The 56,496-nt window shown below is 63.7% G+C and carries 55 protein-coding genes and 2 pseudogenes (2 of these 57 running past the window's edge); 30 read left to right on the top strand and 27 right to left on the bottom strand.

Annotated elements, in window-relative coordinates; genetic code table 11:
* From ACZLHH_RS11825 to ACZLHH_RS11815, 3 genes are all read left to right on the top strand, one after another.
* Positions 1-492: the 3' portion of a TetR/AcrR family transcriptional regulator gene (locus tag ACZLHH_RS11825; RefSeq protein ID WP_071228241.1), read on the top strand. Its footprint begins 78 nt before the window's first position; 492 of the gene's 570 nt are visible here — the last part of the coding sequence; its start codon lies off the left edge, out of view; the stop codon is at positions 490-492.
* Positions 493-553: 61 nt separating this feature from the next.
* The gene (locus ACZLHH_RS11820; protein ID WP_180844263.1) at positions 554-1,030 is read left to right on the top strand and encodes a nuclear transport factor 2 family protein; all 477 of its coding nucleotides are present in this window, start codon (positions 554-556) and stop codon (positions 1,028-1,030) included.
* Positions 1,031-1,302: 272 nt separating this feature from the next.
* On the top strand, positions 1,303-2,223 hold the full coding sequence (locus ACZLHH_RS11815; RefSeq protein ID WP_180844262.1) for an MBL fold metallo-hydrolase: 921 nt from the start codon (positions 1,303-1,305) through the stop codon (positions 2,221-2,223).
* A 115-nt stretch (positions 2,224-2,338) separates the two neighbouring features.
* Here the strand turns inward: ACZLHH_RS11815 and ACZLHH_RS11810 are convergent, their stop codons facing one another.
* The 3 genes from ACZLHH_RS11810 to ACZLHH_RS11800 all read right to left on the bottom strand — a co-directional run bounded on the left by ACZLHH_RS11810 (position 2,339) and on the right by ACZLHH_RS11800 (position 4,235).
* On the bottom strand, positions 2,339-3,220 hold the full coding sequence (locus ACZLHH_RS11810; RefSeq protein WP_180844261.1) for an RNA polymerase sigma-70 factor: 882 nt from the start codon (positions 3,218-3,220) through the stop codon (positions 2,339-2,341).
* 75 nt (positions 3,221-3,295) lie between these two features.
* Positions 3,296-3,700 carry a cupin domain-containing protein gene (locus tag ACZLHH_RS11805; RefSeq protein WP_132810124.1) on the bottom strand — a complete coding sequence of 135 codons (405 nt, stop codon included), beginning with the start codon at positions 3,698-3,700 and terminating at the stop codon, positions 3,296-3,298.
* 55 nt (positions 3,701-3,755) lie between these two features.
* Positions 3,756-4,235 carry a carboxymuconolactone decarboxylase family protein gene (locus tag ACZLHH_RS11800; RefSeq protein ID WP_154349089.1) on the bottom strand — a complete coding sequence of 160 codons (480 nt, stop codon included), beginning with the start codon at positions 4,233-4,235 and terminating at the stop codon, positions 3,756-3,758.
* Positions 4,236-4,324: 89 nt separating this feature from the next.
* Between ACZLHH_RS11800 and ACZLHH_RS11795 the strand changes: the two genes are divergently transcribed.
* The 10 genes from ACZLHH_RS11795 to ACZLHH_RS11750 all read left to right on the top strand — a co-directional run bounded on the left by ACZLHH_RS11795 (position 4,325) and on the right by ACZLHH_RS11750 (position 14,335).
* On the top strand, positions 4,325-4,633 hold the full coding sequence (locus ACZLHH_RS11795) for a sigma factor-like helix-turn-helix DNA-binding protein (RefSeq protein WP_087922603.1): 309 nt from the start codon (positions 4,325-4,327) through the stop codon (positions 4,631-4,633).
* Positions 4,630-5,661: a LysR family transcriptional regulator gene (locus ACZLHH_RS11790; protein ID WP_180844260.1), complete on the top strand. Its 1,032-nt coding sequence runs from the start codon at positions 4,630-4,632 to the stop codon at positions 5,659-5,661. Before ACZLHH_RS11795 ends, ACZLHH_RS11790 begins: the two co-directional genes overlap by 4 nt.
* A 129-nt stretch (positions 5,662-5,790) precedes the next feature.
* Positions 5,791-6,558: an SDR family oxidoreductase gene (locus ACZLHH_RS11785; protein ID WP_180844259.1), complete on the top strand. Its 768-nt coding sequence runs from the start codon at positions 5,791-5,793 to the stop codon at positions 6,556-6,558.
* Positions 6,559-6,579: 21 nt separating this feature from the next.
* On the top strand, positions 6,580-7,095 hold the full coding sequence (locus ACZLHH_RS11780; protein WP_180844258.1) for an Ohr family peroxiredoxin: 516 nt from the start codon (positions 6,580-6,582) through the stop codon (positions 7,093-7,095).
* 718 nt (positions 7,096-7,813) lie between these two features.
* Positions 7,814-8,461 (top strand): aldehyde dehydrogenase iron-sulfur subunit PaoA, encoded by a 648-nt coding sequence (gene paoA, locus ACZLHH_RS11775; RefSeq protein WP_180844257.1) that lies wholly within the window; start codon positions 7,814-7,816, stop codon positions 8,459-8,461.
* A complete protein-coding gene (locus tag ACZLHH_RS11770) occupies positions 8,458-9,408 on the top strand; it encodes an FAD binding domain-containing protein (RefSeq protein WP_180844256.1) in 951 nt (316 codons plus the stop codon). The genes paoA and ACZLHH_RS11770 overlap by 4 nt, the downstream gene beginning before the upstream one ends.
* The gene (gene paoC / locus ACZLHH_RS11765) at positions 9,408-11,612 is read left to right on the top strand and encodes an aldehyde oxidoreductase molybdenum-binding subunit PaoC (RefSeq protein WP_180844255.1); all 2,205 of its coding nucleotides are present in this window, start codon (positions 9,408-9,410) and stop codon (positions 11,610-11,612) included. The genes ACZLHH_RS11770 and paoC overlap by 1 nt, the downstream gene beginning before the upstream one ends.
* A 9-nt stretch (positions 11,613-11,621) precedes the next feature.
* A complete protein-coding gene (locus ACZLHH_RS11760; protein WP_180844254.1) occupies positions 11,622-12,683 on the top strand; it encodes an XdhC family protein in 1,062 nt (353 codons plus the stop codon).
* Positions 12,659-13,282: a nucleotidyltransferase family protein gene (locus ACZLHH_RS11755; RefSeq protein ID WP_180844253.1), complete on the top strand. Its 624-nt coding sequence runs from the start codon at positions 12,659-12,661 to the stop codon at positions 13,280-13,282. The genes ACZLHH_RS11760 and ACZLHH_RS11755 overlap by 25 nt, the downstream gene beginning before the upstream one ends.
* Before the next feature lie 321 nt (positions 13,283-13,603).
* Positions 13,604-14,335 (top strand): hypothetical protein, encoded by a 732-nt coding sequence (locus ACZLHH_RS11750; RefSeq protein ID WP_180844252.1) that lies wholly within the window; start codon positions 13,604-13,606, stop codon positions 14,333-14,335.
* A 22-nt stretch (positions 14,336-14,357) separates the two neighbouring features.
* Here ACZLHH_RS11750 and ACZLHH_RS11745 read toward each other — a convergent pair whose 3' ends face one another.
* Entirely contained in the window at positions 14,358-15,320 is a 963-nt protein-coding gene (locus ACZLHH_RS11745) for an IS110 family transposase (protein ID WP_132808894.1), read from the bottom strand.
* A 227-nt stretch (positions 15,321-15,547) separates the two neighbouring features.
* Between ACZLHH_RS11745 and ACZLHH_RS11740 the strand changes: the two genes are divergently transcribed.
* A complete protein-coding gene (locus ACZLHH_RS11740; RefSeq protein WP_478478787.1) occupies positions 15,548-15,961 on the top strand; it encodes a hypothetical protein in 414 nt (137 codons plus the stop codon).
* A gap of 69 nt (positions 15,962-16,030) precedes the next feature.
* Here ACZLHH_RS11740 and ACZLHH_RS11735 read toward each other — a convergent pair whose 3' ends face one another.
* Positions 16,031-16,387 (bottom strand): hypothetical protein, encoded by a 357-nt coding sequence (locus tag ACZLHH_RS11735; protein ID WP_180844251.1) that lies wholly within the window; start codon positions 16,385-16,387, stop codon positions 16,031-16,033.
* 457 nt (positions 16,388-16,844) lie between these two features.
* Entirely contained in the window at positions 16,845-17,600 is a 756-nt protein-coding gene (locus ACZLHH_RS11730; RefSeq protein WP_132810110.1) for a tetratricopeptide repeat protein, read from the bottom strand.
* 532 nt (positions 17,601-18,132) lie between these two features.
* On the opposite strand from ACZLHH_RS11730, the gene ACZLHH_RS11725 reads away from it, so the two are divergent.
* The 5 genes from ACZLHH_RS11725 to ACZLHH_RS11705 all read left to right on the top strand — a co-directional run bounded on the left by ACZLHH_RS11725 (position 18,133) and on the right by ACZLHH_RS11705 (position 28,768).
* Positions 18,133-18,948: an AlbA family DNA-binding domain-containing protein gene (locus ACZLHH_RS11725; protein ID WP_132810109.1), complete on the top strand. Its 816-nt coding sequence runs from the start codon at positions 18,133-18,135 to the stop codon at positions 18,946-18,948.
* Between the two features lie 26 nt (positions 18,949-18,974).
* Complete coding sequence (locus tag ACZLHH_RS11720; protein WP_197609958.1) at positions 18,975-25,427, top strand: NACHT domain-containing protein; 6,453 nt, start codon at positions 18,975-18,977, stop codon at positions 25,425-25,427.
* A 638-nt stretch (positions 25,428-26,065) separates the two neighbouring features.
* The gene (locus ACZLHH_RS11715; RefSeq protein ID WP_258014026.1) at positions 26,066-26,794 is read left to right on the top strand and encodes a hypothetical protein; all 729 of its coding nucleotides are present in this window, start codon (positions 26,066-26,068) and stop codon (positions 26,792-26,794) included.
* 142 nt (positions 26,795-26,936) lie between these two features.
* On the top strand, positions 26,937-27,884 hold the full coding sequence (locus ACZLHH_RS11710) for a hypothetical protein (protein WP_132810107.1): 948 nt from the start codon (positions 26,937-26,939) through the stop codon (positions 27,882-27,884).
* 545 nt (positions 27,885-28,429) lie between these two features.
* Positions 28,430-28,768, top strand: a complete 339-nt coding sequence (locus ACZLHH_RS11705) for a DUF3653 domain-containing protein (RefSeq protein ID WP_180844249.1) — start codon at positions 28,430-28,432, stop codon at positions 28,766-28,768.
* A gap of 487 nt (positions 28,769-29,255) precedes the next feature.
* Here ACZLHH_RS11705 and ACZLHH_RS11700 read toward each other — a convergent pair whose 3' ends face one another.
* The 10 genes from ACZLHH_RS11700 to ACZLHH_RS11655 all read right to left on the bottom strand — a co-directional run bounded on the left by ACZLHH_RS11700 (position 29,256) and on the right by ACZLHH_RS11655 (position 35,005).
* Positions 29,256-30,548, bottom strand: coding sequence for a zonular occludens toxin domain-containing protein (locus tag ACZLHH_RS11700; protein WP_180844248.1), 1,293 nt, complete (start codon positions 30,546-30,548; stop codon positions 29,256-29,258).
* 4 nt (positions 30,549-30,552) lie between these two features.
* Positions 30,553-30,951 carry a hypothetical protein gene (locus tag ACZLHH_RS11695; protein WP_180844247.1) on the bottom strand — a complete coding sequence of 133 codons (399 nt, stop codon included), beginning with the start codon at positions 30,949-30,951 and terminating at the stop codon, positions 30,553-30,555.
* A 232-nt stretch (positions 30,952-31,183) separates the two neighbouring features.
* On the bottom strand, positions 31,184-31,489 hold the full coding sequence (locus tag ACZLHH_RS11690; protein ID WP_180844246.1) for a hypothetical protein: 306 nt from the start codon (positions 31,487-31,489) through the stop codon (positions 31,184-31,186).
* A 593-nt stretch (positions 31,490-32,082) separates the two neighbouring features.
* Positions 32,083-32,352, bottom strand: a complete 270-nt coding sequence (locus ACZLHH_RS11685; protein ID WP_219634908.1) for a hypothetical protein — start codon at positions 32,350-32,352, stop codon at positions 32,083-32,085.
* A gap of 197 nt (positions 32,353-32,549) precedes the next feature.
* Positions 32,550-32,684 carry a hypothetical protein gene (locus ACZLHH_RS11680; RefSeq protein ID WP_051007159.1) on the bottom strand — a complete coding sequence of 45 codons (135 nt, stop codon included), beginning with the start codon at positions 32,682-32,684 and terminating at the stop codon, positions 32,550-32,552.
* 307 nt (positions 32,685-32,991) lie between these two features.
* Complete coding sequence (locus ACZLHH_RS11675; RefSeq protein WP_323163110.1) at positions 32,992-33,255, bottom strand: single-stranded DNA-binding protein; 264 nt, start codon at positions 33,253-33,255, stop codon at positions 32,992-32,994.
* Entirely contained in the window at positions 33,252-34,307 is a 1,056-nt protein-coding gene (locus ACZLHH_RS11670; protein WP_180844245.1) for a replication initiation factor domain-containing protein, read from the bottom strand. The genes ACZLHH_RS11675 and ACZLHH_RS11670 overlap by 4 nt, the downstream gene beginning before the upstream one ends.
* Positions 34,297-34,473, bottom strand: coding sequence for a hypothetical protein (locus ACZLHH_RS11665; RefSeq protein ID WP_180844244.1), 177 nt, complete (start codon positions 34,471-34,473; stop codon positions 34,297-34,299). The genes ACZLHH_RS11670 and ACZLHH_RS11665 overlap by 11 nt, the downstream gene beginning before the upstream one ends.
* Positions 34,470-34,730: a hypothetical protein gene (locus tag ACZLHH_RS11660; protein WP_180844243.1), complete on the bottom strand. Its 261-nt coding sequence runs from the start codon at positions 34,728-34,730 to the stop codon at positions 34,470-34,472. Before ACZLHH_RS11660 ends, ACZLHH_RS11665 begins: the two co-directional genes overlap by 4 nt.
* Positions 34,727-35,005: a hypothetical protein gene (locus ACZLHH_RS11655; RefSeq protein ID WP_180844242.1), complete on the bottom strand. Its 279-nt coding sequence runs from the start codon at positions 35,003-35,005 to the stop codon at positions 34,727-34,729. Before ACZLHH_RS11655 ends, ACZLHH_RS11660 begins: the two co-directional genes overlap by 4 nt.
* 131 nt (positions 35,006-35,136) lie before the next feature.
* Between ACZLHH_RS11655 and ACZLHH_RS11650 the strand changes: the two genes are divergently transcribed.
* The gene (locus tag ACZLHH_RS11650; protein WP_180844241.1) at positions 35,137-35,598 is read left to right on the top strand and encodes a DUF3693 domain-containing protein; all 462 of its coding nucleotides are present in this window, start codon (positions 35,137-35,139) and stop codon (positions 35,596-35,598) included.
* A gap of 110 nt (positions 35,599-35,708) precedes the next feature.
* Here ACZLHH_RS11650 and ACZLHH_RS11645 read toward each other — a convergent pair.
* Positions 35,709-36,053, bottom strand: a pseudogene (locus ACZLHH_RS11645) (integrase core domain-containing protein); the annotation flags it as partial.
* 138 nt (positions 36,054-36,191) lie between these two features.
* Between ACZLHH_RS11645 and ACZLHH_RS11640 the strand changes: the two are divergent.
* A pseudogene (locus tag ACZLHH_RS11640) lies at positions 36,192-36,368 on the top strand (transposase); the annotation flags it as partial.
* A 493-nt stretch (positions 36,369-36,861) separates the two neighbouring features.
* Here ACZLHH_RS11640 and ACZLHH_RS11635 read toward each other — a convergent pair.
* The 5 genes from ACZLHH_RS11635 to ACZLHH_RS11615 form a co-directional block, all read right to left on the bottom strand.
* Positions 36,862-38,280 carry a DHA2 family efflux MFS transporter permease subunit gene (locus tag ACZLHH_RS11635; RefSeq protein WP_149908498.1) on the bottom strand — a complete coding sequence of 473 codons (1,419 nt, stop codon included), beginning with the start codon at positions 38,278-38,280 and terminating at the stop codon, positions 36,862-36,864.
* Positions 38,281-38,557: 277 nt separating this feature from the next.
* Positions 38,558-39,184, bottom strand: coding sequence for a hypothetical protein (locus ACZLHH_RS11630; RefSeq protein ID WP_478478786.1), 627 nt, complete (start codon positions 39,182-39,184; stop codon positions 38,558-38,560).
* Between the two features lie 45 nt (positions 39,185-39,229).
* A protein-coding gene (locus tag ACZLHH_RS11625) for an IS3-like element ISStma9 family transposase (RefSeq protein WP_087944428.1) occupies positions 39,230-40,371 on the bottom strand; the annotation gives its coding sequence in 2 pieces (ribosomal slippage) (positions 39,230-40,134 and positions 40,134-40,371; 1,143 coding nt in all).
* Between the two features lie 41 nt (positions 40,372-40,412).
* Positions 40,413-40,649, bottom strand: a complete 237-nt coding sequence (locus ACZLHH_RS11620; protein ID WP_478478785.1) for a hypothetical protein — start codon at positions 40,647-40,649, stop codon at positions 40,413-40,415.
* Positions 40,650-40,929: 280 nt separating this feature from the next.
* A complete protein-coding gene (locus tag ACZLHH_RS11615; RefSeq protein WP_149908496.1) occupies positions 40,930-41,391 on the bottom strand; it encodes a DUF6265 family protein in 462 nt (153 codons plus the stop codon).
* An 89-nt stretch (positions 41,392-41,480) separates the two neighbouring features.
* Here ACZLHH_RS11615 and ACZLHH_RS11610 point away from each other — a divergent pair, with 89 nt between their 5' ends.
* A complete protein-coding gene (locus tag ACZLHH_RS11610; RefSeq protein WP_149908495.1) occupies positions 41,481-42,329 on the top strand; it encodes a helix-turn-helix domain-containing protein in 849 nt (282 codons plus the stop codon).
* 20 nt (positions 42,330-42,349) lie between these two features.
* Here ACZLHH_RS11610 and ACZLHH_RS11605 read toward each other — a convergent pair whose 3' ends face one another.
* The gene (locus ACZLHH_RS11605) at positions 42,350-42,829 is read right to left on the bottom strand and encodes a GNAT family N-acetyltransferase (RefSeq protein ID WP_149908494.1); all 480 of its coding nucleotides are present in this window, start codon (positions 42,827-42,829) and stop codon (positions 42,350-42,352) included.
* Positions 42,830-42,962: 133 nt separating this feature from the next.
* On the opposite strand from ACZLHH_RS11605, the gene ACZLHH_RS11600 reads away from it, so the two are divergent.
* Both ACZLHH_RS11600 and ACZLHH_RS11595 read left to right on the top strand, forming a co-directional pair.
* Positions 42,963-45,158, top strand: coding sequence for a hypothetical protein (locus tag ACZLHH_RS11600; RefSeq protein ID WP_149908493.1), 2,196 nt, complete (start codon positions 42,963-42,965; stop codon positions 45,156-45,158).
* A gap of 71 nt (positions 45,159-45,229) precedes the next feature.
* Positions 45,230-45,715: a TspO/MBR family protein gene (locus ACZLHH_RS11595; RefSeq protein ID WP_107431852.1), complete on the top strand. Its 486-nt coding sequence runs from the start codon at positions 45,230-45,232 to the stop codon at positions 45,713-45,715.
* 16 nt (positions 45,716-45,731) lie between these two features.
* On the opposite strand, the gene ACZLHH_RS11590 is transcribed toward ACZLHH_RS11595, so the two are convergent.
* Positions 45,732-46,025, bottom strand: coding sequence for a hypothetical protein (locus ACZLHH_RS11590; protein ID WP_032127324.1), 294 nt, complete (start codon positions 46,023-46,025; stop codon positions 45,732-45,734).
* A gap of 252 nt (positions 46,026-46,277) precedes the next feature.
* Here ACZLHH_RS11590 and ACZLHH_RS11585 point away from each other — a divergent pair, with 252 nt between their 5' ends.
* From ACZLHH_RS11585 to ACZLHH_RS11575, 3 genes are read left to right on the top strand one after another with little or no spacing between them, the layout of a single operon-like run.
* Positions 46,278-48,515: an ATP-binding protein gene (locus ACZLHH_RS11585; protein WP_149908492.1), complete on the top strand. Its 2,238-nt coding sequence runs from the start codon at positions 46,278-46,280 to the stop codon at positions 48,513-48,515.
* Positions 48,512-48,979: a response regulator gene (locus ACZLHH_RS11580; protein ID WP_049399316.1), complete on the top strand. Its 468-nt coding sequence runs from the start codon at positions 48,512-48,514 to the stop codon at positions 48,977-48,979. The genes ACZLHH_RS11585 and ACZLHH_RS11580 overlap by 4 nt, the downstream gene beginning before the upstream one ends.
* Positions 48,972-51,368, top strand: coding sequence for a response regulator (locus ACZLHH_RS11575; protein ID WP_180844239.1), 2,397 nt, complete (start codon positions 48,972-48,974; stop codon positions 51,366-51,368). Before ACZLHH_RS11580 ends, ACZLHH_RS11575 begins: the two co-directional genes overlap by 8 nt.
* Before the next feature lie 2 nt (positions 51,369-51,370).
* Here the strand turns inward: ACZLHH_RS11575 and ACZLHH_RS11570 are convergent, their stop codons facing one another.
* The 3 genes from ACZLHH_RS11570 to ACZLHH_RS11560 are packed head-to-tail and all read right to left on the bottom strand — an operon-like array spanning position 51,371 to position 53,371.
* Entirely contained in the window at positions 51,371-52,063 is a 693-nt protein-coding gene (locus ACZLHH_RS11570) for a Rossmann-fold NAD(P)-binding domain-containing protein (protein WP_071227441.1), read from the bottom strand.
* Between the two features lie 13 nt (positions 52,064-52,076).
* Positions 52,077-52,751, bottom strand: a complete 675-nt coding sequence (locus ACZLHH_RS11565) for a ChrR family anti-sigma-E factor (protein ID WP_049399319.1) — start codon at positions 52,749-52,751, stop codon at positions 52,077-52,079.
* A complete protein-coding gene (locus tag ACZLHH_RS11560) occupies positions 52,748-53,371 on the bottom strand; it encodes a sigma-70 family RNA polymerase sigma factor (RefSeq protein WP_071227405.1) in 624 nt (207 codons plus the stop codon). The genes ACZLHH_RS11565 and ACZLHH_RS11560 overlap by 4 nt, the downstream gene beginning before the upstream one ends.
* Before the next feature lie 135 nt (positions 53,372-53,506).
* Here ACZLHH_RS11560 and ACZLHH_RS11555 point away from each other — a divergent pair, with 135 nt between their 5' ends.
* The 3 genes from ACZLHH_RS11555 to ACZLHH_RS11545 all read left to right on the top strand — a co-directional run.
* Complete coding sequence (locus tag ACZLHH_RS11555; protein ID WP_149908490.1) at positions 53,507-54,274, top strand: hypothetical protein; 768 nt, start codon at positions 53,507-53,509, stop codon at positions 54,272-54,274.
* An 82-nt stretch (positions 54,275-54,356) separates the two neighbouring features.
* The gene (locus ACZLHH_RS11550; protein ID WP_149908489.1) at positions 54,357-55,307 is read left to right on the top strand and encodes an acyl-CoA desaturase; all 951 of its coding nucleotides are present in this window, start codon (positions 54,357-54,359) and stop codon (positions 55,305-55,307) included.
* A 1-nt stretch (position 55,308) separates the two neighbouring features.
* Positions 55,309-56,496, top strand: the 5' portion of a protein-coding gene (locus tag ACZLHH_RS11545; RefSeq protein WP_149908488.1) for an NAD(P)/FAD-dependent oxidoreductase. 90 nt of this gene lie beyond the right edge of the window; only the first 1,188 of its 1,278 coding nucleotides appear in the window; its start codon is at positions 55,309-55,311; its stop codon lies beyond the right edge, outside the window.

The following is a 56,496-nucleotide window of genomic DNA, read 5'->3' as shown; positions in this document are numbered from 1 at the left end:
GCCACCGGCATGGACCTGCTGGTGAAGACCTCCGGCGTTGCCCGGAAGAGCATCTACCGGCACTTTGAAAACAAGGACCAGGTGGCCGCTGCGGCATTGAACGCGCGCGACGTGCGCTGGCTCACCTGGTTCCAGCAGGAGTGCAACAAGGCCGACACCCCGGAAGCGTGCATCCTCGGCATGTTCACCGTGCTCAAGGGCTGGTTCCAGTCCGAGGGCTATCGCGGCTGCGCCTTCATCAACACCGCAGGCGAGGTCGGCGACCCCGATGATCCGATTCGCCACATCGCCAAACATCACAAGCAGAAGCTGCTGGATTACACGCTGGAACTCACCACGCAACTGGATATCCAGCAGCCGGACGCACTGGCGCGGCAGCTGCTGGTTCTCATGGAAGGCGCCATCACCGTCTCGCGCGTGATGGGCGACTACAACGCCGCAGACACTGCAAGGGATGTTGCAGAAGTGCTGTTGGAGCAGGCCAGGCGCTGACGTCTGAGTCATCAAAATCCGTCGAAGCACCCCGTTGATCCATTTGATTGGAGGCCCCACCGTGTCCACTGAAGCACCCCGTCCGCCACTTCCCCCGTTCACCCGTGAATCGGCCATCGAGAAAGTACGCCTTGCCGAAGATGGCTGGAACTCCCGCGATGCCGACAAAGTGGCGCTGGCCTATTCGCTCGACACCGAGTGGCGCAACCGCGCCGAATTCACCCATGGCCGCGAGGAAGCCCGGCAGTTCCTGGCCCGCAAGTGGAACAAGGAACTTGAGTATCGGCTGATCAAGGAGCTATGGGCCTTCACCGACAACCGTATTGCCGTGCGCTACGCCTATGAGTGGCATGACGACTCCGGCAACTGGTTCCGTTCCTATGGAAACGAGAACTGGGAATTCGGCGCCGATGGATTGATGCAGCGCCGCTTTTCGAGCATCAACGACGTGCCGATCAAGGAAAGTGATCGCAGGTTCCACTGGCCGCTGGGGCGTCGCCCCGATGATCATCCGGGGCTGTCTGATCTGGGTATGTGATTCGCATTGCTTCCCGGAATGCAACATCACGTCCCCCTCCACGGGCCTACCGCAGCAACGGTGTGCTGCCTAGGCTGATCGCACACGGCATATGCCGTGTTCCGGGCCCACCGCTTGCGCAGTGGCCCGCCTTCCCATGAACCCTGCAGCGCTGGCCTGCCAGGCATCGTGCCCTGGCAACGCCACGCCCTGCGCCGTGGGAAAGCGCCCGGAATCGTTCCGCGCCAGCCTTGCATCGCTGCCCGCCCAATGTCCCTTCGTGGAGATCCCTCATGTTCAGTCTGGAAAACACCGCCGCGCCCATTGCCCCCGCCCTCGATGAACTGGTGCCCTCGCGCTACGCCCTCAAGGTGGGCGACGTCGAAGTGCTGGTGATCAGCGATGGCGTCCTGCCGTTGCCCACCCAGATGCTCGGCCACAACGTTCCGGCCGCCGACCGTGCCGAATGGTTCGAAGAGATGTACCTGCCGCAGGATGCCTTCGACTGGGCATTGAACGTGATGGTGGTGCACAGCGGTGATCGCACCATCCTCATCGATGCCGGCCTGGGCATGGACCCGGACCTGCAGCTGCCGCGCGCCGGCCAGTTGATCCGCCGCCTCGGTGCCGCCGGTATCAACCTGGGCGAAATCACCGATGTGGTGATCACCCACATGCACATGGACCACGTCGGCGGGCTGCTGGTTGAAGGCGTGAAGGAACAGCTGCGCCCGGACCTGAAAATCCACGTGGCCGCGGCGGAGGTGGAGTTCTGGAAGTCGCCGGACTTCAGCCGTACCAACATGCCGCAGGGGTTCCCCGATGCGCTACGCGCCACGGCCAAGCACTTCTGGGCCGAGTACAGCAGCTACGTGCACACCTTCCAGGACGAACAGCAGATCGCGCCGGGCGTGATGGCCCGCCGAACCGGAGGGCATACCCCGGGCCACTGCGTGGTGCGCGTGGCGTCTGCCGGGCAGGCCCTGACCTTCGCCGGTCACGCGGTGTTCGCGGTCGGCTTCGACCAGCCGAACTGGCACAACGGCTTCGAGCACGACCCGGAGGAATCCGCGCGCGTCCGCATCGCCCTGCTTAAGGAACTGGCAGGCACCGGCGAAATGCTGGTGGCCACGCATCTTCCGTTCCCGTCAGTGGGCCGGGTGTCGCTGGAGGGCGAGACCTTCCGCTGGGTGCCGGTGTTCTGGGACTTCTGATCGGGTCCTGCGGCCGTTGCGCAGGCAGACGTTCACGATCGGGGCGCATCGGCGCCCCGGTCGAATCCCGCAAGAACGAGGTCGACAATGGATGCCATCCACGCGTGGCGCGGATCTACTGGATGGAGGTGGGCAGTGCCAGCCGCTGCAGCTTGTGCGGGTTGCGCTGCACCAGGATCTGCGTGATCCGTTCGCCATCGGTCTCGAAGGCCATCGCCGCTTCCAGCTCGCCATCGAAATAGCGCAGCAGTCCCAGCCGTCCGTTGAGCATGGCCGGCACCATCCGCAATTGCGCGCTGCGCCGCAGGTGCGGGGCATACAGCAGCTGGGCAATGCGTGCGCCCCCGACCATCGGTTTTGGGAAGCTGGTGACGATGCCACCGCCATCACCCACCAGCTCGGCCGACTCGGCCATCAGCGCCTTCATCGTACGGAAATCGCCGCTGGATGCGGCCTCAGCGAAGCGGCGCAGCAGTTTCTGGTGCACCTCCTGCGGAACGTTGTAGCGCGGGCGCTCCTGCCTGAGCTGCAGGCGTGCGCGATGTACGATCTGCCGGCAGGCGGCTTCTGTCTTGTCCAGGGTGCGCGCGACCACCGCGTAGTCCTGATCGAACACGTCGTGCAGCAGGAAGGCTGCACGCGCATCCGGGGCCAACCGCTCCAGCACGCTTAGGAAGGCGACCGACAGATCGCTGGCGGTTTCCAGTACATATTCAGGGGTGCTGGTGTCATCGGTCAGCAGCGGTTCGGGCAACCACATGCCGACATAGTGTTCGCGCGTATGCCGTGCCAGGCGCAGGCCATCAATGGCGCGACGGGTGGTGGTGGCCACCAGCCAGGCTTCGGGATTCTCAATCTGTGACGGGTCGGTGCCATGCCAGCGCAGCCAGACATCCTGCACCACGTCTTCGGCTTCGTGCGAAGACCCAAGCATGCGGTAGGCCACGCCGAACAGGCGTGGGCGGAGGCGTGAGAACAGCGCAGTGGATTCGTCCATGCCAGCGTAGACGGGACAGGTCCCCGGATTGTGACACCCGGGGACCTGTCGTTGGTGCCAGCGCCGGACGTGCGATCAGTGCGGCGGCAGAACCGCCGGCTTGCCGATGTCCTTGATCAGGAACACCACGAACTTCGCCGGCTCGGTAGCGCTGGCGTTACGACCCACGGTGTGCAGATCGGCCGGGCCTTCATGGAAGGCCTCGCCCGGGCCGAGGGTGACTTCCTTGCCGCCGGCCACGCCCATCACGATCCGTCCTTCCAGGACATAGACGAAGCCATGGGCATCGTGGCGGTGCACCGGATCGGCGCCACCCGGCGGGTATTCCACGGTAAGGATCAGCGCTTCCTTGCCGGGCTGCTCCGGCAGGGCGCGGGTCATCACCTCGCGTACCAGGGGCTCGGGCGCAGCAGGGGGCGGGGAGGCGGCAGCGCTGCACAGTGGCAGCAACGCAAGCAGGGCCAGAACAGAACGACGCATGGCAGGTCTCCAGTGCGGTAGGGGAGGGCCGCTGCATGGGGCAGCGGCGGAACGATCAGGCCAGGCCGGCCTTGTCCAGGCCAAAGGCCGCGTCCAGGGTGCCGGGCGTGGTACGGAAGGCGACGTTGGCGCGGTTCCAGGCGTTGATCGCCATCACCGCGTGGGTCAGGTCGACGATCTCCTGCTCGGACAGCTGGCCGCGCACACGCGCGTACAGCTCGTCGGGCACACCCTGCGCCGGCAGTTGAGTCAGCACCTCGGTCCAGGCCAGGCAGGCGCGCTCGCGCGGGCTGAACAGCGTCGATTCACGCCATGCCGCCAGGTGATGCAGGCGCAGCGGGCGCTCGCCGCGCAGGGTGGCCTCCTTCACGTGCATGTCCAGGCAGAAACCGCAGCCGTTGAGCTGCGATGCACGGATGTTGACCAGATCGATGATGGCCGCTTCGATCGAGGCGGTATGGGCGGCATGCGAGTACAGGCCGAGCTTCTTGAACAGTTCCGGCGATTGCGCGGCGTAATCCAGACGTGCGGTCATGGCGTGTTCCTGTAGCGAGTGAAGGACACAGCGAGGCTAGGCCTGCGACCGCACTGCCGGTAGGCCGGGGCCGGGCCGCATGCTGTTGCATGAAAAACACCAATGGCCTGTCACAGCGGCCGATGCTCGGCCGTCTGCCGGGCATGGACACCTCAACGCACCTGCGCACCGCATTCCGCCCTGCCAGTGAGCAGGTCTGGCAGACCTTCCTGGCTGCACTGCGCGAATTGCCGCCCGATGCACGTGCGGTGCTGTTGCTGCACGACGTGCTGGGCGCCGGGTTCGAGGACATCGTGCCCCTGCTGGGGCTCGACCTTTCCGCGTGCAGACAGCGCCTGGCGCTGGCGCGGAACCACCTGCACGCACACCGTGCCCGCCTGGAGCCAGGCCGCCCATGAACACCGCACAGCCCAGCCCGGCCAGCGACGGCCACGATGCGCTCAATGCATCCTTCTCCACCAGCTACGCCGGCGTGCTGGCCTTCATTGCAGTGGCGGCCGAGGGCAGTTTCGCCCGCGCGGCCGACCGCCTCGGCATCGGCCGTTCGGCCGTCAGCCGCAGCGTGCAGAAGCTGGAAAGCCAGCTGGGCGTGCGGTTGTTCCTGCGCACCACGCGCTCGACCACGCTGACCCGCGAAGGCGAGCTGTTCCTGGAGGGCTGCAACCCGGGCGTGAACTGCATCCTGCAGGCGCTGGAGGAAATGCGCGACCTGCGCGAGGGCCCGCCGCGCGGGCACCTGCGCATCAGTGCCAGCCACGGCTTCGGCCGGCGGGTGATCGCCCCCTTGCTGGCCGCCTTCCGCGCCGAGTACCCGCAGGTCTCGGTAGAACTGCTGTTGGACGAGCAGGCCCCCGACCTGGCCGGTGACCGCATCGATGTGGCGTTCCGCGATGGCCTGCTGGAAGACAGCCAGGTGATCGCCAAGCAGCTGGTGCCGATGCAGATGGTGGTGTGCGCGTCACCGGCGTACGTGCGGGCGCAGGGTCTACCGGCCTCGGTGGATGCGCTGTCCACGCATGCCTGCATCGGGCGGCGCCTGCCGGGTGGGCGCATGCAGCCCTGGGAATTCCGGGTCGACGGCACCGATGTGCACCTGCAGCCGCCGGCCGCACTGGTGTTCAACGATGCCGATCTGGCCCTGCAGGCCGTCATCGACGGGCTAGGCATCGCCCAGCTGCCCAGCTATCAGGTGCGTGAAGCATTGTGGGCGGGCAGGGTGGTGACCTGCCTGGATCGGCATGCCCCGCTCGATCGCGGCCACTACCTGTGTTACCTCAGCCGCCGCCAGCTTCCCAAGCGCGTGCGGGCCTTCATCGACTTCAGCACGCAGCGGGTGCGCGCGCTCGAGCTGGATGTGATCTCGCATTGGGAAGCGCGCCAGCAGGCCACGCCCATGAAGCCAGGCGCACAGCCCGCCTGGGCCTGAACGCATTGGTGCGTGCCGGGCAACAGTGCGCGCCCCAGCGCGGACCTACTGCCCCGCACCCACGCTGCCTACGATTCCAGCATGCCCGGCCACAGCCGGTCGCCCCTTCTACATTCCAGGAGACACGTCATGAAATTCCTCGTCATCGGTGGTACCGGCCGCATCGGCAGCAAGGCGGTTGAGCGCCTGCGCACCGCCGGGCATGACATCGTGGTGGCCGCGCCCTCCACCGGCGTGGATGTGCTGACCGGTGAAGGCCTGGACGCCGCCATGGACGGGGTCGACGTGGTGGTGGACCTCGCCAACTCGCCCTCGTTCGAAGATGCGGCAGTGCTTTCGTTCTTCGAGACCGCTGGCCACAACGTCCTGACCGCCGCCGCCCGTGCCGGCGTACGCCACCACGTTGCGCTTTCCGTCGTAGGCACCGACAAGCTTGCGGCCAGCGGCTACTTCCGCGGCAAGATCGCCCAGGAGCGCCTGATCCGCGATTCGGGCCTGCCGTACACCATCATCCATTCCACGCAGTTCTTCGAGTTCCTGCCAGGCATCATCCAGTCCGCCGGCGAGGGGGCGACCCTGCGGCTGCCGGCCGCCGACGTACAGCCGATTGCCGCCGAGGATGTTGCCGCGGCGGTGGCACGCATCGCGCAGCAGCCGCCCCGCAATGGCGTCGTGGAAATTGCGGGTCCCCAGCGCGCCGCGATGGCGGATCTGGCCAGGCAGTATCTGCAGCGGACCGGCGACCCGCGGCAGGTCGTGGCAGACGCCGAGGCCCTGTACTTCGGTGCGCCGCTGCAGATCGATACGCTGGTGCCGGTAGGGCAGGCGTGGCTGGGGCAGATCGGCTTCGACGCCTGGCTGCAGCAGTCCGGCCTGTTGCAGCGGCAGCCCGCCTGAGCGGCCATCGATCGCCTGCCAATGACCGAGCTGAAGCCACCTTCGCCCGCCATGCTGGACCGCTACCAGGGCGACGACGTGCAGCCGCTGTACACCGGCCGCGTGCGGGTGAGCGGTGGCCAGGCCCAGCACGGGCGCGCGTCCGGCGTGGTGCGATCGGACGACGGTGCACTGGCGGTGGACCTGCGCCTGCCGCCGGAATTCGGCGGGCCCGGCGGTGGCTCCAATCCCGAGCAGCTATTGGCCGCAAGCTACGCCGGTTGCTTCCACGGCGCCATGGTACTGGTGGCCGCGCGTGCCGGCCTGCTGCTGCACAACCCCAGCGTCGAAGTGGCGGTCACCTTCGCCCGTGATCCGGCAGATGGGCTGTACCTGCTGTCGGCCGAGATCGTGGTCCATCTTCCCGGCATGGATGCGAACCTGGCCGGCGAACTGGTGCGCAATACCGAACGCGTCTGCCCATACGCCAAGATGTTCCATCGTGGCATCAGCCATGTGGTGCATGTTCGCGTCGGCTCGCAGGGTGCGCCTCTGTAGAGTCGAGCCATGCTCGACTATTGCCTGCCATGGGCCTGGCCCTGGGGGCGTTGGCCTGCTATGTGCTGCTCATCCTTCTGGCGTCTTCCCGCAGTCGATCCACACGGCAATGAGTCCAGCATCACGCACGGCCGTGGCAGCTCGCCCGGACCACAGCGCTTGCTGACCACCGACGCAGCACCGTATCCGAGCGCCGCATGGCGCAGTTCCGCAGACCAGCCCACGGCGCGCTTTGGGCCTGTCTGGGCGGCTCGACTATTGCCTGCCATGGGCATGGCCCTGGGGGCGTTGGCCTGCTATGTGCTGCTCATCCTTCTGGCGTCTTCCCGCAGTCGATCCACACGGCAATGAGTCCAGCATCATGCACCGCTGTGGCAGCTCGCCCGGACCACAGCGGTTGCTGACCATCGATGCGGCACCGTGTCCGAGCGCTGCATGGTGCAGTTCCGCAGACCAGCCCACGGCGCGCTTTGGGCCTGTCTGGGCGGCTTTATCTGGGCATCAATACGCTGTCCACCAGGCGCACGTTTGCCAGAGGCGGCGTTGAAGATGACCGGCCAGCAGGCTCGGCCGATGATGCCGGCACACCCTGGACTGGCTTCACAGATCTGTACTACCCAGCCGGGCATAGTGACCCTTGTGTAGTTTGAGCGCGTCCATCCAGCCACGGGGTTTCCCCGAACGCCAGGAGGTCACTGTGCCAAGTTGGGACGAAGGAATGAAGTTGACGCGTCGCCAGGTGATCGCCGGCGGCGCCACGACCATGGCGATGTCCGCCGCACCGGGGGCGTCATCGCTCGCCGCCGAACTGGCGGCATCCCCGCCGCCCAGACCGCCGGTCATCAGCACGGTGGCGTTGACGGTCAACGGCACGCATCGTGAGCTCGAGCTGGACACCCGCACGACGCTGCTCGACGCCCTGCGCGAACATCTGAAGCTGACCGGCACCAAGAAGGGCTGCGACCACGGTCAATGCGGTGCCTGTACCGTGCTGGTCAACGGCGAGCGCATCAATGCCTGCCTCAGCCTGGCGGTGCAGCACCAAGGCGATACCATCACTACCATCGAAGGCCTCGGAACCCCGGATGACCTGCATCCGATGCAGGCCGCCTTCATCAAGCATGACGGCTACCAGTGCGGGTACTGCACGCCGGGGCAGATCTGTTCGGCGGTGGCGGTACTGGACGAGATCAAGCGGGGTGTCCCCAGCCATGCGCAGGCCGATGTCAGCGCACGGCCCCAGGCCACCAACATGGAAATGCGTGAACGCATGAGCGGCAACCTGTGCCGCTGCGGCGCGTATTCCAACATTGCCGAGGCGATGCAAGAGGTCGCTGGCGCGGCCTCTGGAAGGGGGCGCTCATGAGGGTCTTCAGTTACGAGCGCGCGAAGTCTCCTGCCGAGGCCGCCAAGGCCGTCGCCGGCAACGAGGGCGCGAAGTTCCTGGCGGGAGGAACCAACCTGCTCGACCTGATGAAGCTGGAGGTCGAGACGCCCGCGCACCTGGTCGATGTACAGGACATCGGCCTGGACAGGATCGAACCTACAGACGACGGCGGCCTGCGCATCGGCACGCTGGTCACCAATACCGCGCTGGCCTCGCATGAGCGCGTGCGCCGCGACTACGGTGTGCTGACCCGCGCGATCGTGGCAGGCGCGTCCGGGCAGCTGCGCAACAAGGCCACCACCGGCGGCAACCTGCTCCAGCGCACCCGCTGCCCGTACTTCTACGACCCCCATCTGCCCTGCAACAAACGCCTGCCCGGATCAGGCTGCGGCGCGCTCGAAGGGTTCTCCCGGCAGATGGGCGTGATCGGCACCTCGGACAGCTGCATCGCGACCTATCCGGGCGATATGGCGGTGGCGCTGCGCGTGCTGGACGCCTCGATCCAGACCGTCAAGGGCGATGGCAGCACGCGCAGCATTCCGATTGCCGAGTTCCATCGGTCCCCGGGCGACACGCCACAGCAGGACAACGTGCTGCAGCGCGGTGAGCTGATCACCCACGTCACGCTGCCTGAACCGCTGGGCGGCCGGCACGTGTACCACAAGGTACGTGACCGCGCGTCCTATGCGTTCGCACTGGTGTCGGTCGCCGCGATCGTGCAGCGCGACGGCTCGGCGCGATTCGCGTTCGGCGGGGTCGCGCCGAAGCCGTGGCGCATCGAGGCAGCCGAACCCCTGCTGCGCGACGGCGTCAAGGCCGCGACCCAACAGGTGTTCGCCGGCGCCCGTCCAACCCGGGAGAACGCGTTCAAGATCGCGCTCGCCGAGCGCACACTCGCCGCCGTGCTGGCCGAAGGAGAGCGCTGATGGCCCTTGAATTCAACGCCCCCGCCGGCGAAAACCTGTTCGACAAGGCCAAGGTGGTCGGCAAGTCGACGCCGCGCATCGATGGCCCACGCAAGACCACCGGCACCGCCCCCTATGCCTACGAGCGCCATGACGTGGCGCCAAACCAGGTCTACGGCTACATCGTCGGCGCGGGCATCGGCAAGGGGCGCATCATCTCGATGGATGCCTCCCGTGCACGTGCCGCCCCGGGCGTACTGGCGGTGATCACCGCACCGGAGACCAAACCGGTCGGCACATCCAACTGGAACAACGCGCCGCTGTTCGGCGGGTCCGAGGTCGCCCATTACCACCAGGCCATTGCCTGCGTGGTAGCAGAGACCTTCGAGCAGGCCCGCGCCGCTGCGGCGTTGATCCGCACCCGCTATGAGCGCGGCAAGGGGCGGTTCGATTTCCCGGCGCTGGCGCCGTCCGCGCCGCTGGCCAAGGGACGCGACGGCAAGCCCGACCGGCAGGCTCTGGGCAATTTCGACACCGCCTACGCGAGCGCCGCGGTCAAGTTCGACGAGACGTACCACACCTCCGACGAAAGTCATTCGATGATGGAGCCGCACGCCACCATCGCGGCCTGGGAGGGCGACACGCTCACGCTGTGGACCTCGAACCAGATGATCGACTGGGCCAGGCAGGGCATGGCCGCGATCCTCGGTATCGATGCTGGCAAGGTGCGCGTGGACTCGCCCTATATCGGCGGCGGCTTCGGCGGCAAGCTGTTCATCCGCGCCGATGCAGTGCTGGCCGCGCTGGCGGCCAAGCAGGTCGGGCGACCGGTGAAGATCGCGCTGCAACGCCCGTTGATGCCCAACAACACCACGCACCGGCACGCGACCATCCAACGCGTCCGGATCGGTTGCGCGAAGGACGGCAGGATCTCCGCCATCGCCCATGAGAACTGGTCTGGCAACATCAACGGCGAGGACGGCGAGAACGGCACCCTGCAGACGCCCAAGCTCTATGCAGGCGCCAACCGCCTGGTGGCCAACTACATCGCCACGCTCGACATGCCCGAAGGCAATGCAATGCGCGCGCCGGGCGAAGCACCGGGCCACATGGCGCTGGAAGTGGCGATGGACGAAATGGCCGAGAAGCTGGGCCTCGACCCGATCGCGTTCCGCATCCTCAACGAGCCCGAGGTCGTACCCGGCGATCCGAGCAAGAAGTTCTCCGACCGCAACCTGGTGCGCTGCCTGCGCGAGGGCGCGGAACGCTTCAACTGGAACAAACGCAACGCCAAGCCGGCGCAGGTAAGGGAAGGGCACTGGCTGGTCGGGATGGGCGTGTCTGCGGGCTATCGCGGCGCACCGACGATGAAGTCGGCGGCGCGAGTGCGGCTTGACGGCCAGGGTGGGGTGATCGTGGAAACCGACATGACCGACATCGGCACCGGCTCCTACACGATCATCGCGCAGACCGCGGCCGAGACGATGGGCGTGCCGCTGGACCAGGTCCAGGTGACCCTCGGCGACTCCCGCCATCCGGCCTCCGCCGGTTCCGGCGGCCAGTGGGGCGCGGCAAGCTCCACCGCAGGCGTGTACGCGGCGTGCGTCAGCCTGCGCCGCAAGGTGGGCGAGAAACTGGGCTTCGACGGCGACACCGCAAACTTCGCCAATGGCCGTATCCAAGCGGGCGGGCGAGCCATCGACCTGGCCGAAGCGGGCACACTGTCGGCAGAGGACGGCATTGCCTTCGGCAACTTCAAGCAGGGCTACGACGTTGGCACCTATGCAGCGCATTTCTGCGAGGTCGCCGTGCATGCCTACACGGGAGAGACGCGCATCCGCAGGATGCTTGCCGTATGCGATGGCGGCCGGATCCTCAACCCACTGTCCGCACGCAGCCAGGTCATCGGCGGGATGGTGATGGGCGCAGGCGCGACCCTGATGGAGGAGCTGGTGGTCGACAAAAGGCTTGGTTTGTTCGTCAACCACGACCTTGCGGGCTACGAGGTTCCCGTACACGCTGACATTCCGCACCAGGAAGTGGTCTTCCTCGACACGCTGGACCCGGTGATCTCGCCGATGAAGGCCAAGGGCGTCGGTGAGCTGGGCATCTGTGGTGTCGGAGCCGCGATCGCCAATGCGGTCTACAACGCCACCGGTGTGCGCGTGCGCAACTATCCCATCACCCTGGACAAGCTGTTGCCCGGCTTGCCCGACGTGGGCTGACCCTTGCGCATGGACCGACCCGTGGCCTCACCCGCCCTGGAGCCCTCTGCGGCAGAGGGAGTGGAACCCAGGGATCCTGCCGGACACCTGTCCGCAGCGCCGGGCTTCCTCACGGAAGGCAGCCCGCGCGGCGTGCTCGAGGCGGCGGTGACGCACCTGCACGCGGGGGAGCACGCCGTGCTCGCGCTGGTGCTGGAAACCGATGGCTCCACCTATGCCGGTGCCGGCGACATGGTGCTGTTCTGCAACGGCAGCCAGGTCGGCTGGCTCAGCGGCGGATGCCTGGAGCCCGAGCTCGCGCGACGCGCGGAGCAGGTGAGCGCGGCAGGGCAGATCGACTGGATCGAGATCGACACCCGCAGTGACGACGACCTGTTGAGTGGGTCCGCGCTCGGCTGCCGCGGCCGGCTTCGGATTGCGCTTCTGCCATTGCGTGCCATGACCGGCATCGACGCCGTGATCGAGGCATGGCTCCGCGAGGGCGTGCCACTCCAGCGCGAGCTTCGCAGGTCGGGGCAGATCGCTTTCCGCGCCGGCAATTGCGAGCAGGCATGGCAGCTGCATCCGATGGACGGGGCGCAGCCCTTTGGCGAGGGCGCATGGCGTTTGCCGTTGCCCCGGCTTCCGCGGGCCCTGGTGCTGGGTGGCGGTCCAGAAACGCCCTTCCTGGTTCCGTTGCTGCGGGGCCTGGGATGGCGGGTCAGCGTGGCCGAACGACGAGCTCGCTGGTCCTCAGCGGGGCAGGGCGCGGATGCACAGCTCCAGGTGCGCCCGGCCGAGGCCCTCCATGCCGACGCGTGCGACGCGGTGCTGGTGATGCACCACGATTTCGAGTTGGACCGCGAGGCGCTGATGGCCCTGGCCGATACCGAGGTTGCCTTCATTGGACTTCTGGGTCCGCGGCGAAGGCGTGAGGACCTGTTCAAGCTGCTGACACCGGATCAGCGCCACCGCCTGTCCCCGACACTTCGATCGCCGGTCGGCCTCAACATCGGCGGCCGAGGGCCGGAGGCGATTTCGCTCAGCATCGCCGCGCAGCTGCAGCAATGGCGAAGCACCGCCGGCACGTGACGGCCGCGCATGCGGTCGTCGTGCTTGCTGCGGGCGGCAGCACGCGGCTTGGCCAGCCCAAGCAGCTTCTGACCCGGCAGGGCGAGACCCTTGTACATCGCGTGGTGCGGTTGGCGCTGGAGCACGCACCATCGCAGGTGTTGGTGGTGGTGGGCGGGAACGCACAGGCCGTGACATCCAGCATTGCCGGGCTGGATGCCACTCCGGTAACCAACCACCACTGGGAAAGCGGCCTGGCCAGCAGCCTGCAGGTTGCAGGCACACACCTGCTGCCCGCAGTGGCCGCCGTGATGGTCGTGGCATGCGACCAGCCCGCGATCGAGCACGCCCATCTGCAGGCGTTGCTTTTGGGTGCCCGCGCTTCGGCGTCAGGGTGCGCTGGCACCCGTCACGGAAACGTCCTCGGCGTTCCTGCAGTGGTGCCGCGCGCATGGTTCAATCAGGTGGGTGCAAGCGGTGACCGCGGCTTCGGAGCGCGCTTGAGGCAGCTTCCCATCGATGCCGTGCATGTCCTTCAAGCGCCGGAGCTGGGCCTGGATATCGACACGCCAGAAGATCTCGCGCGTGCGCGCCTTGCGGGCTCGATCGATGCTGAGTGAGTCGCACCCTCGAGTGCTTGCGTAATGACGTTGCCGCCAACCTCGGCGTGCTGGCGGCTGCCGGTGGTGTTGCACTGACCGGGAGCGGCTGACCGGACATCGCAGCGGGTGCAGTGATTGCGCTGTGGTTCCTCCGATCTGCGCTGAAGGTAATGGGCCAGGCGTGGCCGGCGTGGTGTGCAACGGTGAAGCCGTCAGGCGAGCGGGGTACAGGTGGAACGCCGCCTACCTTTCCAATACCCGCTTCCGGACCTGCTCAGATAGCTCCGGCTCGGCTAGGATGATGCCGCCGGCATCCGCGCCGGCGGGGCAGGGGACGCAATGGACATGCAGGCAGGGGGCGGAGTCGATTCGCCGGACCAGACGAAGCAGCAGGAACTGACCTTCCATTGGCTTTACCAGCGGGTACAAGGGCTGGCTGAGCACAGCATCTACCCCAAGGCCGGCCGGCTGGAGAGGTGGTCGTTGCGCGTGGGCGCCCTGGCGGCCGCCATCGGCATTCTCGGCAGCCAGCTGCCTGATCGATGGCTTCCGCTTACGGCCGCGCTGCTTCTGGTCAGGGTGTGCCTGACGGTGGAGATCGGAGGCTTTGTCATCGGCGGATTTCTCGCGGCCCGCCGCGGAATCCGCCAGTTCGTGCAGCCACGGCTGTCGCACGCGCAGGAAATGGACGGCGAGTTTGCCCAGTGGCAAGCGGTGATCGCCGAGCTTCGAGGATTCCCCAGGGTCGAGCGTGAGCGCCGCCTCAAGTACGTCACCCATCTGCGCACAAGCATGATCGAGCGCATGGGGCTGATCTACGGCGGCCTGCAACGCCTCGGTCCATTCCCGCTGCTGATCGCTCTCTACCTGCAGTTCCGGCAGTGGAAATGGGGCGACTGGAACAGCGCCTTTGACGTCGGCCAGCTGGGCGCATTCCTCATCTATGCGCTCGTACTGCTCTACATCACAGGATGGCTGTTGACCGGGTTGCGCACGCGCCTGGACACCTACGTCGCCCTGCTGGAAGGCTCCACCCACGAACCCGAGCCCACGCCGCCCACCGCCCCGTAGAGTCGAGATCCTATGTTCGTGGTCAAGCCTGCTGGAAGCAGGCTTGACCCACCTTCAGCATGGCCGGATCGAAGTCCCGGCCGCTTTTGAAGACACCCCAGGCGATCCTGGCCAGCTTTCTGGCCAGGATGTTGAAGACGGCGGTGCTGGGGTGACCGCGTTTTGACAGCTCGTCGTAGAGCGGTTGCCCCCGACGACACCGCTTGAGCCCCATGGCGGCCATGTAGAGCATCTGGCGCAGCACTGGCGCGCCCTGTTTGGACAGCCGACGCCGTCCCGTTCTGCCGCCAGACTCGTTGGGCCGGGGATCCAGGCCCGTGCAGGCGATCCACGCGTTGGCGTTGGCCAACGGCCAGCGCGTCATGTAGTAAATCAGGTGAGCGGCGACGGCGGGGCCGATACCAGGGATGGTCAACAGGCGCTTGTAGAGCGTGCCATGCTCTCCATCGCGACCCAAGCGCTGCAGTTCGCTTTCCAGCTCGGACAGCGTCCCAGCCAGAGCGCAGAACAGATCTGACAGCTCCCCGGGGGCACTTTTGCTTACCCCGAAGGATTGCTCCAGGCGCGCGCGTGTCTTTACCAGCGTCTGCCGCTTGCGCAGCAAATCGTGCATCTGTTGCTGCTCGTCGGTACGCGGTACGTATTCACGCAGGCGATCGTTCTCCTTCTTCACGTACCGGGCGATCGCTTCGGCGTCCATGGCGTCCGTCTTGCCACGCGAGCCCGTCGCCCGGCCGTAGTGCTTGATCAGACGTGGATTGATCACATAGACAACGTGGCCTGCCTGGCCAGCCATCCGAGCCAACAACTCGTAGTACCGCCCCGTCGCCTCCATGCCAATCCGGCATCGCTGGGGCAAGGTGTTGAGCCACTGGGCTATGCCGGCCCGGGTGTTGGCGATCCTGTCGCCGGCCTTGCGGTCGGCCACTGCCGGTACGAACTCCTTGGAGTCCACGTCCACGCCAATATCGAGAGAATCAGACATTTGTACGGCTCCCAGCTATCTTTAAGGGGCTGGGGTGGTACCGCACCGACGTTAGCTTGCCTACATCGACGATCCCCTTTGGGGGCCGTACGATCCTTTATCGACGTTCGTGTGCGGGATGGGGATCGCTCGACTCGTCTGTCGGCTAGTATCCGCAGATGCATGCTTGACGGTCCCTCCACCCTGGCTCCTACATACCGCGTAGGAGCCGGGAGGAACATACAAGCTTGCTCGACTACGACCAACCCCTCACATCGCGCACCCCCAGCCACATCGCCCGCCATCGCCAACAACACCCGATCCATCAGAACAGGTTCCGGCACGCCAACCAGCACCTGTTCCATGTAGTCCAAGGGCTCCAACTGCCGCTGCAGCAATGCCCGCAACGCCAGAACGTCGGGCGCCCGCTGCACCGCATCCAGCGATACCCGCATCGTCAGATGCGGCGGCCGCCGCTCCAGCCACAGCACCGGAACGCCTTTGCAGTGAATCTGCAACGACGCACCCCGCTGCGTCTCGACAAACTGCAAGCCCTGCCTTTGCCGGGCCTCCGCGAACGCCATCGCCTGCCGGCGCAGCTGCGAAAATCGATCATCCGCGATGCTCTGGAATGCCAGCCGCTCGGGCACGGCCGGCGATAGCCAAAGGACGGGCGCCGCCACGGCCGCTACGAGGCATAGCGCGGTGGCCGCCCAGCGCCAGCCCACCTCTCAGGTCTCCGGCCGCACCCGCGTACTGGCGTGCGCGGTAAGCCCCAACCCGGCCATGATCAGCCCTTCCATGACGCGCGGGCCGACGTATTGCTCCAACTCGCCGTTCTCGCGGGCACGCTGTGCGGCCAGCAGGATTTCCAGCACCACGCGAAGGCCGGCCAAGGAGCAGTCGGCGTCCGCCAGCGCAATGCGCCGGCCCGGCATCTGATGGCGCTCTGGCCACGGTTGACCATCGGAGGCGGCGCCGGAGCCGATGCTGTGCAGCAGGGCGATGAGGGTGTTTGGGTCCAGCGCAGGGCCATTCGCAGGCACGTCGTGGATGGGGTGCGGGGCAGGGGAGTGAGGCTGGGTCATGGCTGGGCTCCTTGCGTGCATGCAGAAGCCGCCACCGATAAAGGTGGCGGACGGTGCGAGGTTCGAAACCCGGTGTGCAATCAGACCGGCGGGCGCAAGGCCCCCACGCACCGCCCGCCATAGCCGGCTGACGGATTGCCAGTCGGCACCACCCGGAGTGGTGCCGACTGGCAAGCGCTTTTTACGATTGCACAACCGGGGTTTCGAAGCCCGGCCACCTGTTCAAGGTGGCACAGCAAGGAATACGCCCGGTTGTGCGCGATGCCAATGCAGTAGGGCCGATGCCGTCACCACTTTCAACGTTTTCAGAATCGTTGCATGCGGCGCAATGAGGCTGGAGCCTTGCGCCGCAAGGCTATAGGCAATGTCGGTGGTGCAGTCCTGCGCGCTGCCGCCATCCGCCCGGCGAGGCTGTGAGCGAGGCGGATGCGACAGGATTGCCAAAGGCCGCCAGGCGTCAGTAGCCCTTCAATGCGGCTTTGGTTCGCTCCAGCCAGGCGGCATTGTGGCTGCGCGCGTGGCGCGACCAGTGCTGGGCATCGTCGATGATGCTGGCGAACAGGCTGCGAGCCTGCTCACGGTCAGCAGGCTGCGGTTGTGCCATCAGCCACTCGGCGTACAGGCAGCGGGCGGCCGCATCATTTCCACATTCCACGGCGCGCTCGAACGCGGCGCGGGTGCCAGGTGCCTGTGCAGCAGCCAGCGCCTGCGCGTAAAGCAGGGTCTGTTCCGGCTTGCGGCGCACTTCCGGATGGCGGGCAAACAGGCCGTCCAACGTCTCGACTGCAAGTGCGGCGTGTCCGGACTCAAGGCGGGCACGGGCAAGGCCGGTCAGAATGTAGGGGTCGTCACCCAGTGGCGAGCTGGCCGCCTGCTCAAGCAGGGTCCTGGCTTCCTCCGCTTGGCCGGCATCCAGCAGCGTCATGCCAAGACGAACCCGGTTCTGCACGGTGGGCGTTCGCGACAGCTCAGCGCGAGCGTTGCGCAGATCCTGGCCCGGGTCCATGAGTTGCTTGGCGGAGCGGATTGCCTGCCGCGCGCCGCGCGAGTTGCGGGCTTCCGGGAAGTAGATCGCCAGGAAGTAGACGACGCTGCCAAGCAGCGGGAACGAGAAGAGCAGGATCAGCCAGTAGAGGCTCTGGCCCGAGCGGATGGCGTGCACCGCGAAGTAGATGGCTGCCAGTACGTGTAGTCCGATTCCGATGTAGGGCATGTGCGCCGCCTCGTCCTTGTGGGGGTTGGCACTATAGTGGGAGAGAGGTGGGGCGCCAATGGGATGGGCGGCTCGGCGTGACGCGTCACATTAATGGGATTGGATTCTGCGAGGCGGAGCTCTGCATGTCACTATGTGGCGGGGCTGCACTGACGGACGGGGCGTATGAAGTGCACCTAGCATCCCCCTCTTTGGCTATAGCAATTAATTAAATGACGGTGATTTGTGGGAAAGATCGAGATAGTGCATGGCGGGAAGATCTACGAGGCTGAGTATTTTGTTGACCAAGGTCTCATCACAGTTCACGGCGAACGCGGCCAAGAATCCACTCAAATCGGAGGGCTTAGCGAACCGCAGGCAGCCAAATTTTTGCTCAATAGCCTTGTGCGTAAAGGTCTAATCGACCCTGTCGACCCGAGTGAGGCCCAGCATTAGATTCAGATCGATGCACGCCTCGTAGAGTGGCCCGGCTTAGGCATTGCAGACGTCAGCCTACTGGTCTGGCTCGCGGCATTGAATGTAGCCAAGCGAATTGAGTCGGCAGATCACCCCGACCAAGCAGTCCGGATACTTCGTTCGCACCTCGAGTTCACTTTGGATGACGATTCTAAAAGAACAGCACGAAACCTTCGCCCGGTTCTTTACGGCGCCAACCCGTGAGGCGCTGCGTGATCTGCTTCGTCGCAACATCGGCGAGACCGACTACCTGGACTTCAAGTCCGATTGGCCTGCACTGCCAAAGCTCGCCCGCCACATCTTGGCCTTGGCGAACTCAGGCGGCGGCGCGCTCGTCGTGGGTGTGTCGCAACAGGCGGATGGCAGCCTCGTTCCGATCGGCTTGCCGAGCATCAAGGACAAGGCACAGCTGATCCCGCCGCTCAGCGGCTATCTGCCCAAGCCGCTGGAGTACCAAATTCTTGACTTTGCCTTCGGCGCGTCCGAATACGAGGCGCTAGTGGGCAAGTCGTTCCAGGTCTTACTTGTGGAAGACGATCCTAAAGTCCTGCCGCTCCTGGCCCTAAGAGAAGGGGAGGGCCTGCGGACAAGCGTTGTCTACGTGCGCGATGGCACGACGTCCACCGAAGCCGGCCATTTGCAGCTGCAGGCGGTGCTCAACCGGCGCATCGGGTCGGGCTATTCCAGCCAGCCTAGCCTAGACCTCGACAAGCATCTGGCCCAGTTGCGTGTCCTGGATGAGCATCGGGAAGCGAACGACAGCTGGCTGAGTCAGTTCAATCGCAACGAGCAAAGCCACTTCGACGATACTCAGTCGGACGACCACAAAGAGTTCATCGAAGACGCCTACCAAGCGAAGAAGCAGGCCATCTGGCGATTGCTGGACCTGTAGGGCGCGTGCAACGAAAGAGGGACCCAGTGGCAAAATCTCCAGTTCACGTCGACAGTGTTCGCGCCTCCCGCGACGGTCATGAATTCCACGAAGCGTGGGTGGCCCGCAAGAGCTTGGGGTTGCTGCTTCCGCAAGATGGTTTTGTCGGCGTCGCGATCGAGGGTTTCTCCCCCAGTGACCGGGTCTCCCAGGACGCAACCGAGATCGCCGACGCGGTGCTGTACTACGGATCCGCCGCGACGTTCCTGGATGCGGACCGGGTCGTCGTGGTCCAGGTCAAGTATTCCAAGGCATCCGAGAACAAGCCGTTTCGGGCGGCCGATGCCAAGCACACTGTGGAGAAGTTCTCGCACACCTATCGCACGCTCAAGCGCGAACACGGTGTTGGGGCAGCACGCAGTCGTCTTCGCTTCGAGCTCATCACCAATCGTCCGATCCTGCCCGAGCTCGAACAAGCCGTGATGGCGTTGCGAGACGGAGTTACACTCAAGGGCGTTGCCAAGACGCAGGCCAAGCAGCTCAGCGAGGCGATCAACTTGCGGGGCAAGGATCTGGCTGAGTTCGCAGCCCGGCTTCGTCTGACGGGGATCACCGGGGACCTGCGCCAGAGCAAGCATGAGCTGGCCGTTGCCTTGGCGGATTGGTCGGTCGCCCGGGACCCGCAGTCCAGGATTCGACTTAGCAACCTACGCGAGTTGGCGCGCACGAAGGCTGGTCTCATAGCCCAGCATCGTAATGTCATCCTGCGCGCCGACGTGCTCTCCGCACTTGATTTGCAGCACGAAGATGACCTTTTGCCGGTCCGCGAGAGCTTCCCGGATGTCGGTGCAGTACTGGAACGCGACCAACTGGCGTCGGTGGCTGCCCGCATTCCGGCCCTGAATCAGCCTCTGCTTATCCACGGGGACGGCGGCGTCGGTAAGACGGTCTTCATGCAATCACTGGCGGGGAAGCTGGGCCAGGATCATGATGTCGTTCTGTTCGATTGCTTTGGTATGGGGCAGTACCGCGCGGCATCCGACGCTCGCCACCTGCCGCAACGTGGATTGATCCATATCGCCAACCTGTTGGCGAGCCGCAGCCTGTGCGACCCCATGCTGCCTAGCACTGCCAGTGATAGTGACCTGATCCGGACGTTCAGATCGAGATTGACCCAAGCAGTCGAGACGCTTCGCTCGGTCTCGCCGGATCGACAGCTCGTGTTGCTGCTTGACGCAATCGACAATGCCGGCGAGCACGCCGACTTGCGCGGAGAGACCGCGTTCCCGCGTCTTCTGCTCGAAGACTTAAGTATCGCGGGGTCGATTCCGGGTGTGCAGGTGGTGGTTAGCGCACGGGGTTATCGCCTAAAAAGCGCGATCGGCAGCGCCGCATGCGAGCATCTGCAACTTCGGTCATTCAACCTGATTGAATCCCAGGCCTACCTGCAGAACCGTCTCGATGGTCTGACCGAGGGAATGGTGCAAGTCGCCCAGTCGAGATCACGCGGAAACGCGCGCATCCTCGAGCATCTGGTCGACGAGGGGCCGGAAATGCTTGCGCCCTCGAAAGTCGACAAGGTCATTCAGCTCGACGACTTGCTCCGATCAAAGATTGCAAAGGCCTTGACCGAAGCTCGACGGCAGGGATACCAAGAGGATGAGATCGCTTCGTTCCTGGCAGGACTTGCGACCTTGCCGCCGCCCGTGCCCGTGCGTGAATTCGCCGAAGCCAACGGCTTGGCGGAAGGGGCAGTGAACAGCTTTGGCGCCGACTTGTCACCGTTGCTGGAACAAACCAAATACGGCTTGATGATTCGCGATGAGCCGACCGAACGACTGATCCGCGAATCATACGCCGCAGACGAGGCGACGTTACGCCGTCTCGCCAAGAACCTGCTAGCGATGCAAGATCGCTCCATCTACGCCGCCACAACCCTGCCCGACTTGCTGCAACAGCTGGGCGACGGCGATCAGTTGTTTGCACTGGCCTTCGACGAGCGCCTTCCGGCCGCTATCACCAGCGCGGCTGGCAAGCAGGCCATCCGGCAGGCGCGCATTCGTGCGGCGGTAGCATTCGCCGCCGACCAAGAAGATAACGGTCGGCTCGTGCAATTACTGGTCGAGCTATCGACGCTGGCTGCGATGAACCAGCGAGGCACGCAGTATCTCCTGGATTACCCCGATTTGACGGTGTCCATCGCCGATGCCGACTCGTTGCGGCGGCTGTTCGAAGCACGCACGGACTGGCCAGGCGCCAGGCATGCCCGGCTCACCATCGCGCATGTCTTGGCTGGCGAGGTTGCAGACGCGACGCACCACGCCCACCGAGTCGCAGAGTGGCGCCGCCATTACTACGACCAGAAGCGTGAGGATCGCCGCCGCGATGAGGGTCCGACAGCTCTCGACATGGCGTCCATCCCTCTGTCGTGGTTGGCCCGAGGCAATGGCGAAGCGGCTGCGCGAGACCTGGCCGGCTGGCGAGACTGGTATGGCTTCGAAGTGGCGGAACAAATGTTTACCCTTGTCCAGGCAAACTCGCCCGCGGATCGGGGGCCAGGCGGGGCGCTCAAGGCGATGCTTGACTCAGAATCCGCCCGAACTGGTGTGCTGCTAGCTGCTGTCGCGCACGCAGACGGTAACGAGACCTGGCAACGGGCCTTGATCAGCCGGCTGGCATCGGTCTGCGCTACAGTGAACTTGGGCGAGCGCGATTATCACCCCAAGGAAACCCCGATTGGGCGCGGCATGCTGCGGGCAGCGGCCGTAGCCACGTCCTTGGGAATGAGCGGCGAGGCGATCGCGATCCTAGATGCGGCGGCGTTCAAGACTCCCATGTTGTATATGTTCTTGGAGGACTGCTGGGCGCGCGATGTGTATCCTTACATCGCAGCCAAGACAATGCGCGCCCTCGCCGAGGGAGTGCCACTCGAAGAACGGATGCTACTTCCCCAGGAATTGTTGAGCGCAGCAGTTGGGATTCCACCGGCGCTCCAAGGCAAGGAGTTCCACGCGGCGCTAAAGGAAGCGATGCGCGAGGCCGTAAAGGCGCAATCGCAGTCCGACGGATCGTCTCGTCGATTGCACAACGACGACCTGCAACGGACCGAACGCTTCCTTGACTCCCGATTGGGAACCTGGCATTCGGTAGCGCAGGCATTCGCACAAGCGGTCAGTCGAAACGCAAGCGCAGGGGATGGGCGGCTGCGCCCGCTATTGGCGAAGTGGAATCGCCTGCGCGTTAGCAACGACTACTACTTGGGCGGTCTGACGGCACAGAGGCAATTCAGGATTGTGGGCGAGCGACTGCTCACCTTAGCCGTGTCCGCAGACGCCGGCCACGACACTAAGGAAGTGTCTGAGTACGCTGATTTGGTGAGCGCCGTGGACGCCGCGCCGGTTTCCAACGTCATCGACTTGATTGCTATCCTGACACGACGGGCGCCGAGTCAGATGGCGGCAGGCAAGGCGGCCGTGCGCACTCGCGAAGCGATCGAACGGCTAGATGATGTCAATGAGCGCGTCGCAGCATTTGCGCGTTTGTCTAGGGCTATCGTTCCAGCCAGTTCCGCCGATGCTGCCGAGTACTTCCATCGCGGCTTGGAACAGGTCGATGCGATAGGCTCGGGCGACTGGCAGTTTGTCGGCGAGCTGATGCATTTCGCAGCGACGCTGCGTGGAACACGCCTGGACGACGCCGACAGCAACACGCTGTCGAACATCTGCGACCTGAATCTAGGAGAGGAACACAAGTTCGATTGGAGCGGCTACGGCCGGGCGTTGGCACGGGCCGCTGGCCCCAAGGGGTTGGCACGGCTGGCTCGCTGGGAGGATCGCGAACGGATCTCGCTCGACTATACATTGCTGCCGTACCTAAAGGTGTTGATCGATATCGGCGATCTCGAGCCCTCGTTGGCCTTGGTCATGTTGCGCGTAAGCTCTCCCGCGGAATTGCGTACCTGTAGCACCGTCGAACTCGTAGATTCTCTCCTGAAGCATCCGGCAGGCGTCACTGCGACCCTGGCGACAGAGCTGATTCATCACTATCAGCAGTGTCATCCCGGTGGGTATGGTTCAGATAATGTCGAGTCACTCGCGCTTCTGGCGGAGCGGGCATTGGGCTGCGACTCGGTCGAACGATCACAGTTGCTGCAATCCGCAAAGGCGATGGCGGTGGCTACCAAGGAGTTCAACTCGCTCAGCAACTGGCGAGCGCCAACCTCCGTGCCCCACCGATCAGATTGGGACGCCGAGCAAGCCAAACAGATCGCGGGGGCCAAAGCCCGTGCAGCTTCGCTCGATCCACTGGACGAGGCCGGGATTGCGGAGGCGCTTGAGGCTCTGAACGGGTTGCTTCAGGGGCGGCGTCTGGAGCAGGACTTCCTGGAAGTCCTGCGCGCCAAGGTTCCGCTCTCGGGGATGACTAGATACATCGAGATCATTGCTCGGCAAGAGCAGCTCGATCTGTACGACAAGATTCACGAGCTAGAACTGTGTAAGGCCGCGTGGTCGAGTGCGTCTGACGCCATGGGCCGTATCTGGCCAAACTGCGCCGCGTGGATCATTCACGCCAATCCATCAGAGTTTGTCTCCTTCGAACAATTGTCTCAGTACCAGCTCAATCGCCTTGCCGAGCTGACCGGTGTCGAGCACCACGCGCTGGTCGTGGCACTGCTCAAGGAATTCTCCCGACCAGAGGCCGAGGTGCCCGCAGCTGTCTGGCTCAGTGTGGCGGCAAGTTTCAGCACAAGGGCGGAGCCCAGCGCGGCACAGGCGGCGCTCGCTCGGCTTCTTCGCGGAGGCGCGGCCAAGCTCGCTCCATTGGTGCTCGATGGGGAGTGGCGTCCGGGCGTTTACCCTAGTGACGATCCCATCGATATAGCCGCGGGACTGATTTGGTTCGGGCTGGGCTCGCCCCGCGCCGAACGACGCTGGATGTCTGCACATGCCCTGCGATCCGCCGTGCGGCTTGGCCGGACGGATGTTCTACACCGGGTGGTTGCGCGCTACCACGACAAGACCGCTGGCGCCTTCGGCGCTGAAGAGCTGCCGTTTTTCTATCTTCACTCGCAGCTGTGGTTACTGATCGCGATGGCTCGCGTAGCGCTAGAGGCACCGAACGCCGTCGCCCCGCACCGTCAGTTATTGGAAGAAATCGCATTCGATAAGGATGATCCACATGTGTTGCGTCAGCACTTCGCAAAGGAAGCACTGCTGGCCTGTCACCGAGGTGGCGCCTTTAAATTGTCTAAGGCGGCGCAAGCCAAGCTGAGTCGCGTGAACCAGTCCGCATACCCGATGGTCACGCGCCAAGGCGGGAGAACGTCGTTCTATGACTCTCGCCCGAAGGAGTCTCCGGAGCCAGCGTGGCACGTCAGCCTAGAATACGACTTTGACAAGAACGAAGTATCGGAGGTTGCTTCGCTCTTTGATCGCGAACGCTGGGTGACGCGCGATGCTCTCAGCTTCTGGGTACACCAGCGTGCGCCGGGCGTCACTAGCATGTATGACCTTGGTGGTCGCCTGGATCTAGGTAGGAGCCACGGTGAGATGTCCGAGGCGCAGCATCACTACGGTGAGCATTTGTGCTGGCATGGCCTGTATTCCGTCGCCGGGCAGTTCCTTCGCGATTTTCCAGTGGCGGTGTCCACCTGCCGTGGGAATCAGCCGTTGCAGGAGTGGTTGAGCGAGCAGGTGCTCACCCGCGATGACGGCCTGTGGTTGGCCGACGGCACTGACTGGCCCGGGGCGACGACTCGCGTCAACCTGCGCGAAGCGACCGATCAAGGAGTTGAACTTACTGCCGACACGAGCAGGCTCTGTTCGCTATTAGGCATAGGAAACACGGTCGGAGAATGGCTGGTCATAGATGGAGACTGGCATTCGATGGACGGCGTCGAAGTCCATGTGCGCTCATCGATGGTGCCCTCCGAGCAGGGCGATAGCGTCGCCAAAAACGTCGTCGCCCAGGACGCGTTCCAGATCGACGCTCCAACGCTAGAGGAGCATGAAGAAGGCGATCCTCGATGGCTGAAATTTAAGACGCCGTTTATCCCATGGTTGGTTATCACCCATGCCCGGGCTGGCATCGACCAGACCGATGTGTTTGGCGTCGTGGGCGCTGCTGAACGGACCCGGTTGACGACAGAGGCTATCAAGTTCGGCGGCCTGACTCAGAGGGATTCTTTCGGCCGTGAGTGGCTGGACCGCTCCGGCGCGACCGTCTTCCGCGTCGAGACGTGGTGCCAGTATGGTGATCGGCATGAAGGCCAGCGCGAAAGTGGAGATCGGGCAACCTGCCGATCCAGCTTCCTACGAGAGTTCCTGAGGGCACAAGCGTGCGATTTGATTTGCGTGATTCGCTTGCGACGCAGCGATCCGGGCCGGGGTGATCGCAGGTCTCGGTATTGGCATACCACCCTTGTAGTGCGTATCACACCCTCGCTCGAGGTCACGCTCTATCCAGGGCTTGCTAACGCGATTCACGAAAGCATGTTCTGAGAGTAGGTCAATGAGAAGGTCAAGCAGGCACTCCAGCGCGATGGCCGCCGCAGGTACTTAGGTCAGCTGCGGCGCAGCAACCAGTAGAGCTGACAGTGATCGCGATGGAGCACCTCGGTGAGCAGCTCCGCCACTATCTGTGACGACCATGCAGCGGACTTCCGTCGATTCGCCATGCTTGACCGATACACGGAAGCGGCTGCATCGCAAGTGGCATCAGACATTTTCAAGCAAGCGAGCGGCGGGGTTCGCAAACGCACCTCCAGTTTGGACATGTCCGATACCGCCCGATGCCGCCCGATGCCGCCCGATGCTCAGTCAACTGCATTATCGCCGGCAGCGAAACCCCTTGGCGGCTGGCGCCGCTGCACGATCTCCCCGACAGCTGCAGGGGAGATGGCAGGGCCAGCTGCGGCAGGGTATTCAGGCCGCCCAGCCGGCGGCAGCAGCGCCCCCCCAGTCTGCGGGAATCCTGTGAGGCAGATATGACGCTTTAGAGGGGCAGCTTTCGGGGCTTCGAAACTTGCCGACTCAGCTGGAAGTCGCACCCAAACGGTCAAAAAAGGTTCGTCCATCTGCGGCTCGCAGACGCCCAGATCCACGCATCCGCTCGATGTCTACGCATCGGCATCGCAGATTTGATCTGGTGTTCGTCATCGAGTGGCTCAGCATGTCCCTACGACGAACGGATTCACGACAAGGTCGACGAGGAAATTTGGATCGATCCGAGGAACCTCTATGACAGGTATCGCAACACAACGTCGCACACGGCCAGTCACAAATTCAAGGTGCCGAAGCGAGTCTGGCAGGACCTATCAGTGGTGGTCGCCTTGATAGGCATCATGCGGCTGGGCTGGTTATTTCTCATCAAACCCTCCAACGCACAAGCTGCGAAGAAGGAAGAGCAGGGGGCCGATGCTTTGCCGGCGGCAGATGCCTTGGCGCCCTTGGGCGCGGGCATGCCGACGGCAAAGCCCCTCACCCGCGAAGAATACGTGCAAAAACACAAACCACGTGTGGAATTTCAGCCGTGGTCCGCGCCCGCCTTCGATGACCGCACCATGCAATCGCAGCCCGAGCTGTACTGCATGGCTTCCGGCACGACTGAGCAGGACACCACCTGCACGTGCGTAACGGAGCAGGGCACCAAGGCAAAGATTTCGATACGGGTATGCGTGGCGATCGCACGCGATGGACCGGCCCACAATCCGTATCGCGCACCACGCCAGAAATCGGAGTTGAGTCAGGACCATCCGGCTCGCAGCATCGCTCAGTCCACATCACCTGGTACGCCTGAGCCATCGCCACATGCACTGATTGAGGTCGGGAAACGCCCCATGGGGACGTTCCCGGAGACGCCGCCTTAGCCAGCTAGCGTCTAAGTCCCTCCCTGGAGTTCCAGGGTCTACAGCACAGCGCAATCGTAATGGTCAAGTAGGGAAAAGCCCGACGCATACTTTTCTCAAACTGAACTATGCTTGGGACACGTGATACATGGAGCGTACTTTAATGCAGCAACTCACGATCCTTAGCGGCGCTGGGATTAATCACGGAATATCGGCAGCTTGTCCGCAAGCTAGAGACTTGATCGACTTTACGTATCAGAAGATCAGTCAAAGCGTCTACGAGAGAATTCCATCGCAGCTTCAGGCAATGTTTACCCAGGAGTCGTTCGACTACATCTTGGGTGGACTGATGACCATCAATCTTGTTGTCGAGAAGACGAAGCAAGACCTTATTCGATTTAGGATAGACCAGCAGGCATTTGCGAACATCTTCCAGCAATCCAGTCTTCAGGATTCAATTATTCAGGCACTGGACCAGATTGAGACTCAACTTACGGTGTCCCTTCGGCAGATGCTGGAAGTAGTTAGGCAATTTGATCCCGCAATTCGTCATCTTGATTCAAGGTTCGATTCAGTCAACTACTTCACCCTGAATTTTGATGGTGTCTTCGATCACATCATCTATGGCGAAAGGTACGTTCGGGGCGCCTTCACGACAGATTTTTGGTCGCCCTGGGGAGATCTTCGTGAAGGAATTGATCGAAAGTTCAAGATCATGCACTTGCATGGCGATCTTCGATACAAGCCATTCAAGAAGACCCAATACAACGATCCTCCGTATCGATGGCCCGTTTTGGTCGTCGGCGATGCGGAGGTGAAGAAGGGAATCATTGCATCCAACACCGCCCTCCGGTTCTACAACCAACGACTCCGAGAGGCGTGTGAAAACAGGCATCGAATTCAGGAAAACGTACTTCTCGTAGCAGGATTTGGATTCCGCGAAGAAGATCAGCATGTCGTGTCTAAGATTAAGGCTGCCGTAAATAATGGCATATTTGACAGAATGATCTGTTATGACATTGAGGACAAGTTCGCCGACTGGTGCCCGAGGCCCTACGAATGGCGTGATCCTCGTAACCTCGGATTGAACGATCTTCTTCATTCGATCTAGTCCAAAAGTTCCCTGCTGGCGGGATGTAAGGGGCGAAGACCCAACGAAATCGCCTTACATGCCCTTGGGCAGACTTGGCCCACGGCTCATGTAGACCACAGTGGACGTCTCGGCATCGGAGCCGCGATCACGCACGCCCAACCGACGTTTTCGGCGATTTCTGAGGACTTCGGCTAAATAGATGGCGCCGGATTTCGCCGTGGCCTCAGCATTCCGGACTGCTGAGGACCGGGGAACTTCATCAGCCATCGTCATGTCGCAAGGCTCCAGCTGATGGCCTTCGGGGATGAAAGGGCGGTTAGGTCAGGTCTGGTCAATGCGATCATGGGGATCGACTTGCTCATGCTGCAATCTCATCCTTGTCGGGGGAGCCTGCAGGGAGGCAAGAGCCAAGCCAGAGCCGCAGCCATTGCCAGATCTAGCCGACGAGCCGGACCACGCCCGATACATCATTTCGCATAATGTATATTATGTTCTTTGGTGCGTGGTTGGCTGGCGCAGTTCTTGCGTCAGCCCCGGCTCCTACTCTGGCATGGAGCCTGATCGTGCGTGATCGGAAACTGACCGGCCCTTGGGCCGGTTTTTCGTTTAAGGGTGGCCGACTGGTCACACCCGAGGGCCGCGAGCTGGAGCCGCAGGATCTGGCCTGGCTGTCGCTCACCGCTGCGCAAGCGCAGGAATGGCGTCGGATGATGGAGAGCGGCCGCGCGATCGGCAAGCCCCGGAAACCCTTGTCCTTCAACGCTGCCAGCGTGGTGAACCTGTCCGACGCACTGGCACAGCGCCGGAAAAAGCGGTCATCGATGGCGATGGCCGGCCCCGACGCCGAACCACCCGCAGCAGTCCTACCGGTACCGGGGCCGAAACGCCGCCAGCGCGTGTGAGGCGCTTCCGTAGGGGCGCTGCCCCTACACCCCCGATTCATTGCTCGCGGCAGCGCAGCCATTCGCCCTTGGCGTTTCGCAACTGTTCCCAGCCGTTGCTCAGGCGACGCATTGCAGTGCCTCCCATGCAGGCAGCGCCCAACTGCTTTGCCTCAGCGCTCCCGTAGGCAGGCATGCGAACAATCTCGCTCGATGGCGTTGGTATGCCTTGGCGACGCGCCTCGCTCTGGATTAAGGATCGTTCAATGTCGGCGCAATAGAGCCGAATGCGCGGATCGAGGTGCTGCTGGCATTTCAACGGTTCAGCACCAAGATTGCTCGCCTTCGGTGTTGGCGGCGTGTACCTGGGCGCTGGCTGCGGGCCGGTGGCCGAGCGTAGCTGTTGCGCATGCGTAGGTGCCGACAGCAGCAGTAGAGCCAAAACTAGGCCAGATCGAATGTCCATTTCGCCCCCAAGGTTCGGGAGCATGGTATCCCATCGCGGAAATCAGAAGCTCGCCGGATATGGTGGCGTTTCTGGGAACGTGCCCATGGGGCGCTTCCCAACTGCAATCAGAGTGCTCCCGTTCGCCGCGGCGGTGGTCGGCTGTGTCTCGCTCGCGCTCGTCACAGGCGACCCCGCCGCAGCCCTAATACGCCCAGTGGTCGAATCGGACTGCTCGCCGAAGGGATCGACAGGCCATGTAGTCGCGATGATCTCGTGGCCTCTGGCGCTCAGAAGCACGCCGAACTCTGTTCTTTTCACAGACCAGCCCAGCGCCCACAACTGCTCCGTGGTGAATCGGTCGAGCACCTGCCCGCCTCCTGATGCCCGGAACTCTACGATATCTCGTTGTCCGTACCAGCCAGCGTGTCGCGCCCTGGCATTGGTCGCCATATCTAGAATGTACTGAACGCCCGCAGGAAGCTTCTCCTTCGCCTTGGACGCCTCGGCAACCGTCGTGACCACTGTGGCCGGTTGCGCGCCCGGCGCGTGCGCTATGGCGGGAATTGCGGCCTTCTGTGACGCAACAACATCCTTCAGCTCGCCGGTCTCCCCGGTGGTGCCTCCGGCGAAGAAGAACCGCCCCAGCATCACCACGCCGACCACAAGCGCAAGCGCCATCAGGATTGACGGGCCGCGCAGGGTTTTCCAGAGGGTGCGAGTGTTGCCCTTATAAACCTCATTGGACTCAATGCCAGGCTGCACGCCGTGGTAAAGCTCCCAGATTGCGGGATCGTACTTGCGCACTTCCGTGCCCACGGTTTCGTATTTGCCGGTGCCGGTGGCCGCATAGAAGCGCACCGAATAGCGCTGATCTGAGCCGAGCGCGTCAAGCTTGGTGTACGTGTTCTTCTTAGCCATGCGGCGAATGATCAGTCGGTGCAGGTCTTTGCAGTCCTGCGAAATGATCACCATGTCAAGGCTGATATGGCCGTGCTTGGCGAAGAAGTTGGCCGCACGCTCTGGCAGGTTGGCGCGATTGGTGGGCCAGTATTCGTGGGCCTCGTCGATCACGATAAGCGCGTGCTTCTCGACGTGCGGGAACGAAATGGCGCCGTCGTTGTCGGTGTCGCAGACGCACCACTCAACCACCTCCTTGTCGCCCATGACGTGCACGAGGCTGCGCACCTCCTCTTCGGGCATACCAAGATGTGCTGCGATCTTGTCGAGGCTCTCCCCTACCCCGTTGAGGCGCACATAGACGTGACGCTTTGCGCGGAGCGCAGGCAGGATGTGGTGCAGCACCGCCTCATAACTCTTGCCGCTGCGCGGCAACCCCTCATGGCCGAAGATCATTTCGTTACGTCCACTGGAATACGGTCAAGAACACCCGCACAAGGCGGAAGATAAGCGCAGCCGTCAGCAGTGCAACGGCCTCGCCGACGCGCAGCTGAGCAACGATGAAGGCTGTCCATGGGCCAGCTGCGTTCAGCATCGCGCAGAAGCTGAACTGCGAGAGGAAATCAGGCGCTGGAATCAGGTAGACGATCGCCTTCACGAACGACAGAACCAACTCGATGAAGTCGGTCTGAAGGTCCGTCATGAAATCGACGAAGTCGGACCACAGCGACGTGATCTGATCCTTCGCCCACGTTGTGAGTGCCGTCACCGGACCAACTCCATCGGCGTAAGCCCATGAGGCAGACAGCGCAAGAAAAATCAGTACCACGGCCAAGATGATGAAGTGATTGCGCTTCATAGCAGAGCCCACCTCAATGCGACCACGCCCATGCCTGCGAGGAACACAAACCCGGCGTACTGGAACAGCTGCAACAGCGGTCCGCTACAGAGGCTTCCCAAGTCGAACTTGCCCGCATATTGGCCGCCATCCCATGTGGCGGTGGGGCAACTTCCGCCTCCGGTGCAGCTACCAAAGAACCCTTTCACCTTGGACAGGATCGGGGCGCCCTCAATGGCCGTCTTGAATTCCGCTAGAACCTTCTGGACCGTCTTGCCCGACTTCTTATAGAGGCGTCCAGTTGTCGGCCCTGGGGCGCCCCCGTCGCCGCCTTCTCCTGTTCCCGGACCTGGACCCGGACCTGGGCCGGTGCAGCCATTCGGATCGGTGCAATCTCCGTCACCGTCACCGTCGCCATCTCCCGGCCCAGTGCCGCCACCTCCATCTCCACCGCCGCCATCACCGCCACCATCACCGCCACCATCACCGCCACCATCACCGCCACCATCACCGCCACCATCACCGCCACCACCATCCCCCGGACCGGTTCCACCACCATCGCCGCCACCGTCGCTAGGTGTGCTCGGCGTAGGTGATGGATGATCCAAAGTAGTGCAGACGTTGCCATTTGGGGTGAACAAGATGCCGATTGGAGAACCGGCATAGACGGACCCTACATATGCGCAGCCCTCATGGCAGACGGTGCCCATGCCACCGACGCCCGCTCCCCTCCAGTCCACTCTTTCAGTGCGGGTGGCGCAGGTGTTTACCCACCACCAATCACCGTCATTGAAGGGGCCATCCTCTACACCATTGGAGTTTATTTGCCAGTATCTCATCAGCATCCGCCCCGTGCGATCAGATGCGCCGTGTATGTAGCACTCTTTACGGGAATTACTGAGAAACCCCCTCTTGACGGGTGGCACGAAGGCCTCGCAGCTTTGCTGAGCCTGCGTGACCGTACATTTCTCCTGTTCGAGGCGGCACGCGTCAGGAGACTGCGCAAGAGCTAGGAACGGACTGAAAAGAAACATCGCAATGAACGCCATTAGCAAGGCTTGGAGCTTCATTGACTAGCCTCGTTGAACGCTAGCGAGACGGCATGACCTGCAAGACCGCCAATAAATGCAAAGACCATGCACACAAGCATCGTCAATCCTCCCTTTCCGGTGCGCCGCAGAAGACACACTCTCCGCCGTCATAGTCATGGCCGGTATCAGCGCACACGACCTCGTCAACCTCGCCCGACTCATCGTCGGCGTGTTCGTCAGCGTCTTGATCCTCGCGGTCCTCAAAGAAGCCTGCGATCTTGTCGACGCACCATCGACCGAACCAAGGGAGTGCCATCAATGTGCCGGCACCGACAATTGCTGCAACCACCTGTGCGACGGATAGCCCGAGGAATACCCCACTGAAGTCCATCACCCACTCCTAGTAGTCAATGACGATGCGGCACTCCAAGCACCACAAGTTCCCGTCGTCCAACACGATCACGTCATCACCGCCACACTCAGGGCACCAGTCGTCCTGGCATTCCTCGGCGTTGACGTCATCGGGCTGTGTCTGCATAGGAATCGGGGCCGGTTTCCCAGCCCCTCCCCGTTACGATTCTTCCGCGATCAGCGGAAGAAGGTGGCGACCTTGTTGGTCGCCCAGCGGGCGAAGCCCGGGGACGCCTTGATGGCACCGGCACCGATGATGGCGGTAACGGCACTGGTGGCTGCGAGGCCGGTCAGGATGCTGTCGAAATCCATTGCACTACTCCTTCTGTGATGCGCGATCTGCGCGGGAAATGGGTGGTCAATCCCGTTCTGTACTGACCGACTTCACGACGGCGCCCACGATGTAGCCCAGCACGTTCAGTGCAAGAACCAACGTGAACACCCCCGAGAACCAACCAGCGGCCACGTCAGGTTCGGGCCACTGGAATAGATCGATGAGAATTGAGGCCTGTGCGTGCTCTGCCGCTGACACAAGCACATACCCACCACACTGCGACGCAGGCTCCCCGGTGGGTACGAGCGTCCCCTCAGCCGTCAGAGACACGCACACGGCCATGGCTTACGGCTTCGCCGGTGCGGCTGCGGCCTTCGCCTGCAGCGGAACGAGGTCTACGTAACGCTTCAGCACCAGATCGCCGTACTGGCTCAGTGCAAAGGACTGCGGGTCAATGTCGTACTCACCCGGCGTGTACGGCGGGCGCGAGCCGAGGCCGACACGGAACGGCAGTTCGAAGCCGTTGCCCAAGTCGAGGCCAACGGTCTGCGAGCGGTTGATGGTGTTGGTCTTGCTGTTGTGCCGTTCTTCGACGGCAGCGGACTTCACGCGGCAGATAGGCATAGTTCTTCTCTCACATAGCGATGGAGTGGTTCACCCTTGGCAATACCGCGAAACCGTCCGGGGTGACCGTCACGGAGGATGCGGCTCTCTGCGAAGTCGGCCCATGAATCGCCGAGCGCTCCGCGAAGGACGTTGAGGAAAGGCCCTACCTGTCGATGCGCCCACTCGATACCGGCTTCAACAGAGGTTTCCACTTGCTTCTGCAACGTGCGCAGTCGCGTGCACACGCCCGTAATGAGGTTCTGCAACGCGCTGTACGAGCCACGAAGGTACGCGCCGGGATTCAGCAGGACATCCAACGGGATTTCCATGTGCTTGCCATATAGGCGCACTTCCGCCCGTACCCAGCGAGACGACGACAGGCCTTCGGCCTTGCCCTTTTCATACACGCACAGTTCCTTGTGACCCTTGCCACCGACGTACAGCGTGCAGCCGGTGTTGTGGCCTTCATCGGAAATGAAGCGGTGACGTGGCGGGCAGCCGCCTTCGGTGAAGCCCCCCTGAGCAGCAACCTCGCGGAGCGCATGCACGTCCAGGCGTTCGCCTTCGTAGTCATCGTGCGCGCAGTCAACACGGGTGATCTTCCCATCAAGCATGGACAGCTGCTTGTAGATGCGGGCGCGGTCCCGAATCCACTTACACCCCATGCCGGTGAGACTGATGCACACGGTGTTCTTCTTGCCGCCAATGCCTACGCGGCCAACAACTTCGTTTTCCCGGTCGATCAACACCGCCGACTGCTCGTAGAAGTTCCAGCTCTTCTCACGAATCGCACCGGCAACCACTTCGCCACGGAAACCGAAGATGCGGAACAGCAAGAGGTCCAGCTTCTTGCAGTTCACTTCTTCAAGGGCGGAGAGCGGGACCACAAAGGTCAGGTAGTCGATGATTGCGTCTTCCTGACCCTTTTGGCCCGTGTTACTCCCCGGGCCAATCTCCGCCGCCGCCCGCTGCCCCTTTTCACCGGGCGAAAGCGGGGAAAAGCCCCCTGCCCCGCCCTCCACTGCCATCCTGAAGCGCGCGCGATCAACGGCCATTGGCGCGCCCCTTCCAGAGATTCCACAGGCGACGAAGCGCCAGCCATGCCTGCTCGATCACGATGGAGACCAACGCGCCTCCCACCCAAACGGCTATGAGCGCGGCGCACCCTGCAAGACCAATATCGAACTCCGCCAGTTCGGCGAACGAGGGATACCTGCTCATGCCGGCAGCCTCGGACTCTGATAGCGGAGGCACGCGAGCCTGGAGCGATGGCACTCGGCGCTGGGGGCGAACAAGCCCTCGCCGACCCAACGAAGGCTGTCGCCGGACAGTCGCGAGAACTCGAAGCCCCTGCACTGCGGGAAGGTGCGCTCCGCGACCGGCAGCGCGCTCAGCTCGTCGTAGAAGGTTTCGATGAAGCGCGCCAGCTTGCGCGCCTCGCGGTACTCAGCGGCCCATGCCACGCGTGCGGTGTTCATGCGGCGCGCTCCTGCTCTTCGGCGAAGCGGGCTGCGGCCAGCAGATCACCGCGCTTGGTGGCCGCGATTTCGGCCTGATAGAGCGCTTCGTGGTTCGCGGTCCAGCCGGTTGCGGCCAGCTCAGCTCGTGCCTGGGCGACGATGGCCGCTTCGCGTGCACTGCGACCGGCAGACTCCCCACGCCGGTCGAGGCACCACGAAACGAGTTTTGCGCTGCCAATCGAAACGGCCACGATGGCCGCCAGCAGCACGAAGGCAATGAACGGATCGATCATCCCAACCCCCTGCCCCAAGCCCCAAGAGAACCCGCCAACAGCCTTGGGGTGCCGGTGGCGGGGCATCAACTGCCAGTTGACGCGGAGCGATATAAACTCACAGTTGATCCCCGTGTCAACTGGTACTCCACATGCGAAGCATCGACCTACTGCTAGACAAGGCCCGCGAGAAGTGCGAACGCCCGTCAGACAGGGCTTTGGCGGAGAAAATGCGCGTCACTGCCAGCGCCGTATCCAAGTGGCGAAAAGGCGGAGTGATCACGGAAATGCACGCATCTGCGCTGGCCGCCCTCGCTGGGATGGACGGCGAAATCGTCGTGCGAGTGATGGAGGAACAGGCGGAGACCCCTGCTCAGCGAAGGGTCTGGCGCTCGGTACTGGACAGGTTAAGCGCGGCGGCGGCAGTGCTGGTGCTGGTAGTGGTCGCAGCACCAGGCGTCGCACGCGCAAAGGCGATTGAAATCAATGGCTTGGATCAGGGCAAGGCCGCTGTTTGTATATTATGTTCACCCTCCTGCAGCGGTGGCTGGCACGGGTCTTGCCCAGCCCCCGGCTCCGACGTTGGCATGGAGCCCGATCAATGCGTGCCCTGAAACGACCGCCCCTTAGGTCGGCTTTTCGTTCAAGTGCGGTCGACTGGTCACCCCCCAAAGGGATGCGAGCTGCTGCTGGAAGATTTCGCGTCGGCCATCGTGGCGGAGACTTTAGGCCGTTCTTCGTTGTAGTCACGCCGCAATCTTTCGATACTGGTCCTGGCATGGAGCAACGTCGGGAACCAATGCTCGTTCAGACAATCAACACGCAGCCGCCCGTTGGAGGACTCAACGTAAACGCATTGGTTCGGCTTGCCGGGCTCGATCAGGCGCTGGGCAATTTCCTTCTCGTGAGCCCACGCCACCCTCGCCACGTCGATGGCCGCCGCCTCGTGGGGGGCGCCGTTCTCGAACACCTGCTCGGCCAGCAACTTCTTCAGGCGTGTGTTCTCGGCCTCCAAGTCCTTGAGCCGCTTGGCGTCGGGCACGCTCATGCCACCGAACTTGCTGCGCCACGCGCTACTCAATCTCGGACGGGGAGCGCAGCTCGGCATGGAGCGGGGAGCAGCCCTCCCCTACCCTCAATATATCGGGTTCTACCCCGTTTTCACGGACACTTACAAGAAGGCCGATTCAGGCCATGAGGAGTGTTCATGTCAAAGCGTAGGAAGTTCGGTGCCGAGTTCAAGCGCGGTGCGGTTGAGCAGGCGAACCAGCCCGGCATCAGCTGCGCCCAGGTGGCCCGGGAGCTGGGAATTCGCGACAACCTGCTAACCCGCTGGAAGCGCGAGGCGCAGAATCCAGAAGCGGCCGCTTTCGGCGGCGCTGGTCAGAAGGCGCCGCTCACACTCAGTGACATCTGGTCGATCAGGGCGCGCCTACAGCTTGCAGGAGGTGCTCGTGACCTAGCGCTGTTCAACCTGGCGATCGACACAAAGCTGAGAGGTTGCGATCTGATCAGCCTACGACTGCGAGACGTATCGCATGGTGCGGTCATTGCTAATGAGGGCTATCGTATTGCAGCGTAAGACCGGCATGCCAGTTCAGTTCGAGTTGACCGTCTCAACAAGAGCCGCCCTCGCTGAATGGGTCCATCAGGCTCGACTGGAGTCGGCATCCTATTTGTTCCCAGGATAGGGTGATAGTCACCTGTCTACCCGGCAGTACGCGCATTGCAGCGTCATGGGCTTCAGCCATTGGACTCGACCGCCACAGCTACGCCCCCTCCTGCTTGGATCCATTGGATCCACGCTTGATTGAAGCCCTCCCGATTTCATCATGGTTGAGTCAGCGGACGCACCGCATCCGCTGACCTCAGCCCATCTAGCCCACTGGCACATCCCTCTTCGAACCGTTGGATCCAACGAGCACCACTGCAGCCAGAGCGGCCAGGCCGGCAGCAATTGCCGCACCCAAGAACGCAGCCTGGAAACCCGTCAGCGTACCTTCCGCACTTTGGCCTGCAACAGAGCTGGAGCCCCATGTAGAAAGCGCAACCATAGTAGCGAGACCTATGGCAGAGCCAATCTGGTAGGTTGTATTGATCAGGCCCGAAGCCAGGCCGGTTTCCTCGGGTTTGGCGCCAGCCATGCCTGCCATTGTCGTCGGAATATACGCCAAGGCCATCCCGAACGCGGCGAGGAGAGAAGCAGGAAGAACGTGCGTCACGAATGAACCATCCGGCGGCAGATTCGCAAACATCAGGAGCGCTCCACCCATAAGCACCAATCCGATCACAAGGTTTGCTTTCACGCCAAACCGCCCAATAAGCCTACCGGAAAGGCCAACCATCACGATCATGATCGTGCCGGTCATCGGCAGAAGTGCCAAGCCACTGGCTAGCGCAGAGAGACCAAGGATCTGCTGGAGGTAGAGGTTCAGGAAGAACCATAGTGGAATCCAAGCGGCGCCAAGAAGCGCCATTACAAGGTTGCCCGCCGCCAGGTTTCGTGCTTTGAAGATGCTCATGGGAAGAAGCGGCTCGCGCCTCACGAACTGCGCGACCAAGAAGACGGCGAACAGAACGAGTGATACACCCAGCATTGCCAGAACCTGCGGAGAATAGAATCCAGCCGTTTCAATGGTAACGATGGCAAAGACAAGACTGACAAGCGCAATCGTCACACTGATCGCCCCAAACCAATCAACTGCGCCGGCGTTGCGCGGAGACTTGCGGAGCACAGCCGGTATCAAGGCGAGCACCAACAGGCCGAGCGGTACATTGATCAGGAAGGTCCAGGGCCAAGTCAGCCATTCGGTGATGACGCCACCTAGAAACACACCCGCAGATCCGCCGGCAGCAGCAGCGGCACCCCAGAAGCCGAATGCCTTACCAAGTTCGGCACCATTGTGTCCAAAAAGACGCATGAGGATCATCAATGCGGACGGCGCGATGAGTGAAGCGCCAACGCCCTGCAAGGCGCGGCCGGCAAGCAGCATCTCCTGACTTTGTGCCAGCCCCGCTACCAGGGATGCGGCGGTAAGTATGAAGAAGCCGCTCGCAAATATCCTCCGCGCACCGAAGAGGTCACCCAGTCGCCCGCCCAGGAGCAGCAGACCGCCAAATGCGATGACATAGGCATTGAAGATCCAGCTAAGCCCACTGGCGCTGAAGCCCAGTTCAGCCTGCATTGCGGGTAGGGCCACGCCGATGATGGATGTATCAAGAATAACGATAAATTGGGCAGTACAAAGAAGAGCTAGAGCGGCCCATCTTTTCGGGTCAGGTATGTTCTTCTGCATTGAGACTTCCAAGTATCAAGTGCTCGCCAATTGCGATTGATGGTGAGTGTCAGACTTACAACGTTGACAGAGTCAACAGTGGGAATCATGCGCGCAGGTATGCGCATCAATGTTGATGCACCCCCCTGCCGACAGGTCAGGGCAAGCGTTCGCTTGGGTGACTGGCCAACTGGGCCCGTAGCTTCCAGCAACGTGCATCTAGGCAATCCGGCCACGCTCAAACCTGCCGCGACAGAGGGCCTGTCAAAGCCTTGCTTCAGCAAGACCCCGGCTCGTCTCAGGAACTCTCAGCAACATTGACGACCAACGGAACCGTTCGGATCTCACCGCTACCCATGAACTGGATCCAAAGCGCATATTGGCCCGGTCTAGGAGGATTCGCGTGGAGCATCATCTGTGCTGGGATAGGGCCAGCTTGAACATGCCCTGCTCTGTGGGAACCGTGCGCGCCCTCGGGTGTATTGATCGACATTGCATGGGCGTGGACGTAAGCAAGGTCATGAATTCCGACGAACACCGCGTGAGCCGGGACGCCAAGGTACAGGCCCAGGTCCTGGGCAGGTTCTCCGTCCTTGAGAACCGTTAGTTTCAGCATGCTCTCCTTGCCCGCCTGCAACCCCTTCTGATCCAGTTGCACTGTATAGGGGCCGTCGGCTCCTTCACTGGATGACAGGGGAGGCTCGGTTCCAGACGCGCCGGTTGCTGCATCCACTGAAACGTCGAAGCGAACCACCTGCTGTCCAAGCCCAGCAGGAACCGCGTCAGCAAAAACATGGTAAAGGCCCGGCTTCGGGAAGTTCATCGCCACCCGGAAGCGACCATCCGGCTCCGGTTTGCCCGGATGCTCGTGCAGGAAGCTGGAGAAGTTGCTGTCGGTTGCCAGAACATGCAGATCCTGCGTCAACTCCTCTTCGAACTTCTGAATCGCCCAGGGTTTTCTAGACAGTCGTCAGCCGTTTAGTGCGTACTGCTTCTCGAACTCTACCGGGGACAGCCCGTCGTTGGAACTGTGCCGCCGTTTTGGGTTGTAGAACATCTCGATGTACTGGAAGACGTCGGCCCGTGCCTCGTCGTGATTGCTGTAGATCCTCCGCTTAATACGCTCCCGCTTCAGTAGCTGGAAGAAGCTCTCCATCGCTGCGTTGTCATGGCAGTTTCCTCGTCGACTCATGCTGCACACGATGTCGTGCTCGCGCAGGAAGCTCTGCCAGTCTTCGCTGGTGAACTGGGTTCCCTGGTCGGAGTGAAGCAGAAGCCCGGGGCTTGGCTTGCGCCGCCACACTGCAGCCAATAGCGCCTGCAAAACCAGGTCCGTATGTTGAGTTGGTCGGGTTGCCCATCCAACGACCTGACGCGAAAACAGATCAAGCACTACCGCCAAGTACAGGAAGCCGTCGTACGTGCGGATGTAGGTGATGTCCGTGACCCACGCGCGATTTGGCTCACTGACTTTGAAGCCGCGAGCCAGAACGTTCTTGGCGACTGATCCAACAGGGCCGCTCAATGGGCGTGGTCGCCGACCGTAGCCGACCATTGCCCGCAGCCCCTCGCTCTTCATCAAGCGTGCCACGCGATGACGACTACACGTCTCGCCAAGCTCGCGCAGATCTGTGGTCACTTTGCGGTGGCCATACACAGAGCCGCTTTCCAGCCAGCTGTGCTTGATTAGGCCGAGCAACCGCTGATCGTCCTTGTCGCGAGCGCTTGCCGGCTCTTTTAGCCAGGCGTAGTAGCCACTGCGATGGACGCCAAGCATCCGACACATCGCCGCGAGGCCGAACTCATCTGCGTGTTGCTTCATGAAGGCGTACTTTGCTCTTACCCCTTTGCAAAGTACGCGGCGGCTTTTTTTAGGATGTCTCGCTCTTCAGTGACCCTGCGTAGCTCAGCCTTGAGGCGGCGCACTTCCGCGTTCTGGTCCTGCTCGACACGCCGGCCAACATCGCCTTTGCCTTGTTGCCGCTTCCAGCCGTAAAGACTATGGATCGACACGCCCAGTCGCTCGGCAACCTCCGCTACCGGACGGCCGTACTCAACGATCTGTCGGACCGCCTCGATCTTGAACTCATCGGTGTACCGCTTCGTGCTCATAACCACCTCCGCCTAAGCCATAGTTTATGGCTGCGAGGTGTCTACGGAACCCTGGGCGATTCATTCGTTATGCGCTTGCCCGTGGTCTTTTCGGAGAATGTGATAAGTAACTCACGGGAAAGAGGGCCCGTTTTTTCAATGGAAATTTCGGCAGTCACCTTCTCGGTTGATCCCGGAAGTGCGAAGTGCCCTCTCAGCGCTCTCTCGGACGCCGCGGATGGCAGCGCGGTCGTACCGATGGCGGCCATGCCGAATGCAAGAAGATTTTTGATGAACATGGGGATCTTTCTCCATAGAAAATTGACCAGCTGCGTGCCAACGACTGACCGTGGCATCCGGCCTCGGCCGGCCTCGCCAGATCAGATGTGTGAACGTTGATTGCCTGGCTAATTGGCACATCAACTACTTTCAGCGCTGACAGCGTGGCAATGTCAATACGATCCATGGAGGCCTTTCTTTTCCATCTGCTTGGATTCATGTTCGGAGAATGCGGGTCTCAGGCGACGTCCAGTTCCCGCCTCCCCTGCTACCGCGGCAGTAGGAGTATTCGTCGCGACGTCATGAGTTGCAGAGTCGATAGTCAAACGGAATACGCAGGATCTTCCCATCATCTCCCGGTCCCGAAATGCTCGCTTGCAATGACGTTCCATCACGCCGGTACTCAATGCGCTTCGGGAAGTCATTCTGCAGATTCTCGAACACCACCCAGTTCGCGCCGTGCTCGGCAATGACGAACGTGGTTGCCGCCACGCCATTTGGCTGCACATGCAGGCCAGCCGCTTTGCCTGCAGGCACCAGACGCATGTACTCGAATGACTCCATATCGCCGCGGCTCAACGTGCGCGACATACCAAGCAAGGCGCCGCCTGCCTCTGGCAGCCACACCTCATCAAGCCTGCGCTCCTCGGTACCACCGCACCAATGCCCGGCCAACCAGTCGAACCTGGCCGGAGCAGCGGTGACTGCACTGCTTCCCAACGCCAGCCCTGCGCCCAGCACCACCAACGTCGACTTCAACATACCCTGACCTCCTGGATCGGTTGGACGCAGGCTAGCGCCCCAGCCCCGGGGACGCTTGTAAAAATGCGCAGGATGACGTCCGATGCGGCATGGACTACCGCGAGCACCCTGCCCCCGACGACCTGCGCCGTCATGTCCAGTGCCTCTGGTGGCTGCGGGACGAAGCCCCAGGCCATGAGGTGCAGGTCATCTATCCCGATGGCCGGTGCGAGTTGCTGGCGGAACTTGGCGTGCCGCTGCATCTGCACGGGGCAGATGGCCGGATCCGTTCCGATCTGCCGTTCTGTTTCGCCGCACAGCAATGCGGCCCGATCCGCCTGCGGGCCGTCGGCCCGGTGTTCTGCATCGGCGTGCGGCTGCAGCCGGCCGCAAGCGCCTTGATCGCCGGTGCCCGCCTGCCCGGCCTTCGCGACCAGGCACCGGACCTGTACACGCTGGATGCATCCTTTGCTGAGACCTTCAGTGCGGCCGCACGCGCCAGCGCGGCAAGCAGTACGCCCGAGCCGTTATGGCAGGTGCTGCAGGAATGTTCTGCCAGTTTCACCCTGGACGAGCGCATCGAACAGGCCGTTGCGGAGCTGGATGCAGCGGAAGGCGACCTGCGCATCGCCGAACTGGCGCGGCGGCTTGGCATGTCCCTGCGTGGCTTGCAGTCGCGTTTTCTGACGGCCGTGGGCATGACGCCGAAAGAATATGCCCGAGTATGCAGACTGCAGGCTCTGTTGCACACGTTGGATGGAGAAGCCACCAGCATCGCCTCCGCCGCTGCGCGCCACGGCTACAGCGACCAGGCCCATGCCACGCATGACCTGGTGCGATGGACCGGCGTCACGCCCGGCCGACTGGCCAACGCGCTGCGAGACGATCGCGGTAGCGACAATGCGCTGCGGCTGGCCGCCGCCTTCGTGCGCGGAACCAGCGACGGCCCCTTACTGTAAGCCCCCTACCCCACGTCGCCCTATAGAAACCGGTGCATCACATACACATCAACCAACCCCAGTGCCGGATGCCGGAACGCCGCCGGTAGCGTCCCGACCACGGCGAAACCCAGCTTCCGGTACAGCTCAACCGCAGGCGCATTAGTGCTGACCACGTAGTTGAACTGCATGGCCAGGAAACCCTCCGATCTGGCCCGGACCAGGCTGTCTTCCACCAGCGCCCGCCCGACGCCACGCCCTTGCGCCAGCGGATCGACCACGTAGGTGGCACTGGCCACGTGCGCGCCTAGGTCCGGGTAGTTGGCGCCCATCTTGTACATTCCGGCCACGCGCCCTTCCAGCACGGCCACAAAGGCCGCCTGCACTCCGAACCAATGGTCCCGAAAGGTGCCGGCCTCGAAGGTGACGGCGAACGGGAGCGAATCCTCCATCGCAATGGCCGCCTTGAAGATCGCCCACATGGCGTCGAAGTCACCGGCGGTGGCAGCTCGGATTTCCATGCGATTCCTCGCGGATCGGCGTAGCTGGCAAGGCGGACACTAGCAGAATCCAGCAAGTGCCCCGCACCCGCTTCACGCGCCACCGCCATCGGTTCGGCAATAGTTGAGTGAATTCCGGCCCTTAGAGCAGTACATGCCCCCTACTTCCGCGCGCATCCCACACCGGCTCCGCCGATGGCGCGTCGCTGGCTACATCCTGCTGGGCATGTACGTTCTCTACCTGCTGGCCGGCAACATCTTCCTCAACACCCCGCTGTTCGACCAGGTCACCAACCGCAAGCCGCACAAGTTCGTGATGACCACCGGCCCGGCCATCTCGCTGCTGCCGGGCCACGTCATTGCCTGGAACGTGCATATGCGCGGACACGTCAACCACACCGTCTACGTACTGCATGCCGAGCGTGCGAGCGCTCGCTTGGCCGTGCTGCCCCTGTTCCGCCGCGAAGTGCGGGTTCCCCGATTGCAGGCCACAGGCGTGTCGGCCGAAATCAGTCGCGTCGAGGACGCCATTCCGTCGCCCCCGCGCGGCGACCAGGGTTGGACCCTGCGTTTCGACGCCATCCACAGCGACAGCATCCGCAGCGCCCGGCTGGGCAAGCTGTTGATCATCGGCAAGGGCCAGGGCACGGTCGGGTTCCTCAAGCAGCTGCGCGGCGGCCCATCGGAACTGTTCGATTCCGAGGTCTCGTTCAGCAAGGCAGACACCAGCTATGACGGCGTGCAGCTGCTGGGCGACATGAATCTGACTGCGCGCTTCAGCTATCCGCGGCACTATCGCGACCAGGCGCCCGGCCTGGCCAAGTTGAAGCTGTTGCATGCGCAACTTGAGGTGGATGCGCGCAGCCAGGGCCTGCGCATGGATACGGATGCCACAACGCCAAAGATCTCCAGCGCGCCCGTGCCCGGACGCCTGCAACTGGCGGTCCACCTGATCGACGGCCAGCTGCAACCCGGTGACCACGCGCTCTGGCAGGTGCCGCTCTTCCTCGGCGATGGCGCGCCCAATCGCGGCGTGCTGGCCCTGCAGCTCAATGTGGCCAACGACCTGCGCCTGCAGGCCCGCCTGCCGCCACGCCCGGATTCGGCCGCCGGCATCGATGCCGACCTGCTCATCACCGGGCGCGAGATTCCGTTCCAGCACCCTGCCCAGCTGCTGGAACGCAGCTCCGGTACAGTGCGTGGCGAATGGGCCTTCACCTCGCTCAACTGGATCCCTGCCCTGTTCGTGCGCAAGCCGTGGCTGCAGCTCGACGGCGGCGGCACCCTGAAGGCCGATCTGCGCCTGCGCAATGGCGAACTGATCGAAGGCAGCACCGTGGACATTCCCTCCGCCGCGGCGGTGGCCGAAGTGGCCGGCGTGCGTCTGGCCGGCACCGCCAGCGCGCATGGCGAGCTGAAGGCCGGCAGCCCCACTCAGGCACAGCTGGCGATCCGGCTGCCCCGCTTCACCGCGCGCCCCAGCGATGCGAAGGATGTACGGCTGTTCGACGGGCGTGACCTGGCCGTGGACCTCACCGGCGATGGCCGCCTGCAGGAACTGCGCAAGGGCGTTCGTGCGCGGTTGCGCTTCAGCCAAGCGACCATCCCGGACCTGGCCGCCTACAACCGCTACCTTGGCTCTCAACAGGTGCGCCTGCTGCGTGGCACCGGCAGCCTCAGCGGCGACGCCACGCTCGACACCGATGGCCGCGTCGGCCATGGCACCGCGCGGTTGCTGGGTCGCAATGCAAGCGCCAAGGTGGCCGGCCTGGACATGGGCGGCGATGTCGACGTGAACGCGACGCTTCGCCGTGGGGACTTCAACCAGCGCCACTTCGATCTGTCCGGCACCACCGTGGAGCTGCGCAATGTGCAGGTGGCGGGCACCGATTCCAGCAGCGCGTGGAAAGGCCGTGCTGTGTTCAAGCGGGGCCGCATCGACGCGCAGTCCCCGTTCCAGGTGGACGCTACCACCGATCTGACCCTGAGCGATGCACGCCCCCTGCTGGCCGTGTTCGCCAAGCGCACCGACTACCCGCGCTGGACGCTGTCGCTGCTCGACTCCGGCCAGGTCGATGCACAGGCCACGTTGCGCTGGCGCCCGGGTCATCTGCTGATCGACGGCCTGCGGGCCGAGAATGATCGCCTGGCGGTACGTGCGCGGCTGGATCTTCTGGAGCAGCGCAAGCGTGGCGATCTCTACCTGCGCTGGGGGCTGCTGGGCGCGGGCATCGAGCTTGATGGCGAACAGCGCCAGTGGCATCTGGCCAAGGCGCGGGAATGGTTCGACCAGCGCCCTTCGCTGTTGCCAGCTGGCGGAAGTGGAAGCGCTGCGGGTTCTTCAGATTGATCGCCCCGGGATGCATCCATTGGCCGCTTCCGTTCGTATGAGCGGGTAAACGCAGGATGGAGCAGCACGGAATGAAGCGGCGTTCACAGGTTATGGGTCTTCTGGGATGGGGCGTGGTCACTTTTGCGGCGGCGGCAGTCGGCGCGTGGGCATCGACATCCGCCGCCAGCTTCTACGCCACCCTCGCCCTGCCTGCCTGGGCACCGCCTGCCAGCGTGTTTGGCCCGGTGTGGAGCCTGCTCTACGCCATGATGGCCATTGCGGCGTGGCTGGTCTGGCGCGAACGCGGCTGGCGCAACGCGCAACCGGCCCTGGTGCTCTATCTGGTGCAGCTGGCCGTCAATGCCCTCTGGAGCTGGCTGTTCTTCGGCTGGAAGCTGGGCGCGCTGGCCTTCGTCGACATCCTGATACTTATCGCGCTGGTGTGCGCAACGATCGTTGCCTTCGCCCGCCTCCATCGCGGTGCGGCGGCGATGCTGCTGCCTTACCTGGCCTGGATATCGTTCGCCTCGGCGCTGAACTTCGCGGTGTGGCGCGCCAATCCCGGGGTGCTGTGACCCCGTATCAGTGCTCTCAGGCCTGTGCGACGCGCTGCGGCTGCCATGCACGCAGCAACGCCGGCTTGAACGCCTGTTGGCCACAACCCGTGGGGCATCGCACCACGCGCGCGGCGGTGTGGCTGACCAGCCCTTGCCCTTCCTCCGCCTTGAACACCGTTTCGCAGCACAGACAGCGCGCAACCAGCGAGTACAGGTGGAGCAGGCGCCCACTGGCCGGATCCTGCAGGGCATCCACATCCAGCAGCTCAAACTGGCAGCTGTCGGCAAGCATGCGGTATGGCGTTGAAGGCAAGGTCTGCAGGTTCACGGGGCGTGGTCACTCAGGAATGTGCGTTCACCTTAGGCAAGTCGGTGTCGAGTGCGCGTGCAGCGCACATGTACCTTTCGCGAAACATGCAAGTGCTGTTGGAATGTCCAGATGAAGAATTCAGGTTTGAATGAAACGTTCTTCACACGCACGTACCGGTATGCGAATGCACGATTTTGCGTCACCATCCGTGCATGCCGGATGCAACGCTGGGCCATTCCAGCCATCCACGAATCATGAGTCCCGCCTTTGATGCCTTCTGCCGAGTCCACGCACGACACTGCCTTGTCCAGTTGCGCGCGCGAACCGATCCACACCCCCGGCGCGATCCAGCCCTACGGCGTGCTTCTGGTCGTTGAACCGCAGTCCCTGCGGGTGCGCGAGCGCGCCGTCAGTCATCCCGGCCTGCTGCAGCAGTTCGGCGAACCGTTGATGCAGCATGTCAGCGAGGTACTGGGCGGCGTGCTGGCGCCCTTCCAGGCGCTGTTCCAGCAGGCCACGGTGGGCAGCAGCGCGCATGTCGGCGCCGTGCACCTGGATGGCCACGGCCGCCATCAATTGTTGGTGCATCGCTCCGCCACCGATCTGCTGATCGAGCTGGAGGCGCCGGTTCCCGGCCAGCCTGGTTCGCTGGAAGAATTGTATCCGTCGATCCGCGAACTGATGACCGGCATCGAATCGGCTACCACCGTGGAAGATCTGTGCCAGCTGGCGGCCGCGCACATGCGCCGGCTGACCGGCTTCGATCGCACCCTGGTCTACCAGTTCGATCCCGGCTGGAACGGCATCGTGGTCGCCGAGGATGGCAACGGCCTGTTGCCGTCCTACCTGGACCTGCGCTTCCCCGAGTCGGACATTCCTGCGCAGGCCCGCGAGCTGTACCGCCGCAATCGGGTGCGCCTGATCGCGGACAACAGCTATACCCCTACCCCGCTGATGCGGGCCGAGGACCATCGCGACGCGCCGGCTACCGACCTGAGCCTGGCCGTGCTGCGCAGCGTTTCGCCCGTGCACCTGCAGTACATGCGCAACATGGGCACCGGCGCATCGATGTCGGTGTCGCTGGTGCACGAGGGCCAACTGTGGGGCCTGGTGTCCTGCCACACGGTGCAGCCACGCCGCCTGCCCTACCACGTGCGCACTGCCTGCGAGTTCATGGGCCAGATCCTGTCACTGCAGATCGCCCTGAAGGAGCGTGCACGCGCCATCGAAGAGCGCGTGGCGCGCCGCTCGGTGCTGGTCAAGCTGCTGGCACGCATGGCCGGCGACGAGGATTTCATGGCTGCGCTGCGCCACGATGAAGCCAGCCTGCTGTCGCTGACCGGCGCTGCCGGTGCGGCCATCGTGCACAGGGGCGACTGCATGCGCGTGGGTGAGTGCCCACCCGCCAGCGACGTGCTGGCCCTGGCTGATTGGCTGGCTACCCAGCAGACCGGGCAGGAAACGTACTGCAGTGACCATCTGGCAGCCAACTGGGCGCCCGGCGCGCGCCTGTCCGACGTGGCCAGCGGCGTACTGGCGGTGTCCATTTCGCAGCTGCACGACAGCTATCTGATGTGGTTCCGCCCGGAAGTGGTGCGCACCGTGCGTTGGGGTGGCGACCCACGCAAAGCGGCGGCGCCCGGCGTGGCACTGTCCCCGCGCAGTTCATTCGAAGCCTGGAAAGAGACCGTACGGCAACGCAGCCTGCCGTGGACCGACGCCGACTGCGATGCCGCACACGAAATGCGCACCGCCATCGTCGATATCGTGCTGCGCAAGGCCGAGGAAATGGCCGAGCTCAACGAGCAGCTGGTCCGCAGCAACAAGGAACTCGAAGCGTTTTCCTATTCGGTCAGCCACGACCTGCGCGCGCCGTTCCGCCACATCGTCGGTTATTCGGAGCTGCTGGGCAGCTCGGCCGGCGAACGCCTCAACGATACCGAGCGCCGCTTCCTGGATACGATCGTGGAGTCGGCCAAATCCGCTGGGACACTGGTGGACGATCTGCTGAGCTTCTCGCAGATGGGCCGTTCCACGCTCGGCCGGGTACGGCTGGATATGGCGGCACTGGCCGAAGATGTGCACCGGAGCCTGGCTTTGGACTACGCCGGACGCGATGTGCAATGGACGCTGGCGCCGCTGCCGGAGGTGGAGGCCGATCCCACGATGTTGCGTCTGGTCTGGCAGAACCTGCTGGCCAACGCGATCAAGTTCACCCGCGAGCGCGAGCAGGCCGTTATCGAGGTCGGTCACGAGCGCAACGTCGACGAAGACCACTTTTTCGTGCGTGACAACGGCTGCGGCTTCGACATGCGCTACGTGGACAAGCTGTTCGGTGTGTTCCAGCGCCTGCATCACGTCGAAGAATTCGAAGGCACCGGCATCGGCCTGGCCAATGTACGCCGCATCATCGGCCGCCATGGCGGCCGTACCTGGGCCGAGGGCGAGCCCGGCAAGGGCGCCACAATTCATTTCACCCTACCCCGTTCCACAGGAGATCACCCATGAGGGACCTGCGGCCGATCCTCCTGGTGGAGGACAGCCCCAAGGATGCCGAGCTGACGCTGGCCGCGTTGTCGCGCTGCCAGTTGCTGAACGATGTCATCCATGTACGCGATGGTGCCGAGGCGCTGGATTACCTGCGCTGCGAAGGCAAGTTCGCCGGCGCCATGCACGGCGGCCCGGTGGTGGTGCTGCTGGACCTGAAGCTGCCCAAGGTGAACGGCTTGGAAGTGTTGGAACAGGTGCGTGGTGACCCACAGCTGAGCAGCACCCCGGTGGTGATGCTGACCTCGTCGCGCGAAGAACAGGATCTCGTGCGCAGTTACGAACTGGGCGTGAACGCATTCGTGGTCAAGCCAGTGGACTTCAAGGAGTTCTTCGACGCTATCCAGGGGCTGGGCATGTTCTGGGGCATCACCAACCAGCCCCCGCCGTATCGGCCCAACGGCTCGGGGCAGCACAATGCATGATGGATCGCGCCGCAGCGAGCGCCTGCGCATCCTCATGCTGGAGGACAGCGCGCTTGATGCGGAGCTGATCAGCGCACAGCTGCAGCGTGCCGGCCTCGATTTCGAGGCCGAGCGCCTGTGGACCCGCAATGCCTTCATCGAGGCAATTGAGAATCGCGCCTTCGATGTGATCCTGGCCGATCATGTGCTGCCCGGATTCGACGGCGACGCTGCACTGGCGCTGGCGCGCGAGCGGATTCCGCAAACGCCCTTCATCTTCGTCTCCGGCACGCTTACCGAGGAGTTGGCCGTGCAGGCCCTGACCCGCGGCGCGCGCGACTACGTGGTCAAGCAGCGCCTGCAGCGCCTGCCGGATGCGATCCGTCGTGCGCGGCAGGAGGCCCATGAACGCACCCAGCTTGTGCAGGCGCAGGCCGCACTGAACGACAGCCAGGCGCAGTTGCAGCAGGTAACCGATGCCGTCCCTGCGCTGATCGCCCAGCTCGACACGGCGCATCGCTACCGCTTCGCGAACAAGGCGTTCCTGGACTGGCACGGCGTCAGCCTGGCCGAACTGCTGGGTCGCGCGGCACGGGATGTCAGCGGCATTTCCGCCTTCGAGCACGCCCTGCCCAGCCTGGAGCGGGTACTGCAGGGCGAGCGCACCAGCTTCCAGGTCGAACTGGTCCACCGCAGCGGCGAATCACGATTCGTGCAGATGGACTGCGTACCGGAACATGCGGCCGATGGCAGCGTGGTCGGCTACATCTGCATGGGCAGCGATGTTTCACTGTTGAAGCAGGCCGAACTGGCGCTGCGCGAGGACAACCAGGTTCTCGAGCGACAGGTGCAGGCACGCACCGCCGAGTTGCGGGCCAGCAAGCGGCGCCTGCAGGCGATCTTCGAATCCAGCTTCCAGCATCAGGTGCTGTTGGATCTGTCCGGACGCGTGGTTGATGCCAATGACGCGTCACTGGCCGCGGTGCTTGCGGACAAGAAGGACACCGTTGGCGCGCGCTTCGGCGAATCGCTCTGGTTTGCCACAACCGATGGCATCAGTGCGCTGATCGACCAGGCCGTCGCCGCAGCCGTACAGGGCCGCAGTTCGCTGCATGCACTGGAACTGGAACTCCCGACCGGGCGGCGCAGCTTCGACTTCTCGTTCCGCCCGCTGCTGGATACCGAAGGCGTGGTCACCGCCGTGGTTTCCGAGGCAGTGGAAACCACCGCGCGGCTGCAGGCAGAACACGCACTGCGCCAGTCGCAGAAGATCGAGGCGGTCGGCCAGCTCACCGGCGGCATCGCCCATGATTTCAACAACATCCTGACGGTCATCTCCGGCAATGTCGAGCACGCCATGCTGCTCAACGAACGCGCCGGAGAATCCGGGGCAATGGTCAGCCGTGCACTGGACAATGCACTGAAAGGCGTCGGCCGTGCCGCCAGCCTGACCCAGCGCCTGCTGGCATTTGCCCGTCGCCAGCCGCTGCACAGCCAGGCCGCCAACCTCAACGAACGCCTGCTGGACATGCACGACATGCTGCAGCGTGCACTGGGTGAGCTGGTGCAGCTGGAGATCCGCAATGCCGAGGACATCTGGTGCGTGGAGATCGACATCAGCCAGCTGGAGGCCTCCGTACTGAACCTGGCGGTCAATGCCCGCGATGCGATGCCGCATGGCGGCCGGCTGGTGATCGAAGTCGACAACAGCCATCTCGACCACGACTACGCCGCCCTGTTTCCCGATGCAGCGCCTGGCGAGTACGTGATGCTGCGGGTGCGCGACAATGGCCACGGCATGGACGCGGCGACCCTGGCGCGCGTGTTCGAGCCGTTCTTCACCACCAAGCAGGTTGGCCGCGGCACCGGGCTTGGCCTGTCCATGGTGCATGGCTTCGTCAAGCAGTCCGGTGGCCACGTGCTGATCGACTCGGTGGAAGGCGGCGGCACCAGCATCACCATGATGTTCCCGCGCTCGCCGCTGGCTCTGCCCTGCGAAGCACGCACCCCACAGACCGGCCTGGCGGGTTACTCACCGCGCGAGGAAACCATTCTGGTCGCCGAGGACAATGACGATGTCCGCGCCCACACGGTGGATGCGCTGCGGCTGCTCGGTTACCGCGTGCTGGAAGCCCACGACGGCCCCTCCGCGCTGCGGCTGCTGGAGCGCCCCGACACCAAGGTGGATCTGTTGTTCTCGGACGTGGTGATGCCCGGCATGTCGGGGTGGGAACTGGTGCACGAAGTCCGTGAACGCTGGCCGGAAGTCGCCGTCCTGTTCACGTCGGGCTATCCACGTGACCACGACCAGGTGGGCAGCCAGGGACGCGCGGTTTCATTGCTGCCAAAGCCGTTTACCCGCAGTGATCTTGCAGCGGCGGTACGCACCGCGCTGGGGGCGACGCACTGAGGTCAGGACGCCGGATCACGCATGCCAGCGGCGATCCGGTTGATGTCTGCGCACTCCACCGTGGCCGGCGGATGCTCCCTGCCGGCCAGCGCAATCATCGCCTGGCCCAGGGCCAGATTGCTGGTCATCAACGAAGGCGCAATCGCACCGGCCAGCTTCATCAACGGCGCGCCGCCCCAGTACAAGGGCTTCAACAGGGCATGACGGGTGCCGGTTCCCGCGACCGGCCTGACGCCACCCGGGCGCAGCATCACCGAGCGCATCGGCAGGGCCTGCAAAGCAACTTCGGTCTCGCCCTTGACCCTCAGCGGCATCAGCCGGCTCTGAGGGTCCGCACCCGCACCGGATACATACAGAAAGCATCCCTCGGGATTCGCGGCCACCCAGGCACGGGCTACCGCCAGTGTGGTGTCCACGGTAACGCGTCGGTACTCGGCCTCGGCGGTGCCGACCGGTGGCGCTCCGGCGCAGTAGAGGCATGCATCGAACCCGGCAAGCTCCTCCACCCGCTCCTGGATACGCAGAAAGTCCGGGACAATCAGTTCGCTGCCGGTGCCGCTCAGACTGCCTGGGTGGCGGACCAGCGCGGTCAGGCGGGAGACCTGCGGTGAGCGCTGGCAGGCCAGCACCACACCCTGCCCGACCAGGCCTGCGGCACCGGTCAACAGAATCCGTAGTGCACCTGTCCCGACCATCATCGCACCCGCCTCAGAGTTTCACGAAACGCTGGATCTTCCGCGCCAGCCAACCGCTGAACACCAACGGCGCATCCAACGCAGACACGCAGATGCACGGCACACCCGGCGCGGTCACCGGCTGGTGCTCCACCTCCTCGTCCAGATCCGCCACGTCACCCGGCGCGAACAGCCCCAGCGCGTCGTTGTAGGAACCGCGCAGGATCTGAGTCAGCTCGCTGCGGCCATGGCTGTGCATGGGCAGGCACTTGCCGGGGGCGATCTTCAGCATGATCAGCGAGGGCATCTGCTCGGCCCGGATGCAGTGCACCCCCGGCGCCATCCAACGCCAGCGCAGGTCACCCAGCGAGGTGCCAAAGTAGGGATGCAGTGATACCGGCAGATGATCGGGATCGGCCTCGGGCCGCTCCTTCGGCATAGGGCGCAGGGATTCCGCCATGGCCATCGGCGTTTCCGTGGCCAGCTGCATCAGCATGGCCTCGCGCAACTGTTCGCGCCGCGTGTCGGTTGCAGGCGGCTGGGTCTGCTCCAGCAGTACCGAACCGATCGCCTCAGCATCGCGCAGGCGCTGACGGCAATGCGGGCACTGCTCCAGATGGGCACCCGCCACGATGCTCAACGGCGCCGGCAGCGCACCGGCGGCATAGCTCATCAGCGTGGATTCGTGCAGGTGATGGTGTGGATTCACAGCGCACCTCCCACTTTCGCCTGCAGTTGCAGGAAGGCACGGCGCAGGTGGGATTTGACCGTCCCCAGCGGCATGCCCAGCGCTTCGGCGATCTCGCTGTGGCTCTTGGCCTCGAAATAGGACATCCGCACCAGCCGCGCCTGCACCGCAGGCAGCTCGTTGATGCGCTGGCGCAGACGCGCCTGGTCGGCGAACTGCTCGGCGCTGCTGCGCTCGATCACATCCAGCGTCGCCGCGTCCTCCACCGCCGCCTGCACCTGCATCCAGCTGCGCTCACGGCGCACTCGATCGATATGCAGGTTGCGGGCGATGCGATACAACCACGTACTCAGCGCCCCCTGTGCCGGATCGAAATCGGCGGCCCGCAGCCATAGGCGCAACAGGCATTCCTGCGCCAGCTCTTCGGCTACGGCATCGGGTGCGCCCAGGCCGCGCAGGTACACGCACAGCCGCGGCATGAAGTAGTCGTAGATCCGCATGAAACACTCGCGGTCGCGCAGCCGCGCCACGCCGTCCATGTCACCGGCCCAGTTCGTCGGCTCGCTGCTCGGCTGCTGGGAACTGGACACGGTGCGTGCGCTATCGAAGTTGAGGAGTGTGCTGGCGGCGTCAGGGTACATCTGCGTTCGCGGCGGGCGGGTGAAGGTCTGTCCTCTGTACGTGCAGGGGCAGCCATTGGATGCAGTCGGCACTGCGCATCCAACCGGGCGCCCCCACCGTATGACCTGAGAGACCTACCCTTCCGGATGAACACCATGCGCACTGCCTGGCTGCTGCTGTGCCTGCCCCATGCCGCGCTGGCGGCACCCTGGCTGCGAAGTGAAGGTGTGGCCACCTCCGCGCAGGGCGACATCCTCTACCGTGAAGTGCACTGGCGGCGCGAGGCAACGGAGGGTGCCGAACGCTGGGTGCTGTACCAGTGCCCGGATGGCCAGCCCTTCGCCCGCAAGCATCTGCCCGCCAGCGCCCGCCCGCAGGCACGGGGCTATTCGCTGCAGGACCGCCGCAGCGGCCAGACCGCCGAAGTCGACGCCACTGGCGACTCGGTGTCGATTGCCTGGAAGGAAGATGCCGCCAGCCAGCCGCATCAGCGCCGGCTTGAACTGCCGCCGGACGCGGTCATCGATGCAGGGTTCGACGCCGCGGTGCGCCTGCACTGGCCGGCGCTGCTGCGCGGCGAACGCATCAGCCTGCCCTTCCTGGTGCCGGGGCGGCAGCGCTACTTCCCGGTGCAGGTGCGGCGCATCGGTCCGGTACGTTGGCAGGGTATTGATGCCCAGTCGATCGACGTCAGTCTGGACACCTGGTACGGCAGCATCGCCCCGCGTCTGTCACTGGTCTATGCCAGCACCGACCGCCGCCTGCTGGAATTCCGCGGTACCAGCAACCTGCGCGATGCACGCGGCACTTATCCGCAGGTGACGGTGCGCTTCAGCTCGCCTGCTGCCGAGCAGACTGCCGCGGAATGGCAGCAGGCCTGGACGCATCCTCTGGTCGACCGCTGCGCCGTGACGCCCAGGTGAAGTCGAGATTCTTCGCGTGGCAGCGCATCCATTGCACGCGCTGCTGCGTACAGGTAGACACGACACCCGCCGAGATCCCCCAATGGCCTCTGTAGCGCCCCTCCCCCGTCGACGCTCGCGCCTGCTGCGTACGCTGCAGCGCTGGATCGACACCGGCAACGTCGCAGAGACCACCGACGAACAGCCCGGCCGCATCGACTGGTTGCGCGCCGTGCCATTCGCACTGATGCACCTGGCCTGCATCGCTGTGCTCTGGGTCGGAATCTCATGGACAGCGGTGATCGTCGCCGCAGTGCTCTATGCGGTGCGCATGTTCGCCATCACGGCGTTCTATCACCGCTATTTCTCGCACCGGACCTTCCAGGCATCGCGAACGGTGCAGTTCGTGTTCGCTGTCATCGGCGCCTCCAGCGTGCAGCGTGGGCCGCTTTGGTGGGCCGCCCATCATCGCCATCACCATCGGCATGCCGACCAGCCGCTGGATCCGCACTCGCCACGCGAGGGCGGCTTCTGGCGCAGCCACATGGGTTGGTTCCTGACCCGCGAGGCGTTCGCCACCGATCTGTCACGGGTACCGGACCTGGCGCGCTTCCCCGAACTGCGCTGGCTGGACCGTTTCGATACGGCCGTACCGGTACTGCTGGCCGCAGCGCTGTATGCATTGGGCGCCGGGTTGGAGCGCTGGGCACCGGGCCTGCACACCTCCGGCCCACAGCTGCTGGTGTGGGGCTTCTTCATCTCCACCATCGTGCTGTTCCATGCCACGGTCACCATCAATTCGCTGGCGCATCGATTCGGCCGCCGCCGCTTCGATACACGCGATGACAGCCGCAACAACCTGTGGCTGGCGCTGCTCACCTTCGGCGAAGGCTGGCACAACAACCACCACTTCTTCCCCGGCACTGTCCGCCAGGGCTTCCGCTGGTGGGAAGTGGATTTGACCTGGTACGGACTGCGCACAATGGCGGCCCTGGGCCTGGTCAAAGGTCTCAAGCCCATCCCCGAGTGGGTCCTGGCCAAGGCGAGGTACTGACATGCGCATCGCCGTCATCGGCTCGGGTATCGCGGGGCTGGCCAGTGCCTGGTGGCTCGATGGCCAGCACGACGTCACACTGTTCGAGGCCAACGACTACCTCGGTGGCCATACCCACACGCACGACGTGCAGGTGGATGGCACACGCATGGCGGTGGATACCGGCTTCATCGTGTTCAATCCCCAGCACTATCCGCTGCTGACCGCACTCTTCGACGAGCTGGGTGTGACTTCGCAGCCGACCACGATGAGTTTCTCGATGCACAGCGAGCGCAGCGGCGTGGAGTACAACGCCACCTCGCTGGATGGCCTGTTCTGCCAGCGCCGCAACCTGGTGTCACCTCGATTCTGGGGCATGCTGGCCGACCTGCGCCGGTTCTATCGGGATGCGCCGTTGCTGCTGGCCGAGGAAGACGGCCCCACGCTCGGCGAGTACCTGCGCAGCCAGCGCTATGGCGAGGCCTTCATCGACGAGCACCTGCTGCCGATGGCCTCGGCACTGTGGTCCTCACCGACCGCCACCGTGCAGGACTTCCCGGCGCGCTATCTGGCCCAGTTCATGGCCAACCACCAGATGCTGCAGATGAGCGGGCGCGCGCCGTGGCGGGTGGTGAGCGGCGGATCGGCACGCTATGTCGATGCCCTGCGCGCCCGCTGGCGGGTGCATGAGCGGCTGGAGTGCCCGGTGCAGTCGGTCGAGCGCATGCGCTGGGGCGCGCGCGTGCACAGCGCGGCCGGCGTGGAAGGCTTCGATGAGGTCATCCTGGCCTGCCACAGCGACCAGGCCCTGGCGCTGCTGCGCGACGCCGACCCCATCGAGCGCGACGTGCTCGGCGCCATCCGCTATCAAACCAATGAAGCGGTGCTGCACACCGATGCGTCATTGCTGCCGCGCAACCGCAAGGCGTGGGCGGCATGGAACGCGCACGTGCCAGAGGATCGCGCCGCGCCCTGCACGGTCAGCTACTGCATGAACCTGCTGCAGGGCCTGCCCGGCGATACGCCCCTGGTGGTTACCCTCAACCGCAGCGAGGCAATCGATCCGGCCAAAGTACTGCGTACGCTGCGCTACGCCCACCCGGTGCACGACCATGCCGCAGTGCGCGCGCAACAGCGCTGGGCGGAACTGCAGGGCCGTCGCCATACGTGGTTCGCAGGCGCCTATTGGGGCTGGGGCTTCCATGAGGAT

It is taken from the genome of Stenotrophomonas sp. 28608_Sma, assembly GCF_056486185.1.
This window is presented reverse-complemented; position numbering and strand designations above follow the sequence as displayed.

Coding starts and splice junctions, on each gene's coding strand:
- ACZLHH_RS11815 (WP_180844262.1), top strand. CDS start 1,303: ATGTTCAGTCTGGAAAACACCGCCGCGCCCATTGCCCCCGCCCTCGAT.
- ACZLHH_RS11810 (WP_180844261.1), bottom strand. CDS start 3,220: ATGGACGAATCCACTGCGCTGTTCTCACGCCTCCGCCCACGCCTGTTC.
- ACZLHH_RS11805 (WP_132810124.1), bottom strand. CDS start 3,700: ATGCGTCGTTCTGTTCTGGCCCTGCTTGCGTTGCTGCCACTGTGCAGC.
- ACZLHH_RS11800 (WP_154349089.1), bottom strand. CDS start 4,235: ATGACCGCACGTCTGGATTACGCCGCGCAATCGCCGGAACTGTTCAAG.
- ACZLHH_RS11795 (WP_087922603.1), top strand. CDS start 4,325: ATGAAAAACACCAATGGCCTGTCACAGCGGCCGATGCTCGGCCGTCTG.
- ACZLHH_RS11790 (WP_180844260.1), top strand. CDS start 4,630: ATGAACACCGCACAGCCCAGCCCGGCCAGCGACGGCCACGATGCGCTC.
- ACZLHH_RS11785 (WP_180844259.1), top strand. CDS start 5,791: ATGAAATTCCTCGTCATCGGTGGTACCGGCCGCATCGGCAGCAAGGCG.
- ACZLHH_RS11780 (WP_180844258.1), top strand. CDS start 6,580: ATGACCGAGCTGAAGCCACCTTCGCCCGCCATGCTGGACCGCTACCAG.
- paoA (WP_180844257.1), top strand. CDS start 7,814: ATGAAGTTGACGCGTCGCCAGGTGATCGCCGGCGGCGCCACGACCATG.
- ACZLHH_RS11770 (WP_180844256.1), top strand. CDS start 8,458: ATGAGGGTCTTCAGTTACGAGCGCGCGAAGTCTCCTGCCGAGGCCGCC.
- paoC (WP_180844255.1), top strand. CDS start 9,408: ATGGCCCTTGAATTCAACGCCCCCGCCGGCGAAAACCTGTTCGACAAG.
- ACZLHH_RS11760 (WP_180844254.1), top strand. CDS start 11,622: ATGGACCGACCCGTGGCCTCACCCGCCCTGGAGCCCTCTGCGGCAGAG.
- ACZLHH_RS11755 (WP_180844253.1), top strand. CDS start 12,659: ATGGCGAAGCACCGCCGGCACGTGACGGCCGCGCATGCGGTCGTCGTG.
- ACZLHH_RS11750 (WP_180844252.1), top strand. CDS start 13,604: ATGGACATGCAGGCAGGGGGCGGAGTCGATTCGCCGGACCAGACGAAG.
- ACZLHH_RS11745 (WP_132808894.1), bottom strand. CDS start 15,320: ATGTCTGATTCTCTCGATATTGGCGTGGACGTGGACTCCAAGGAGTTC.
- ACZLHH_RS11735 (WP_180844251.1), bottom strand. CDS start 16,387: ATGACCCAGCCTCACTCCCCTGCCCCGCACCCCATCCACGACGTGCCT.
- ACZLHH_RS11730 (WP_132810110.1), bottom strand. CDS start 17,600: ATGCCCTACATCGGAATCGGACTACACGTACTGGCAGCCATCTACTTC.
- ACZLHH_RS11710 (WP_132810107.1), top strand. CDS start 26,937: ATGCAGCAACTCACGATCCTTAGCGGCGCTGGGATTAATCACGGAATA.
- ACZLHH_RS11700 (WP_180844248.1), bottom strand. CDS start 30,548: ATGATCTTCGGCCATGAGGGGTTGCCGCGCAGCGGCAAGAGTTATGAG.
- ACZLHH_RS11695 (WP_180844247.1), bottom strand. CDS start 30,951: ATGAAGCGCAATCACTTCATCATCTTGGCCGTGGTACTGATTTTTCTT.
- ACZLHH_RS11690 (WP_180844246.1), bottom strand. CDS start 31,489: ATGGTGGTGGAACCGGTCCGGGGGATGGTGGTGGCGGTGATGGTGGCG.
- ACZLHH_RS11685 (WP_219634908.1), bottom strand. CDS start 32,352: ATGGACTTCAGTGGGGTATTCCTCGGGCTATCCGTCGCACAGGTGGTT.
- ACZLHH_RS11680 (WP_051007159.1), bottom strand. CDS start 32,684: ATGGATTTCGACAGCATCCTGACCGGCCTCGCAGCCACCAGTGCCGTT.
- ACZLHH_RS11670 (WP_180844245.1), bottom strand. CDS start 34,307: ATGGCCGTTGATCGCGCGCGCTTCAGGATGGCAGTGGAGGGCGGGGCA.
- ACZLHH_RS11665 (WP_180844244.1), bottom strand. CDS start 34,473: ATGAGCAGGTATCCCTCGTTCGCCGAACTGGCGGAGTTCGATATTGGT.
- ACZLHH_RS11660 (WP_180844243.1), bottom strand. CDS start 34,730: ATGAACACCGCACGCGTGGCATGGGCCGCTGAGTACCGCGAGGCGCGC.
- ACZLHH_RS11655 (WP_180844242.1), bottom strand. CDS start 35,005: ATGATCGATCCGTTCATTGCCTTCGTGCTGCTGGCGGCCATCGTGGCC.
- ACZLHH_RS11650 (WP_180844241.1), top strand. CDS start 35,137: ATGCGAAGCATCGACCTACTGCTAGACAAGGCCCGCGAGAAGTGCGAA.
- ACZLHH_RS11635 (WP_149908498.1), bottom strand. CDS start 38,280: ATGCAGAAGAACATACCTGACCCGAAAAGATGGGCCGCTCTAGCTCTT.
- ACZLHH_RS11620 (WP_478478785.1), bottom strand. CDS start 40,649: ATGTTCATCAAAAATCTTCTTGCATTCGGCATGGCCGCCATCGGTACG.
- ACZLHH_RS11615 (WP_149908496.1), bottom strand. CDS start 41,391: ATGTTGAAGTCGACGTTGGTGGTGCTGGGCGCAGGGCTGGCGTTGGGA.
- ACZLHH_RS11610 (WP_149908495.1), top strand. CDS start 41,481: ATGGACTACCGCGAGCACCCTGCCCCCGACGACCTGCGCCGTCATGTC.
- ACZLHH_RS11605 (WP_149908494.1), bottom strand. CDS start 42,829: ATGGAAATCCGAGCTGCCACCGCCGGTGACTTCGACGCCATGTGGGCG.
- ACZLHH_RS11600 (WP_149908493.1), top strand. CDS start 42,963: ATGCCCCCTACTTCCGCGCGCATCCCACACCGGCTCCGCCGATGGCGC.
- ACZLHH_RS11595 (WP_107431852.1), top strand. CDS start 45,230: ATGAAGCGGCGTTCACAGGTTATGGGTCTTCTGGGATGGGGCGTGGTC.
- ACZLHH_RS11585 (WP_149908492.1), top strand. CDS start 46,278: ATGCCTTCTGCCGAGTCCACGCACGACACTGCCTTGTCCAGTTGCGCG.
- ACZLHH_RS11580 (WP_049399316.1), top strand. CDS start 48,512: ATGAGGGACCTGCGGCCGATCCTCCTGGTGGAGGACAGCCCCAAGGAT.
- ACZLHH_RS11575 (WP_180844239.1), top strand. CDS start 48,972: ATGCATGATGGATCGCGCCGCAGCGAGCGCCTGCGCATCCTCATGCTG.
- ACZLHH_RS11570 (WP_071227441.1), bottom strand. CDS start 52,063: ATGGTCGGGACAGGTGCACTACGGATTCTGTTGACCGGTGCCGCAGGC.
- ACZLHH_RS11560 (WP_071227405.1), bottom strand. CDS start 53,371: ATGTACCCTGACGCCGCCAGCACACTCCTCAACTTCGATAGCGCACGC.
- ACZLHH_RS11555 (WP_149908490.1), top strand. CDS start 53,507: ATGCGCACTGCCTGGCTGCTGCTGTGCCTGCCCCATGCCGCGCTGGCG.
- ACZLHH_RS11550 (WP_149908489.1), top strand. CDS start 54,357: ATGGCCTCTGTAGCGCCCCTCCCCCGTCGACGCTCGCGCCTGCTGCGT.